Here is a 55,099-nt window from a genome sequence, read left to right as displayed (position 1 = left end):
CACGGTCGCCGCCGCGTACGAGGCCGCCCTCGCCGCGATGCCGACCCTGCCCGAGCTGGCCGCGAACCACGCGGCCCACGGCCTGCTCATGGCCACGAACTTCCTCGGCATCAACACCATTCCCATCGCCCTCAACGAGGCCGACTACGTCCGGATGTGGATCCAGGCAGCGGAGGCGATGACCACCTATCAAGCCATCGCGACCGCCGCGACGTCCGCTGTGCCCCAGCTTCCCCCTGCCCCTGGGCTCCTCGCCCCTGGGGTCGGGGAGGCAGGGCAGTCCGCCGCGATGGCCAACCAACTCGCCGCGCTGGCGCGGGCGGTCGAGGCGAGGCTTGAGCTGGACGACTCGGAGAACAATTCGGACCGCGACCTCTGGAAGAACCTCAAGGAGGACATCGAGCGGCTCATGCGCAACCCGGTCGCGCTTTTCGGGTTCGCCCTCGCGGCAGTCGGCGGCTACATCGCGGCGCAGCACCTGTTCGTCGAGTTCCCGGCGTACGGGCTGCTCACCGGCGTGAGCATCACCGGTATCGCGTTCATGGGCAGCATCGGCACATTCGCCGAGCTGCTCGGGCCGCAGGAAACCCCCGCCGAAGCCGAGCCGGAGCCAACCGCAGAGCCGAACGGCCAGCGGAACGACCTGCCGCACGTGGTCGCCCCGGTCCTCGCCTCGGGAGCCGGCTCCGCCTCGGCCCCCGCGCACGGCCTCGGCTCGTCCAGCCCGGCTTCCGGGCAGCCCGCCGGGTCACACGCGCCCGCGTCCTCCCCGTCGAACGCCTCCGCCGTCCCCGAAGGGCCCTCGTACGCCATCACCGCAGGCGGGACCGTTCAGGTTTCGTCCGCCGCGGGCCAGAGCGCGACTTCCTCCGCCAGCGACACCACCGGCGGGTACGCCGTCGCGGCGGCGCAATCGAAGGACGCGTCCTTGGCGGCGGCGCGGCGCAAGCGCCAGATGACGGGCGCGGCGCGCGGCCGCCAATACCGCTACGAGTTCATCGAAGACGGCGCGAAGGCCCCCTCCGAGGCCGCCGCCGCGCAGAGCGACGCGCCGCAAGCCTCCGCACAAGGCGCGGGAGTCATCGGCTTCGCCGGAACGGCCCCGACCCAGCGCGCGGCTTCCGCGCTCGGGATGACGCAGCTCCCCGGCCGGGGAGCGTTCCAATCCGGACCGACGAGCCCGCTGCTGCCCAGCAGCTGGAGCAACCCGGACGACGAGCCGCGCCGAGCCTTCATGGAGCCGGACGGAGAAGAAGAGGCCTCCGCCTAGCGGCCTCGCCCGCCTGGCCGCCCTGCATTCGACGGCCCTGGATTTGACATTTTCGCAGCGGGAATCTTTCTTTCCGCGCGCGGTGGCTCGTTCTGAAATAAACTGAAAGCTCTCGGACATCCAGAAACCGCGCCAATGGCACGACCAGTTGCGTAGTAGTCGTAGGGGAGCGTCATGGACAAGACGACCAAACAGGCTCTCGAAGAAGCCTGCCGATCCCTCTTCACGCTCGCCAGAGAGCGCGACACGGCCGTCACGCTCGAATCGCTCATCGCGGCGGCGCAGGACCTCCTGAGCAAACCGGTGCGGCTGCGGCGCGCGGATTTCGGGGCGACGGAGATCTTCGGGATATGGCTGGAGCTGCCGGAGTCCCACACGATCCTCTTCGACGAATCCGCCTCGCCAGCCCATCAATCCCATATCATCCAGCACGAGCTCGGCCATATCTTGCTCGGCCACCGAAGCGTCTCGGCGCTTCGATGCGACCGGCAGCCCGTCGAACAGTGCCGCCTCATGCTCCGGCACAACCCCGTGGACGAGCGGGAGGCCGAAGCCGAAGCGTTCGCGATCCAGATGACCCGGATGTTGCAAACCGAATCATGGCGCCACCCCGTTCCCGCCGAGACCGAGGTGGCCCGACGCATTTGGAACACACTCGCAGAAGAGCATCTCATTGACCGTTTCTGATCACTGGCACCTGATCGGGTATCTGAGCATGACCCTGCTCTTCCTCATCGCCTGGCTGCGGATCGCCCTCGTCGGCTCGTTCCTGCGCCGACGGCACGCCTCGTCCCAGTGGGCGAAAGCATCGCTGCTCCTCGGCTTCCTGTTCTATCTGACGATCTCCTTGTTCTACGTGGCCGAGGCCAACGGCCTGACGGCAGCCGAGCACATCGCCTCGCTAGCCGTCCACATCATGGGCGTCCTGTGGAACGTGGCGACCATCCTGATGGTGCTGCACTGGCGCGACGGAGCCTTGACCAGGCGGCAGACCGGCGTGTCCGTGGGCCTCGCTGTCTTCGGCTGCGCGATCCTCGTCGTGTGCTTCGCCCTGGTGTACCCCGATCCAGGGGACGCGGCAACGATGCTCGACCTCTCCGGATCGCAGCTCGGCAGAATCTACTCTTCGACCTACGCGCTCTCCATGCTGCTCGCCAAGGTCTTCGTCGTGTGCGTCATACTCCCCCATATCCGTCGAATGCGGTCGAGCGCGGCTCGGTTGGGGCTCACCCTCGTCGCGCTCGGCTCGTCTTTGATCGGATGTTTCGCCGCGATGAGACTCGTGTTCGGCCTGCCCCCGCTCTCCGATATGAACACGGTCTCGCTCGAGCTCCCGCCGTTCCTCGCCCACATCGCGGGCGGAGTCCTCTACGTCGCCGGAATCGCTTACATCGCCCCGATTCTGGCGATCCAAGTCCTCCTTGTCGGGGTCGGCCGTTATCGCAGGCTCGCGCCGCTGTGCGCGGCGGGCGTTCGCGTCTTCCCCGCAGTCGGCGCGCGACCGTCCTTGCGGCTGCCCGACCTCCTCTCCCGCGACCGGGTCAATTCGCAGGTCCTCGCCTCGATCGTGCTGCTGCTCGATGTCGAGGTCCTGTTGTCGCGCGCCGCGAAAACAAAACCGGCGCTGCTGCCGAGCGATCCGGTCGCCGCGCCGGCGTTGGATTTTCGAGCCGCCTACCGCGACGAGCTCGAACGCCTGCTGGCCGCGGCCCGCCGCTTCGCGGCTCTCCGCGCGGACGAACGGCTCCACACAGTCGAGCAAACCGAATCAGCGTTGCGCGCGGCGTTCGGCCAGCGATGCGGCCCCGCGCTCAACGCTGTCCACGCCAAGTAGCGGTCCTAAGAATCTTCGCCAACAGGCGGCAGCCCCTCCAGCGAGCGCACGCTGTCGATGATCTGCGCGATATGCCGGAGGGAAGCGGCGCTCAAACCCGCCGTGCGGAAACCGAGCTCCGCGGCCCCCGCGGCCTGGAGCGCCCCCGCCAGCTCGCCCCGCGCGGCGATCTCCTCGGCCTGCTGGGCCGAGGGCACGAGGAAATAGTTCGGGTCGACGCCGAAGTACTGGGCGAAAGCCCGCACGAGGTCGAGCCGTGGCTCAGGGGCCAGCCCGTTGCGCAGATCGGACAGATAGCCCTTGCTCAGCACCATGCCGGTCTGCTCTTTGAAGTCCTCGATGAATTTCGACAGCGACAATTCGACGCCCGTCTTCCCCTGCTGCGCCGCGAAGAGCCGATTCAACCGGCCCCCGAACGAATCTCCTCCGTCCACCGCTCCTCATTTCATTGGCAAGACTGGAACCACAGCCCGGCCATCCTTGGAAAACATATTTGCAATACAAGTATAACCCAACTGTTCGCATATGAAAACACATCACGGGGACGCTCGCCCTCCGTTCCGAGGGACCGCTCGCCGCCCCTTTCGCCAAGGGGCGAGGCAAACCGGGCATGCCGAGTGATGCAAAACACAGCGCGAACCCTTCTTAAAATTTAAGAAAAACCGCAGTTAGATACTAATTTTAAGACATCTTCAATCCTCACCTCCGTACCCTTGACGCACACCCTGCTTGTCAGTATCGTTTTTGTCAGAAAACGAAAACTGATGCAAGAAAACAGTGTCGCGCCAGGAAGCGCTCTGCACTTCAGCACCCCCGGCCTGCGTGCGCACCACGGCCCAGCAGATCGTTTTCAATAAAAAACGCCCAGGACGCAAGGAAAGAGGCTGATCGGATGACCGTCCACACCCCTCGCCAACGGTCCGAGGCGACCGGACGCCCCCGAACGCGGGCGCCCGCGCGCTGGACGCAGCTCCGGCTGCGCGACCGGCCCGCCGCCTTGACGGCGCCCCCGAACCGCTTCGGCAGCGCCCATATTCGCCCCCAGCGGGCCCGCAAGGCTCGCGCTCGTTACATCGCGCACGATCGCGCGTAACAGAAGGGCCGTTTCTCGACCGCCAAGTAAACGTGGTGAAAAACCCTCTGTGATCAGGGGATCGACTTGACGGATATCCCCTGGGAAAGCATCGGTCCAGCATCTTTCTTATTAGTCTTGAAAGCGTCAGGGTATCTAAGGGGAAAGAGACTTTTGACCAGACTCGAACATGGCGAGCAACCGCCGAAGAGGCGTACAGCAGCGCTGGAACGGCGCAATGATTTGGAAAGCGATCGGTGAGATGTTCCCAACCATCACCTCGTCCATTGACGACATTCTCGGGCCGAGCGAGAAAAGGTTCTTCGGCTCGGGCTACCGCCGTGTGGTCTACGGGATGCACGACGTGGGCGTCACGAGCGCCGAGGACGGGCAGGTCCACGCCGAGGCGGCCATCGGGCTCTCGTATCCGGGCAGCTGGTCGAAGAAGAAAGACGGCAAAGAGCGCCGTCCCCATTTCAGCACCCTCGACGCGCTGATCCTTGGCGCTGAGCTCGCAGAGCTCTGCCTCGCCCGATCGCACGGCTGGGGCTACGACTCCGAAGATCTCGCCCGAAGCTGGGTCAGGAAAGTGCACATCGCCGCCGGGGCCAAGCCGCAAGAGGATCTGGAGAGCCTGCAGGCGACGGCAACGCGGAAGGCGGCTCCGGAGATCGTGCTCGACGACGGCTTCCGGGTCTCTGTCTTCAGCTGCAGGATGGGCACGATGCGCGTGCGTCTGGAGGTGGCGCACCCACACGCCCCCGCCAGGTCGGGGCAATGGTCGTACCAAGACCGGTCAACAGCGTTGTGCCCGCCAGAGCACCGGTACTACGGCGACGGCTTCAAGGCGTGGCGGCACGAGATCGTGGACGTGCACGTCGACCCCGCCGCGCCGTCCGCGCGGGGGACGCTGCATATTCTGCCGGTCGATCCCGAGAGCGCGGCCGCCGCGAGCACGTTCGGGCTCGAGGCGGCGTACGGCCCGTCAGCGTCGCTGGTGGATTTGCTGGTGGCCGCGTCGCAGCTCACGCAGGCCGTGCTGTACGACTTCGACGGGATCCGCAGGGAGAACAGCGACACGCTGTGGATGCGTCGCACAACCGCGACCGCCGAGCACCCCCACCGGCCCCACACGAGCGACGGCGTTCCGGTGAACGCCACTTTGGTCAACCCGGACCGGGTGGTCTTCGGCGGCGACGTCTGGAGCACGACAGACGTGATCGGGACGGTCGGCGGCGTGACGCTGGAATCGGCCATAGCCCACAGGGTCGGGCATTCGGACATTGAGCAGGCAAAGAACGCAACCGAGCAGAAAGAGCAATGAGGATGGCAGACCGCGCAGCAGTGATCACAGGCCTTGGAGCCTTCACTCCGCCCAGAGTGGTGACGAACGACGAGTTGGCGCAAAGGATCGACAGCTCCGACGAGTGGATCCGGACCCGGACCGGGATCGAACAGCGGCACTACGTCCAGGAGGGCGTCTCGACCAGCGATCTGGCCGCGGAGTCCGGCCGCCGCGCGCTCAAGAATGCGGGCATGGACACTGTCGGGTTCGTCGTCGTCGCGACGAGCAGCCCCGACCGTATCTGCCCGGCGACGGCCCCGACGGTCGCGAGCAAGATCGGGCTCGTCGACGTTCCGGCGATGGACGTCGCCGCAGTCTGCTCGGGGTTCATGTACGCGCTGCAAACGGGCGTCGGCGTCATCATGGGCGGCGTCGCGGACTCCGTTCTGGTGATCGCCTCGGAAACCCCGAGCCTTTTCCTCGACGACGACCGCAACGCGGTCATCTTCGGCGACGGCTCCGGCGCTGTGGTCCTCCGGGCCGGCGAGCGGACCGATCCCGGCGCGGTGCTTGCTTGGGACGGCGGCAGCGACGGCAGCCTGGCGGACATGATCACGGTGCGCGGGATCGGCTCCGAGCACCGCGCCCACAAAAGAGCGCTCACCGCCGACGACCTGTCGTTCCGCATGCAGGGCAAGACCGTCTTCCCGCACGCGGTCCGTCGAATGGTCGAGTCGTCCCAGGCCGCGCTCAAGAAAACCGGCTGGTCGACGGCGGATATCGACACCTTCGTCGGGCACCAGGCGAACAAGCGGATCAACGAGGCGGTGGCGGAACTCCTCGAAATCCCCAAGGAGCGCGCCGTGATCAACATCCAGAACGTCGGGAACACATCGTCCGCCTCCATCCCGCTCGCCTTGGTGGAGAGCATGTGCGACGGCCTGCTGAACACGGGGGACCGTGTGCTGCTCACGGCCTTCGGAGGCGGAGCCACCTGGGCTTCGGCGACGCTCGTGTGGCCCGAATTGAAAATGCCGGAAATGTACGACCAACCAACTGAGGAGCATGGAAAATGAACAAAATCGCAGCATTCATCATCGACACCTTGACCACGAAATACGGCTTCGCGGACGACGAGGTTTTCCCGGACTCCGTCTTCGAAGACCTCGGCATCGACTCGTTGACCATCCTCGAGCTGCTCGTCATGCTCGAAGGGCGTTTCTGCGTCTCCATCCCCGAAGGCCTGCTCACCGAGGACATGACCATCGAGGGAGCCTCGTCAGTGGTGGCCTCCCTCGAAGAGAAAGTGGCGTGACGAGCCTTGCGAGCTGTGCTGATGCGCCATGGCGAGACGGAGAATAACCGGCTCGGCAAGTTCCAAGGGAGCCGGGTGGACATCCCGCTCAACGACACGGGAGTCCAGCAGGCCGAGGCGGCCGCCGCCACGCTGACCCCCGGCCGCTGGGCGAAGGTGTTCTCCTCGGACTTGGTCCGCGCCGCGCAGACCGCGCGCATCATCGCGACGAAACTGGGCGCGCCCGTCGAGGAAATCGCCGAATTCCGCGAGCGGGACCTCGGCGAGCTCGACGGGCGCCCCAGGGCCCAGTACGCGCAAGAGCATCCCGAGGGCGTCCAGAAGCTGTTGACGGACATGGACTACGCCCCCGAGGGCGGCGAGACGCGCAGAGCGGTGTTCGCGAGATTCCTCGCCGGGCTCGACCGCGTGTTCCGAGCGGCCGGATCGGGCGATCAGGACCGCCTCGTGCTCATCGTGGCGCATGGCGGGCTCCTCGACGTGGCCGTCCGGCAGCTCCTGCCCGCGCAGCGCCCCGGCATGCTGCTCGGCAATGGCCGAGCGTTCTCGCTCTTCGCCGAGGAAGCGGAGAGCGGAGGGATGTCGTTGGGCGTCTGCCACTTCGACGTGGCTCTGGACGAATGCGAGAGAGCATGGCCGTCGCCAAGCGGCAGAGCACTTCAGGCGCTCGTGAAATGAGAATGACAAGAGCCGTCCGGAGCATCGGATATCCGGTTATGACTGCAACATTGACGGAGGTGGGCGCTGATGCCCGATAACGGATCGCAATCGAGAGTGCTGGTCGTCGGGGCCGGGCCGAGCGGCTTGGTCTTAGGGTCCGAGCTGCTGCGGCAAGGAATCCAAGACGTCTGGGTGATCTCGAAGCTCAAGCGCGAGAGCCCGCATTCGAGGGCGGTCGTCCTCTGGCCGAGGATCCTCGAACTGCTCGACAGGATCGGCGCGGCGGAGTCGATGGTCCAGCACGGGCACTACGTCAACCAGATGAATTACTACTCGAACCGGAAACGAATCGGGATCATCAAGTTCACCGGGCTGCGGGGAGTCGCCTACCCGTTCGGGATCACGATCCCGCAATGGCGGACAGAGCAGCTCCTCGAGGAGAATTTCAACCGCCTCGGCGGCAAGGTCCACTACGACCTGGAATTCGTCTCGGGCAAGGAGACCGAGTCCGGGTTCGAGGTGGAGCTGCGCGGTTCGGAAGCCGCCTCGCTGCCCTCCACGTTCGACTGGGTCGTCGGGGCCGACGGATACGGGAGCGCCGTGCGCGAAGCCATCGGGGTGGGCTTCGAAGGGTTCGTGATGCCCAAGCAGCTCGCGATCACCGACGCGGAAGTGCTCGGCGAGACGACGACGTGCGAGGCGGCGTACTTCCTGACGAAGTCGGGGAGCATGGCCATATCGCCGCTCGGCGACGGGGTCTTCCGGGTCGCGGCGAGCGTTCCGGACTGGTTCGACGAGGAGAAAGACAGCCCCGACCGAGAATTCTTCGAGCGGCTTTTGAGCGAGCGCGTCCCAGGGCACAGGCGGCTCGGCGCAATGCGGTTCGCCGGAGTCTTCCACGCCAGCGTGCGCGGCGCCGATGTGTACCGGAAGGGCCGGGCGTTCCTGATCGGCGACGCCGCGCACGCGATGAGCCCCTCCGGGGCGCAGGCGATGAACGTCGGGATCCAAGACGCGGTGAACCTCGGCTGGAAATTGGCCGGGGTCATCCGGGGGCGTTTCTCCCCGGACATCCTGGACTCCTATGACCAAGAGCGCCGCTCCTCGGTGGAAGAGGTCACGAGGACGACCATGAAAATGGCCAAAGTGAGCTTGTACTCGAAACCGGCTGAAATCTTCGCGCGCGACACCGTCTACCGCGCGCTGACCGCGACGGGACTGCTGACCAAGCATTTCGCCCCGAAGCTCACGCAGCTGGACACGCACTACGGGCCCAAGCCCGACAAGCGCGCCTGGACCGAGGGGGAACGGCTGCCCTTGGGGTGGCGGCAGACGCAGGTCGAGCCGACGCTCTCCATCGACAAGTTCACGGTGTTGCTGTGGCCGGGCGAGGCGTACCACTTCGCGACGTGGAAGAAGCTGGTCGACGATCTCGCCCCGAGGCTGTCCGAGGCTCAGGCGCACGTTGTCGACCTTGCGGGCCGCCCGCTAGGAGAGCTCGAGTCCAAGCTCGGCAAGCAGCCGGTGGCATTGGTGGCCCGCCCGGACGGCCATGTGCACGCCGTTTTGCCTCTGCAATACGACGGCCGCCCCGGCGCAGACTCCGAGGCCGTGGCGCGCGCCCTGCCGATCCCCCAAGAACCGCTCGTGATCGCGGGCTCGCGTTGACCGAAACCTGCGCCTTAGCTGCCGTCGAGCGCGGCGACGAACCATCCGTGCCCCACCCATGTCAAGCACAGCAATCCTGAAAGGCTCCCCCACAACAATGATGAGATCCATTGCATCCGCGTTTGCCATCGGCGTTTTCTCGCTGTTCCTCGACGGAGGCTCCCCGCCGTCGCCGACCCCGGCCCGTCTCGCCCCGAAGGCCGACGCCGCCACGTGCCCCGTCGAGTTCCCGGAGGACTCCGAGCCGAATCCCGAACTCCTCACGCCCGAAATCCGCGATTTCGTGCGCGACTGGTTCCTCGCGCTGCGCAACGCCGAGCCGCTGGACGAGATGCTCACCTTCTACTCCACGGACAAGCCGGTCATCTCCTTCTTCAACCCGAACGACCCGAGCAGGCACACCGCTTGCGACCGGGCGGGCTTCCAGCGGCTGCGCGACGCGGACGTCGAGCACCACATCAACCAGAGCTACGACGTCGTCTCCCTTGAGGTCAGCGGGTCCGCCGAGCGCCCCGTCGTCCACGTGACCATCATCTGGAACGCCGACGACGCGAAGACCGGCGAGCACTACACGTATTCGGACAGCCAGATCTGGACGCTCATCCCAGGCGGGCCGCACGGCTTCCGGATCCAGTCCAACATCATGACCGAGCTGCACCCGGTGTAAACGGCTTCCGGCGCGCCGGCTCGCGCTGTCCTGCGAGGCGCCCTGCCGCTGCCAGCGGGCAAACGAAAGCGAAAGGAGTGGGACCATGTCCGTAGTCACGCCGGAACGCAGTTCCGACGAAATGAAAATCCAAACGAAGACCCGTGAGTTCCGCCTGGCCACAATCGGCCTGTTCTTCATCTCCGCAGTCCCGTTCGCCGAGCTGTACTGCACCCAAGGGGTCCTGCCGCAGATCGCGGAGGGGCTCGGGGTCAGCGCCGGGGACAGCCAGCTCACGGTCCTCGTCACGACCAGCGGCCTGGCGGTCGGGATGATCCCCGCCAGCCTGTTGTCCGAGCGCAGGGGCAGGCGGAACATGATGCTGGTCTCGGCGGTGCTCGCGGTGCTGGTCGGCGCGTTCATGCCGTTCTGCGGCACGTTCACCGAGCTTTTGGTCCTGGAAGGGTTGCAGGGCTTCCTGCTCGCGGGCATCCCCGCAGTCGCCATGGCGTACGTGAGCGAAGAGTTCGACTCCAACGCGATCATGCCTGCTACCGGCGTGTACGTGGCGGGCGGGGCGGCCAGCGGGCTGGTGGGCCGAGTGCTGCCCACGTGGGTCGCCGCGGAGACGGGCTCGTGGCGGTGGGCGCTCGGCGCGATGACGGCGCTCATGATCGTCTGCGCCGCGCTCTCCATCGCCCTGCTCCCGCACTCGCGGTCCTTCGTGCCGAGCGCGGTGTCGTACGCCAAAGAGGCCAGGATGTTCCTCTCGCACCTCGCCGACCCTCGGCTGATCGTCGTGTTCTTGCTCGTCTTCTGCCTCATGGGGGCGTACGTGTCGGTGTACAACAGCCTGCCGTTCCATATGGAGTCGCCGCCGTTCGACATGTCGCCGAAGGTGTACGCCGCCTTCTTCTTCGTGAACCTGGTCGGCGTGTTCTCGTCGCGGCTGGCCGGATCGATGGTGGCGAAAGCCGGAGTCCGGCGCACTCTCCTTGTCGCCGTCGCCGTGATGTTCGCCGGGGTCCTGCTGCTGTTCCCGCCCGCCGTGGGGGCCATCGTCCTCGGGACGATCCTCATCACAGGCGGCGGGTTCGCCGGACACACGTGCTTGACCGGTTTGATCGCGAAGCTCGTCGACAAAGGCAGGGCGCAGGCGGCCACGCTCTACATGGCTTCGTTCTACGGCGGGAGCGCGGTCACAGGTTTGATCGGCAGCAGGGTGTTCGCCTCCCACCATTGGGAAGGCCTTGTGGTGTACGTTGGCGTTCTGATGGTGCTCGGGTTCGCCTTGGTGCTCACCGTTCGCGAGAAGGCGAAGAGCGAGAGCCCGTAAGGGCCGGGGCTCACCCCCGCGGCGGCGCGTCGAGCAACGCCAACGCCTGCCCTCGGATCGCCTCGAGCCCGTCCGCGCAGCCCAGCATGCGCAACGCCGCCTCCGCGATCAGCTCCGGCGAGGCCCCCGAGCCGGGCGCGCCCGCGAACTCGGCCCTCTCGATGATCACCGACTCCACGAGCCGGAACGGAAGCCGGCGCATGCCCGTCGGGGCTCCGTGCTCGGCGGCCACCGCGCTGGCGAGCTGTTCGTAGCAGCCGCGCAGCGCGGTCCGTTTCTCCTGGAACGCGACGAACCGTTCGGCGCGGACCTCGGGCAGGAGGTAGAGCGCGCCGAGGTTCCATCTGCTGGTGATCAATTGCTCGCTGTCGCTGAGCGCCAACGCGTACAACCGGACCGCAGCCGACTCCCTGCCGTCCTTCAGCCGCTCCGCCAACGCCAGCGCGACATCGACGGTCTGGCCGAGCAAGGCCGTCAAAATATCCTCTTTCGAGCCGAAATAATGATACAGCGAAGCCTGGCGGAATCCTGCGGACTCGGCGATCTTCCGGGTCGACACGCTGGCGTAGCCCTCCGTCGTGAACAGCTCCGCCGCCGCGTCCAAGATCTCGTCGCGAGCGGTGTCGCCGTGTCGGAGCGACGCGGCCAACCTCGGCCTGCCGGTGGTGCCCATGCGCATCAGCGTAGAGCGCCTGTCGTCGCGGGCGCGGTCGGGGATCAGGCTCGCGCCTGCCCGTCCCTGGCGAACTCCCCCGCTGCCGACCACGCCTCGCGCTCCTCGGCGAACGCGGCGCGCTGTCGGAGCTGGAACGCCGCGATGGACTCCGCGTGCTCGTCCAGGAACCGCTGGTGCTCGGCGAGCGAGAAACGGCCATCGGCGATCCGCACGCCGCCGTCGCCCCGGCCCGCCGCGAGGTCCGCGCGCAGATCCGCCAGCTCCTCGGCGGAGACCGGGTACCAGCTGATCCGGTCGAAGAACCGCAACAGCCACGGAGCCTCCGGCTCGAACTGCCCGGCCGGCTCGGGATGCCGGTGGTTCCACATCTGGACGGTCCGCCCCACCAGCTGATAGCCGCCAGGCCCCTCCATGCCGTAGACGCAGAGGTACGCACCGCCGATGCCGACGGCATTCTCCGGGGTCCAGGTGCGGGCCGGGTTGTACTTGGTGGTCACCAAGCGGTGGCGCGGATCGGTCGGGGTGGCGACCGGCGCGCCCAAGTACACGTCGCCGAGCCCGAGCACCAGGTACGAGGCTTCGAACAGGGTCTCGCGCACGTCCTCGACCGACCCGAGCCCGTTGATCCGCCGGATGAACTCGATATTCCACGGCAACCACGGGGCTTCGGCGCGGACACCGTGCCGGTAGCGCTCCATCGCCTCCCGCGCGGAGGGATCGTCCCAGGACAGCGGCAGCGACACCGTCCGGCTCGGCAGCACCATGCCGCCCGAATCGGCAAGGTCGTCCTCCAGCTCGGCGAGCCGCGCCAGCAACGTCGGCACGGGAAGCTCTTCCGGGTCCACCTGGATCTGCAACGACCTGATGCCGGGAACGAGCTCGACCAGCCCGGGCGGCCCGGCCGACAGCAGCCGCTGGTGCAGGGCGTGGACCCGCGCGCGCAACGCCAAATCCAGCAGCATCGGCCCGTACTCGACCAGCACCGCGCGCTCGCCGCTGCGCCGGTAGGTGACCTCGGGGCTCCCGCCCTGCCCCGCGCGGCGGGCCAGCACCCCGTCGTCCCCGTCGCCCCGCGCGGAGAACACCGCCGACCAATTGCCTCGGCGCGTCGGGCCGAGCGAACGCGGCGAGGCGACCTGCCTGGCCCGGACCGGCACGAAGCGCACCGTGTCCCCCGCCTTGAGCTGGCCGAGCTTCCACCGGTCTGCGGCGGCGACGGTCACCGGGCAGACGAAGCCGCCAAGGCTCGGCCCGTCCGGCCCGAGCAGGATCGGCGTGTCCCCGGTGAAGTCCAGCGCGCCCACCATGTAGGGCGTGTCGTGGATGTTCGACGGGTGCAGCCCCGCCTCGCCGCCGTCCACGCGCGCCCACCTCGGCTTCGGGCCGATCAGCCGCACCCCGGTGCGGTCGGAGTTGAAATGCACCTCGTAGCGGGTCGCGAACAGCTGCTCCATGTCGGCGCGGGTGAAGAACTCCGGCGCTCCGTGCGGCCCTTCGGTCACCGCCAGATCCCAGGAGCTGGTCATCGCGGGGACCAGCCCGTCCGGCAGAACCTGCCCCTCGGCCGAGGGCGGCGGGCCGACCCGCAACTCGTCGCCCACCGCGAGGAACCGTCCGTGATGCCCGCCGAAGCGCCCGAGCGTGAACGTCGCGGCGCTGCCGAGGAACACGGGCACGTCCAGCCCGCCCGCGACGAGCAAGTAGACCCGCAGGCCCGGCCCGGTGGCGCGGCCGATGGAAAGCACCGCTCCCGCAGGCACGCGCACCGCCTCCCACTGCCGCGCCGCCCGCCCGTCCACGGTCACCTCGGCGGGCGCGCCGGTCACGCACACCACCGTCGCAGCGGAGAACACCACGCTGGGGCCCGAAGCGACCGATTCCAGGCCGGGCGCGCCTTCCGGGTTGCCGAGCACCCGGTTGCCGAGGCGGAACGAGAGGTCGTCCATTGGGCCGCTCGGCGGCACGCCGACCTGCCAATGCCCGACCCGTCCCGGCCAGTCCTGCACCGCAGTCAGCATGCCAGGCTGGCGCACAGCCATGGTGGTCGGCGCGACCGTTCGGACCGCCTGCCGGGCCTCAGTCGTGACGAGCGCGGCGGTCATCGGGTCACCACCATCCGGACCGGCGTCGGGTCGAACCCGTTGCAGGGGTTGTTGATCTGCGGGCAGTTCGAGACCAGCACTAAAACGTCCTGCTCCGCGCGCAGCGAGACCCGCTTCCCCGGCGCGGAGCGCCCGTCCACGATGCCGAGCACGCCGTCTTGGTCCACCGGGACGTTCATATAGAAGTTGATGTTCGGCACGAGATCCCGCTTGCCGAGCCCGTGCCGAGCACCCTCGCGCAGGAAGTTCTCCACGCAGGCGTGCTGATGCTTGGTGTGGTGCCCGTAGCGCAGCGTGTTGGACTCGCGGGAGCAGGCTCCGCCGATGGTGTCGTGCCCGCCGACCTCGTCGAGCACGATCGTCATCAGCGCTTGGCCGTCGTCCGCCCGCAACACACTGCCAGCGGTGAGGAAGAGGCCGCCTTGGCTGGCCACCGTGACTTGGGCGTTGTAGCGGACCGCGTGGTCGCGCGCCCCGTAGAGCAACGTGTCCACAGCCTGGTTGCCGCACAGATCCACGATGGTGAGCACGTCGCCCGCCGCGACGACGGCGCTCCACGGGGCTCGGGCCGGCACGGTCTCGTCGAGCACGACCTCGCCGCCCCCGGCGGCGGTTTGGTCGGCGACAGCCTGGCTGGAGAAAGCGGTGACAGTCATGCTCGGGTCCTCTCGGTCGGGCGCGGCTCGCGCGGATGCGCGGCGGTCCACGCGTCTTCGGTGTTCTCAACGGCGCGGAGGTACTCCGGCTCCTCGTTCCATGCCGTGTTCAGCTCCTCCCACGCGTCCCAGGCCAGCGCCCGGACCGGGCCGGGCCGATGCTCCGGCGACGGGTCGAGCGGATGGGCGGCGGTGGCCAGCAGCACGATCACCGGCAAGTGCAGGAGCAGGTCGACGCAGGCTCCCGGCCCCGCCGTGCCCGTGCTGCGCAGCGAGCCGTCCTCTTCCACGGCGACCCCGTGGAAGAACGAGACGCAAGGCGCGACATCGCGAGGCTCAAGCCCCTGCTTGGCCGCCGCGACGAGCAGCAGCTCCCGGCCCGCCGGGCTCGCCGACCAGGCTTCGCCCGCGCCGTATTTCGCCTTGTTCCCAGCCAGGGTGGAGACGCCGCAGAACGCGTCGTGCCGCCCCGACGAGTCCGCCACGACCGTGGCCAACAGCCGTCCCTGGTCGGAGAGCAACGGATGCCCCAGTCCGAGATACGCCTGCCAGGGCACTTTGAGCGTGTCCGCCGCGTTGAGCCGCTCCCACGGCGCGTCCGCCCGGTAAAGCAAGACGCTCGCGCAGCCCCTGCCGGTCAGATCGACCAGCCGCAGCCGCGTGCCCCGCGCGAGGACTTTCGCGGTGTATCCGCCGCCGGGCACGGTCTCCGCCCAGGTCATCGACCTGGGCTCGACCCCGTCCGGGGTCCACGGGCTCTCGCTCGCCGGGATCATCGGCATCGCCTCTGCGACCTGCCCGGCTTGGGCCCGCGCGTGCGACCGCGCGCTCTTCGTGGTGTCAGTGGCGCCCATCCGCCGTCTCCTTCATCTTTTGTCGTGAACCTCTGTTCTCGTGCGTTCTCTCCGCCGCGCGCCGCGACGCGCTATTCCGCCGGCGCGGCGGCCGCCGTCTGCGACGCGGGAGCCGCCGCGCCCCGCCGCCCTGTTCTCGGGTAGAGGACCGCCCCTGCCGCCAGCACCAGCCCGATCGCGGCCGGAGCGATCCAGCGCAAGAGCGGCTGCTCCCCCGTCGGGTCGAAAACCTCGGCCCTCGGCCACGCGAGGTTCACCACCATCAGCGCCCCGTAAAGGACGGCCAGCACGTTCACCGGCAGGCCCCACCGGCCGAGGGAGAACAGCGGCGCGCCGTCCCCGTCGCACAGCCCGGCGTTCGAGTCCCATCGCCTCCCCCGCCAGCCCAGCCGACCCAGCAGCAGCGGCGCGGTGACGAACAGGTACGCGAGGTAGATCAGGGCGATACAGACGCTGCAGACGCTGGTGAACAGCGCCGCGTTGCCGAAATTGACCGCCAGCACCAGCACGCAGCAGCAGCCGACCACGACCGAGGGGACGATCGGAGTCCCGGTCCGGGGGTTCACGCCGCTCAAGATCCGCGAGGCGGGGAGCTTCCCGTCCCGCGCCATGGAGAAGATCAGCCGCGACGCGGAGGTCTGGATCGCCAACGTGCAGACGAAAACCGCGATGGCGACGTCCACGAGCAAGAGCTTCCCGAACGGAGAGCCGAGCTTGCGGTCCAGCACGTACGGCAGCCCGGCCGAGGCGAGCCTGCCGTCGACAAGGCTGGGGGCGGCCATCAGCGCGGCGAGGATCATCAGCCCGCCGCCGACCGCCGAGACGACGATCGCCGAACGGATGGTGCGCGGAGCCACCCGGCGCGGATTGCGCGTCTCCTCCGCCAGCTCGCTCGCCGAGCCGAACCCCACCATGACGTACGCGGCCATCAGCCCGGAGACGATGAACGCGCCGACATACCCCGCGTGCGGGACCGTCCCGGTGCTCAGCACCACCTGCGGGCCCCGCTCGGCGCGGCTGAGCAACATGCCCACCACCGCGACGACTCCGACGATCTCGCAGCTGACCCCGATGGAGTTGATCGCGGACATCCACGAAACCCCGACCGCGTTGATCGCCGTGGTCGCCACCAGGAGCAGCGAGCCGAGCAGCACGGCGTTGGAAGCCCCGCTCACGCTGGTGAGCGAGGAGTCCGAGCCGACGATCTGGAATCCCCGCCAGATCGAGGGCAGCACCACCTGCAAGGCGATGGCGGCGGCCGAGGCGGTCACGATCTGCGCGACGATCATGAACCAGCCCGCGAACCAGCCGACCACCGCGCCGCCCAGCCTGCGCGACCAGTGGAAGACCGCCCCGGAGATCGGATAGCGGGCGGCGAGCTCGGCGAAGTTGAGCGCCACCATGTACTGGCCGAGGAACACGACGGGCCAGGCCCAGAAGAACGCGGGCCCCGCGAAGCCGAACCCGAAGCCGAACAGCTGGAAGATCGTCGTGAGGATCGAGACGAAGGAGAACCCCGCGGCGAACGAAGCGAACCTCCCGAGGCTGCGGTGCAGCTGCGGCTGGTAGCCGAGCGCCTTGAGGTCATCCGCGTCGGCGACCCGCGCCGCCGCGTCGCCCATCACAAGCGCCATCTCCGCTCCAATCTTTTTCTATCAACCGACAGAAACAGGATCCGGCGACGGGTTTGCGCTCGGATTTCCCGAATGTGCCGATCTCGTTGCGCGACGAAAAATCCCCGTGACCAATGTTTCTGTCGAATGACAGAAACATTGGTCACGCCGCCCCCGCCCCAGACGTGGTACAGTGACGTGTATCCAGACCGGGCGACTAGCAGCGGGGATCGTGCGCGAATATCTTTTCGGGCCGATGCGAGATCCACGCCGAACTCACAACGGACGGCGCCGAACGCCGACGTTCTCGATCTTCGCGCCGGAACACGTACGACTTTTTTTGAAAGCAGTTGCCGCATGTCCGATCCCACTTTCGCAAGCCTTGGCCTGCCCCAGACGCTCGTCGCCGCGCTGGCGCGAGCTGGCGTCACCACCCCCTTCCCCATCCAAGCCTCGGCGCTGCCCCCCGCCCTCGCGGGCCAGGACGTGCTCGGCCGAGGGCCGACCGGCTCCGGCAAGACGCTGACCTTCGGCCTGCCGATGCTCGCTGGCCTCGCCGGAGCCGCGAGCAAGCCCCGTCGGCCCCGAGGCCTCGTCCTCGTGCCGACCCGCGAGCTCGCCGCCCAAGTCGCCGCCGCGTTCGCCCCGCTGGCCGCCTCGGTCAATCTGCGCGTCGCCAGCGTCGTCGGCGGGCTGAGCCTCTCGCGCCAGGCCGACGAGCTCGCGCGCGGTGTCGACGTGCTCGTCGCCACCCCCGGCCGACTCGCCGACCACATCGGGCAGCGGACCGTCTTCCTCGACGAAGTGTCGATCACCGCGTTGGACGAGGCCGACCAAATGGCCGACATGGGCTTTCTGCCGCAGGTCATCAAGCTGCTCGACCAGACTCCGAAGAACGGCCAGCGCCTGCTGTTCTCCGCGACGCTCGACGGCCAGGTGGACAAGCTCGTGCGCCGCTACCTCAAGGATCCGGTCACCTGCTCCACCGCCCCCGCCGCGGCCAGCGTCTCGACAATGGAGCACCACATGCTCTTCGTCGCCCCGGACGACAAAAAGCGCGTCGTCGCCGAGATCGGGGCGCGCCACGGGCGCACCATCATGTTCGTCCGCACCAAGCACGGCGCGGACCGGCTCACCAAACAGCTCCGCTCGGTGGGCGTGAGCGCCGCTGCGATCCACGGCGGCAAGGCGCAGAACAACCGCACCCGCACCCTCGAAGCCTTCAAGACCGGAGACGTCTCGGTCTTAGTCGCCACGAACGTCGCGGCGCGCGGCGTCCACGTCGACGGGGTCGACCTGGTCGTGCACGTGGACCCGCCCGCCGACCCGAAGGACTACCTGCACCGCGCCGGACGCACCGCGCGGGCTGGGGAATCCGGCATCGTCATCACCCTGGTCGCCCCCGCCGAGCGGCGCGACGCGGAGGCCATGGCCCGCGCGGCGGGCGTCAAGGTCGTCGGCGTCGCCGTCCGTCCCGGCGACCACGAGCTTGTCCGCGTCAGCGGCGCGCGCGAGCCCTCCGGAGTCCCGCTCGTCGCAGCCGCCGTGCAGGTCCCGCCGACCCCGCCGCGCGCGCAGGGCCACCGCAACCGCCGCCGCCCTCAGGACGGCGCGGCGCATGGGGCAGACCGCTCGGCCCGAGGGCACGCCCGTCGGCAAGGCGCGCCCTCCGCGCACCGGGACGGGCAGCCAGTCGCGGCGCGGGAACGCTCTTCCGCTCCGCGCCGCCCTCGCGGCGGCCGCTGAGCCGGGGACCAGGCAGCCCGAGGCCGGCGGAGCTTCGGGCGCCATCTGCCCGAATCGGCAACCAGGCCGACTCCTCGCCGGCCGCGCCACGTCGCCGCGTCCGATATAACCTCTTCTGACGCAAGGGCGCAGTTCCGCCCAAGCCGATGAACCGGCATCGCCGCCGCCGACCGCACGGGCCGGAACTAGACGGTATTGCATATCGCGAGATCGCGAGATATGTTCCCTGTGTGACCCAGCGCAAAGACGGACCTGCGGAACCGAGGCAGCGCGGGGCCGCGACAGAGCCGGGGAGCGCGCTGGACTCGTTACGGGAAGAACTGCGCACGCTGCGGCTGCGCAAGGGCCAACCCAGTCTTCGGACCATCTCGCACACCACGGAATGGGGCCATACGACGGTGGGCAGAGCGTTGAGCTGCGAATCGATCCCGCGTTGGGACGTCGTCGAGGCCATCGTGCTTCGCCTGGACGGCGATGTGAGCCGCGCCCGGCAGCTGTGGATGCAAGCCATGGAAGCCGAGCACCAGGCGACCGCCCCCGCCAACGCCGCGTCCGAGGCAGCCGAGGAGCCCGGTCGGCCGCGCGTCCGAGACGACACATTCCCCGCACTCGGCATGGGCTTCGCGATCTGCGTGTTCGTCTCCTTCGTCGCGACGCTGAGTTTCTTCGCCCCGAGGGACCCGCGAACCGACAAGATGGCCACCGACATCGCGCTGTCCGTCTTCGGCGGCGTGGCCGCCCTCGCCTGGCTCGCCGTCTTCGCCAAACGCAGGGACCGACGTGCGCTCGCGCTCGGGCTGGGCATGGCCGGCTGGACGCTCTGGCGGGCGCAGGGACTGATCTCGGACGATATCGTGGCCATCCCCCTCTCGCCTTCGATCCGCGATTACATCTTCCTGCTTTTCCCGCTCTTCGCCCTGCACGGGCTCGGCTCGGAGCCGTCACGGCGCTTTCGCCAGAAATACGTCTCGGCATGGGCGCTGGTCGCCGCTGTGGCAGCCGCCGCGCTGGTCTCGTTCGTGGTGGAAAGCCGCACCGACCTCCCCGCGAACGGCGTGTTCGTGTACGCGCTGCTGCTGTCCACGGACATCGCCATGCTCGCGTTCGCCCTCCTTTCAGCGCGCGCGGAGCCCGGCTGGGAATTGCGCGCCGCCGCGTCCGGTTTGGGCGCGCTATTGGTCGCGGACGCCTCGTTGGGCGCGTTGTTCCTGCTGCCGCCTCCGAATCCGATCGCGTTCCTCGCGGCCCTCTGCTACCTCGCTTTCACGCTCCTCATGTCGGTGGCCGCAGGCTCCGCCGCCAGCTGAAATCCGCGCGGCCCCGCCGGAGCGGAAGGCCCTTTCCGCCCGCTCGGCGAGCGTTTCATTTTGTTGCGTTCCGTCCCTGATCTGGCCGAATAGTTCCAATGCGGTTCTTCTCCTTGGCGCACGCCCGACGGAGCCCTAGCGTGATCCTCGGGCAGGGCGCATCCCCGAAACACTCGACAAGAGCCGACGGAAGTCGGCGCTTGTCCGCCTCTGCCCGTTCGGAACAACATCGGTCGTGCGCCTTGCGCCACGAGCCGCGCGACCGCGAGCAGAAGGGCAACCACCATGACGAATTCCCTTGGGGTCCAGAGCGGAGCCCTCGAGTCGGCCGCCGCGTCGTTCGCCGAGCACGTGGCTCAATACGAGTCCGTCAAAAGCCGGCTGCAGTCGGAGGTGGAGGCGACGGAGAGCAGCTGGGAGGGCTCTGCGGGCGACGCCTTCCGCCAAGCGGCCGACCAATGGCAAGACGCCTCGGCGCAGACCGTGCAGGCGCTGACCGAGATCCAGGAGAAACTGCAGACCGCGGGCGTGAAATTCGCCCAAAAAGAGTCCGAGAACACCACCGGCCTCAAACAGGCCCAGCTCAACTGGTGACCCAGCCGGTCCGCAAACGCATCCCGCGAGCCAATTCCAAAAGGAGGAGAAAACCATGAGCGATCTCAGGTACAACTACGAGCAGAACGAACAGCATCTCGAAGCGGTCAAACAGCTCTCCCAAGAGCTTGAGGGCATCCTCGACCAGATCAGCTCCGACGTCAGCCAGCTGCAAGGAGCCTGGGAAGGCGCCGGCGCGGAGAGCTGGGCCAACACGCAGAGCAGTTGGGACACGAAGGCGCAGAACGAGAAGGCGGCCCTCGACAAACTGCAGGCCGCCGCGTCGCAGGCCAACAGCGACATGCGCGATCTCGACAACGAGATCGCGAACTCCTTCTGACCTGCTGTCTGGCGCTGGCCCCCTCGCCAAAGAAGAGGAGGGCCAGCGCCAGACAGCTCCTCGCGCAGCTCGCGCGCACCTCGTCCAGGATCGCGACCGCCATCGAGGCTGCGCCGCCCGCAGGCCAGAGCGCCGTACCCGCGAACACCGGCAGATCGATGGGGCGAGCGGGAACGCGCGGCCGAGCAAACCAAGGAGCACGGCCATCGAGCCGAGCCCACAAGCTCGGGCCTTGCAAGACACGCTTGACGAGAGGGCCGTTGGCTCGCCGCTCGTCGCCCCATATACTGAGCGCTATGGGGACCGTCCTCGGGTCGCCCGAAAGGCAAGGAGCAGGATAGTGGGATTCATTCAGGCGTTCTCCGGCGCGATCGGCGGGACCTTGGCCGACCAGTGGAAAGATTTCGTCGCCCCGCCGCAAGTCGCCCCGACTGCGGCGATCTTCCCCGGCGTTCCCATCGGCCAGAACGCCGGCCGGGGATCCAACACCCACGGGTCGTCGAACATCATCAGCAACGGCTCGAAGCTCGTCGTCCCAGAGGGCACCGGCCTGCTCACCTTCCAGGACGGCAGGATCACGGGCTTCATCGCCCAGCCTGGCGGCTACGAGTGGCGTTCTGACGACCCCAACTCCCAGTCGATTTTCGCGGGCGACGGCATCGTCAGCTCGCTCGTCAAGCAGTCGTGGGAGCGTTTCAAGTTCGGCGGGCAGCCCGGCAGCCAGCAGCTCGTGTTCTACGTCAACCTGCGCGAGCTTCCGAACAACCGCTTCGGCACGCAGTCCGAGATCTACTGGGACGACGCCTATCTCGGGGCCCAGGTCGGCGCGATCACCCGAGGCACCTACACGATGCGCATCGTCGACCCGATCCTCTTCGCCACGCAGTTCGTCCCCCTCACGTACCTGCAGCCGGGCGGCGCGGTCTTCGACTTCACGGACTTCGAGAACGACGCCGCCACGCAGCTGTTCAGCGAAGTCGTCTCGTCGCTCGCGCCGGCGTTCTCGCACTACACGAACGACCCGAGCAAGGGCAACCGGATGGCCCGCATCCAGGGCGACTCCATCGGCTTCGCCCAGTCGCTCTCGGCCGCGGTCGAGAACGCCTACCGCTGGACGAGCGGCCGGGGCATCACCATCGTCAACGTGGCCATCGCGTCGATCGAGTACGACGAGGACACCCGGCAGCTGCTCTCCGACGTCAAAAAGGCAGACGCCCTCAGCGGCACGCGGGGCAATTCCTTCCTGCAGCAGTCGGTCGCGCGCGGCTTCCAAGCGGCGGGCGAATCCGGCGGAGGCACGCCGGGCATCGCGATGATGGGCATGGGCTTGAACGCGGTCTCCGGACCGATGGGCGGCCTGCAGCAACCCGCCGGGCCCACGCCGTACCAGCAGGTGCCGCCGCAGCAGGGCTACCCGCCCCAGCAGCAGGGCTACCCGCCCCAGCAGCAGGGCTACCCCCCGCAGCCGCAGCAGCAAGCGCCTGCGAGCGAGGATCCCGTGGCCAAACTCGCGCAGTACAAGAACATGCTCGACCAGGGCCTGATCACGCAGGAAGACTACGAAGCCGCCAAGGCCAGGGCGCTCGGGCTCTAATCAGCGATGACAGGACCGCACACCTCGCCCGGCGCGAACCCTCTCCCGCCGGGCGGCTACCCCCCTCCGCAGCAGGGCTACCCGACGCAAGACGGCCCGTCCGCCGCAGGCGGCCCCCCACCGCCGCCTGGCGGAGGGGCGGGATTCATCCCGCCTGCTCAGGCCGTCCAGGAGACGCCCGCAGAGTCGTTCCAAGGAGCCACATGGGACGACGTGCGCAACACTCGCGCGGCGGAGAGCACCGCAGGGTACGCCCCCGGCGAAGCCCCGCAAGTGACCTACGAGAGCCACGACGGGCCGCAAGTCATCCAGACGGGCTCTGAGCGCGGCGACGGGCTCAACAAATGCCCGCGTTGCGGCTCCACCGACATCAGCCTCGACATTAAGAGCAGCAACCTCGTGTGCCGGTTCTGCCGTTTCTCGTGGAACGGGCAGAACGCGGTCGAAGCGTTCAAGCTCGACTCGCCCATCAGCGAGCTGCGCGGCCGCCAGGTCGGCTCGGGGGCGGGCAATGTCGTGCCCGGCGTCGACCAGGTCGTGAGCTTCAAATGCAACGGCTGCGGCGCGGAAGTGTCCATCGACACCGGCCACGCCGTGCAAGCGCGCTGCCACTGGTGCCGCAACAAGCTCTCCGTCAACCAGCAGATCCAGAACGGCGCCGTGCCCGACGTCGTGCTGCCCTTCTCGCTCCCCCGAGACGAGGCGATCCGGCGGATCTCCGAGTTCGCCGGCAGCCGGAAGTTCTTCGCGAACCGGAAGTTCATCTCCGAGTTCTCCCCCGAGAACGTCGTCGGAGTCTATCTGCCCTATCTCATCGTCGACTTCAACGCCGAACTCGAATTCTCCGGCTACGGCGAGCACACCACCCGCTCGTACTCGGTCCGCGTCGGCAACGGGGACAACGAACGGTCCGAGACGCGCTACGACTACGATGTCTTCCAGGTCTCGCGCAAATTCGACCTCTACATCGACGACCTCACCATCGAGTCCGCCGCCGACAAGCGCGACTTCCACACCGACCGCAACACCAACAACATCATCAACTCGATCATGCCGTTCGACACCAAGAACGCCGTGCGCTACGACCCGAACTACCTTTCCGGGTTCACCTCGCAGCGTCGCGATCTCGACATCGACTCCATGTTCGACCAGGCGCGCCTGCAAGCGCAGGACATCGGGCGTTTCCGCGCCGCGGAGACGCTCGGCCACTACGACCGGGGCGTGCGCTGGGACCAGCAGAACATCGACGTGCGCGGCGAGCGCTGGATCTCCGCCTATCTGCCCGTCTGGCTCTACAGCTACTACGAGCGCAAGAGCAACGGGAACGAGCTCCTGCACTACATCGCGGTCAACGGGCGCACCGGCGAGACAATGGGCTCGGTGCCGCTCAACATGTGGCGGCTGTGGGTCGTCTCCGGCGTGGTCGAAGTCTTCTCCGCCTTCGGCGCGCTCGCGTCGTACCTGATGTTCTGAGAAAAGAAGGCAAGCATGAGTTCCATGGCTCTGAGCCACCTGTCGGCTATCGCCGACATCGTCCTGGCCCAATCGGGCTCGTCCAGCTCCTCGTCCGACCACAGCAAGTGGTACGGCCTGCTGTGCCTGCTCGGCGGGCCGGGCTTCTTCATGTTCATGTACATGCGCTACCGCAACACCGACAAGCGCCACCACCACGAAACAGAGACCGCCTCCGAAGTCGCCAACCTGCAAAGCGGCGACCGTCACGTGGACCACGTGACGGGCTCCTCGAACTCGCAGATGTCCGGCAGGAACGAGCGCCAAGTGCGCGGATAACGCGCCGCGCGCCAACCCGCCTTTCAATCCACAAGACGGCCCGACCCGGCCCTACGGGACTGGATCGAAATCGCCAGGCCCGGATCACAGCATACGTGGAAAACGGGAGCGGAACGCGATCATGGGAATCATCGAACGAGCGGCCCGCCCTGAACTGGGAACGCCGAAATCATTCCCGAACTGAGCGTTGAGCGGCAAAACCTGCAACGCTGTCGCCGTGACAGCGGAAAGCACACCATGACCGCGACCGCCGCACGAAAACGAGGACTGACCGAGCAGGCCGCCGACACCATCCAAAAAGAGATACGGGGCTCAAAGCCGCCCACAACTGAAAACAGACCCCGACTCGAAGGCCCGTCCGACATCGGACGGGCCTTCGGGTTTTCAGATCGACACAGGGTTTAGGAAACCCTTGCTCCATCCACTAGAATTGGGCATCGCCCGACTGGCCGCCGATTTCGATCCACGAAACGGTCCAGTCCCCGGCCCCGGGGACTGGCCTGAAATTCCTCCGAGCCTGGTCGGGACGCACGCGAAACGTGTGACGGGAACGTGATCATGGCGTTTTGGGAACGTGTGACACGGTCCTAGCTGGGAAAACGCCGAACCTTATGCGCGACCTGCCGATCTCGCGACTCATCGCTCGCGAGAGGTCTCCCCGGCCGCTTCCACACCCCCGAAAACGAGCTTTCGCTCCGAATGTGGGAAATACGACAAAACTCGTCATCAGAGAGGCGCGGCACTGATTCGCGGAGCGCGGTCCGCCCCGTGCGGAGCTGTGAGCTTCCGTCATTCTTCGGCTGCGGAGGGGCCAACGGAGAGATTCGGCGAAGCGCGTTCTCAGATCGTCCTCGGCCGCCGTTGCGCCGGGGTCGCAGACCAGTCGGCGAGCCCCGCCCGCGTCCCGAGCCGATGCTCGTGGACCAAGGTACACACCCGGCGGAGGTTCTCCGCCCGCGAGCCGCACCTAACCTCTCGGGCCAATACGACTAGCTGAGCGCCTTGATAGTGAGCGAAGCTAGCTCGCCGGTCTTGGTGGCGTTCTTGAACAAGCTCGCTGTATATCCCCCATACCTGGCCTCACCGATTTCCTTCATGGCTTCAAGTACTGGCAGAGCCATCTCTTGGGCTTGCTGCACAACCGAGCTCCAGTCTGCGGTATCGTCATCAATCATCCCCATGTCCAACCGGTTGAAGATCACGTGGGAAATGAGGCGGTTGCCGTGTACGGCATACGCTTTAGAGCGATTGTCGAGATCGTTTCGTAAATTATCCAGCTCGTTGTCGATCGCGCGCAGTATCTGGACCAGACGCCACACACGAAGGTGACTGGTCCCAGCGTTGAAGAGAACCTTGTAGGGCGACCTTGAAGTGTCATCCCACAGTCGGCTGACTTCGCGTTTTGACTGTGTCGCTAGCGCGGCGGAATGTGCACATGCGAGTGCCACCGCCGCCTCGGTAAATTCGCACCCTGCTTCCGGAGCAGGATGCTCCTCGCCGCTGCGGATCGTGTAAATGAGGTTGTCAAAGGAGAAATCCTGACGTAGACGTGTCTGCTCGGGGTCAAGACCGACAAAATCTCGGCCACCAATCACGTTCTGGGTGTTGGTAGCCCGGGTAACACGCTCCCCGAAGTCCTCGGGGGCAGATTCCAGCGAGATGAACCGCACCATAACACGCACGGAATCCAACTCCGCTCGCTTTCCCTGCCGCAGGGCGCTGGCCAAGGTTCCGACAGTCTGGGCTCCGTTGACAATGCTGATGCCCTTGAACTCAAACGTGCCCTGTCGACGTTCGAGGCCGCCAGCAGGCGTCTTTCCTATAGATTCACAGAGCGCTGTGACCCCGTTGTTGAAATACCAAAAGCTCTCCGGACTCTCGGCGACTGTTTCTAGGACAGAGTTATTGACCTCGGATTTTCGAAGGAACACACGCACATTACGAGATAGAAGTGGATCACCATGATCGCGTAGCCACCCCGCGATCTCAGCACCGCTCACGTGCCCGTACACCGCATCGTGAGGGCCTTCTAGCCGACCCCAGTCGGAGAGCTCCACCCTGAGATCGATCTGGCTATAACCGGTCTCTTCGATCAATAATCTATAGATGTACCCCTGATTCGCGTAGGTGAACATCGCGACCTCGGTCGGGTCGTTGAGGTCGGCAAAGTAGTCGTCCATGTGCCCGCGCACTGCCTCGGCAATTTCTGGTGTGCCCATCGATGCATAGATGACTTCGACCCGCAGATCCGCCCTCGTCATCAGGAGGTCGTCTAGTTCAGACCTCCGGTCTCTTATCTTGTCGTTGAATCGTGTCCATCTCATGGAGAGCAGATCCTCCAACCCCTTCTGAAACTTGATCATGTCGTCGAGAGCTGCGCCTTTATCGCCTTTGTCAGACCATTTCGACTGCACTACGAAGAGGATCGGCGTGTCTGACTCCACGAACGCGATGGCATCGATGCCGTTGTCGCCGGGGCCGTCAGTCACAGAACGTGCCGCGTCTTCATCGCTCATACCTGCAATTTTTGTCAAAACGAACGCTGCGAGCGCACGACTGAGCCGTGCTTGCTCGACGTTTTTCTCACTGTGCGCTGCTAAGTCCGAGACATCGATGTGCGGATATGTGGTGTCTTGCAGACGCCGCTTGATCCGTGTCACGTGCAAATCACCCACGAATGACCTCGCTTTTCTACTAATATGAATTACTGATATGGAAGTTTACTGAAATTAGACTGGACTTCCCCAACTGACGATTCTCGATACGCCAGTCGAAAATCGACACTGTAGACCGTCATTTCAATCTCTCCCCGTACGGGGAGTAGGGGCTGTGGTGGCGCGCTGGCGGCTCCGGAGGCGGGGGCGGTTCGACTTGGTCCGCGAACCAGTGGTAGCAGCCGTAGAGGGCATACCCGAGCAGCGCCCAGAAGACGATCTTGAGGCCCCATTCGAGGCCGGTGCCCGAACGCGGCCAGGACTTCCACACGACCCACACGCCGAACCCCGCCAACGCGAGGCCAAGGCACCAGAGCAGGACCGACCACACTTGCGCGAACAAGTCGAAAAGCGTCACCCGGCCGACTCCTCGACCGGCCTCAGACCGATCGCCCACGCGATCCGGGCGAGCGCGCCGTCCGGCCGTGCGGGCCTGTGGAGGAGGTATTGGCCGAGGTGTGGGGCCGCGCGCTGCGTCCAGTCCATCACCGAATCGGGAGGGCGAAGGAAGTTCAGGGCGGCGGACCGGTCCCTGGACTCCTGGGCCTCCGTCGTGATCCAGTAGTCGATCTTCGGGGTGCCTGGTTCCGGCGGCGGCGTCGCTCCGAGTTCGGGAGGCGGGATCGTCTCGCGCTCGAACCTGCGCAGCTCCGCGCCAGACCGCCAGTGCTTCGAGCAGCGCAGTCCGACCCTGCCGGTCCACCGTCCCCCCTCGCGCTCCGCGTAATAGCCCCCCCGGCTCGACAGGATGGCCCTCGACGGCGTACGACTCGTCGCAGACCACGTGGCAGCGGCCGACGCGGTACCAGCCGTACGTCGGCCTCTCGGCCCGCGCCACCCAGAGTGGGGATCCGACCAGACAGACATGCCGACGGGTGTCTTTCCAGTGCCGCCGCCGGACCACGTCGAGCCCGGCGGGCTCCACGAGGGTTCTCGCGTCGTCGCAGCGGAAGACGAAGTCGTACCAGCCCTCCTCGATCGCGGGGGAGGTCCCCCACCGCTCTTCCAGCCCGAACGTCAACAGCATTCTGTGCGTCCAGTCCTCCGGGAACACCTCGTCGTCGCGGTCACCGTCCTCTACGGCGGCGCGCGCCAAGTACGTGACCATCTTGTCGGAACCGCCGTAGTCGGAGGGGTTCCACCGGATCGGCGCCCCGCCGTCCGGGAGGAGCCCCTCCGCGAGAGGAGTGACGAAGTTCTTCACGTTGCCCGCGAGGAAGAACGACGCCTCCGGAGCCTCTCCGGCCCACCAAACGACGCGCCGGTCCGCCTCGTGCTCCGGGTGGACCGCCTTCGCCGCCATCCCCCCGCACACCGCCCAAGCCCGCACTTTGACGTAGCGCCTCTCGTTCTTCCTCGCGTCGCGGACCCGGATGAGATCGCCTTTCGTCCTCGCGAGCGCGTCCGTGGCCGCCTGGACCAGGTCGAACGGTCGGTCTTTCAGCGGCGCCCCGCTGGACTGCGACTCACGACTACCACGAGCGATTTTCGCGTCGACCCCCGCGACGGTCTTCAGGGAAAGCGTGTTCTCGATGTCCACGCCGAGTTGTCCCGCGAGCACAAGAGCCTTGTTCGTGGAGGTGTACACGAGCCTGGTCGAGCCCTGGACCTGAAGGTCCACCTGGTCGGCCAAGTCCATCCATTTGGCAACCGAATCCCTGGCCACCCGAGCTTCCCGGTCCTCTCTGCGCCACTCGTCACGCTGGGGGTCCGGCCACCGCCATTTCACAGTTCGCCCTACGCCTTCCGGAGCCAGGCGCTCGCGTCGTTCCACTCGTCGTCGTCGATCTCCGGCGCGGACGGAGCGGCGCGCGGGGGCTCGGGGAGCTTGGCGCTCGGGTTCGCCTTGGAGAGCACGTCGCGGATCTCGGGGTCCTTGTACAGCTCGGCGGTGATCGCCCCGGCCTGCTTCTCCGCGTCGGCGCACGCGGCCCGGTAGGCGCGCATGACCGCCGATTGCACGTCCTCGTGGTGCAGCCCCGACACGGGCGTGTCGGTCGTCATCGAGAGCATCTTGCCCGCCGCGTCCACCGTGATCACGAGGTAGCCGTCCACTGCCGTGCCCTTGCCCCGAACCTGGGCGAGCCGGGCCTGGGCCTGCTCGGCCTGCTTCGCCCACGCCTCCAGCCTGTCCTCGAAGGCTGGCTCAGATGTTGACACCGCGCGCCCTGGCCTCGTCGCGCAGCCTCTCGGCGATGGACGCGAGGTAGCGCCCGTCCCCGGCGAGCTGGCCGTAGTACCCGGCGACCGCGTCCGGGGAGAGGTCCATGTTCTCCAACGCCTGCACCATGTCGGCGACGATCTGGCGCGCCTGGACGACGACCGGCTCGCGCTCGATGCCCGGGAGCGGGGTGTCGAGCCCGCTCGTGGACTGCGCGACGTAGTCGGCGGCCTCGACGTAGTGCGAGAGCGGGAAGCCCGCCTCCTCGTCGCCGGCCACCACGCCGAGCGTGTAGTAGACGCTGATCCCCGCGTTCTGCCAGAGCGGGGTGGTCCAGCCCCAGCCGGGGGCGTCGTCGTCGGGGATGAGCGAGTCGACCGCGTCGCGGGCCTGCGCGACCGCGGACTCGGGCTGCGCCTCGCCCTGGGCCGCGCGGCGGATCACGTCGAGCCCATGGCGGTACGCGGCGAGCCTGCGCGGGTCCTCGTCCTTGGCGACGGCGGCGACGAGGGTGTAGAGCACCTCGCACAGCCCGGCCTCGAAGAGGAGCTGCTTCTCCGAGGAGAGCGCGTCGACTTTCGCGTAGACCTGCGAACCGTAGTCCAGCAGGTCGAAGCTGCTGCTCATGGCCAGGTGGCTCCCATTCCATCGGGGTGTATGGTCCCGCCGCTCTCTTGGATGGCGGTCTGGCAATTGTCGCAGATGGGGCGGGACACCGCAATCTGCGAAGGGGTGAGTCCGGCTTCTTTCGCGCCGTTGATCGCGGTGACCTCCGCGTGCGCCCCGGGCTGCATCGCGACCACGTCGTTCGGGCCCGCCGCCGCGCGCTGGGCGGGGTTGAGGTCCCTGCCGCCGCCGGCGAGGACGTCCTTGCCCTCCTTGGTGCTCATCGCGGCGGAGGTGCGGCTGTTCTGCGCGCGGACGTCGGGCTTGCCGGTCTTCGCGTTCACCAGTCGGCTGTGCAGGTCGCGCGCCCTCGCGGCGAGCCTGGCCTGCTCGGCCTCCGCGTTCACCGCGCTCCCGCCCGCCTTGCCGCCGCGGGCGAACATCGCGGCGACCTTGGCCCCGAGCTTGCCGGGCAGCGCCCGGATCGCGGCGAGGGTGGCCCGCACGGCGTTCTTGAACATCTCGTAGAGCTCTTTGAGCCTGCGCACGAGGTTCGCCAGGCGCAGCGCGACCGCGCCGTTCGCCAGCACCTCCCCGAGCCCCGCCGTGAAGACCGAGAGGATCGCGCCGCCGACCTCCCACGCGGCCGTCTCGATGGCGAAGTCCTCGATGGCCTTGAACAGGGCGTTGTGGGCGTTCGTGATGTTGGTGGCGTGCTCGCCCGCCGAGCTCCCGAGCTCGCGCAGCCCGTCGGAGAGGTCCGAGAGGTCGGTCTCGTCCAGGCCGAGCTTGCCGAGCATGTCCGCGATCTCCGGGGCCTGCTGCGCGCCCATGAGGCCCTTCGCCGAGCCGACCCCGCCCTTGGCGGCGTCGATCGCCGAGGCGGCCTGCTGGCAGGCGGCCTGCACGGACTGGAGCTTGCCGGGGTCGCCGTTGGGCCAGACGAAGCCGACCTTGTCCTCGATCCAGGACCAGATCTTGCCGACCATGCCGCCCATCGGAGCCTTGTTCGGCCCGCCGTCCGCTGATGGCACGGACGGGGCCGTGAACTCCGTGAAGCTCGGCGCGGCAGGGAACGACTCGTCCCCGCCGCCGATCGTGGACGCGGCGTCGGCCTTCACGTGGTTCAGGCCGCTCGCGTGCAGCAGCCCGGAGTGGTTGCCCGTGGTGTTGACCGTCGCCGCGCCGCCCTCCAGCGCGGCCTTCATGGCGGGGTCGAACTGCTGGGACCACTCCCGCCCGGCCTCGTCGGTGCCCCCGGCCCCGCCGAGGGAGCCTTGCAGCGCGGACGCGAGGTTGGTCAGCGCCGAGCGCGCCCCGGAGCTGACGTCGAGCAGATGCGTGGAGGAAGTCGAGTACGCGGCGAACTCCACGTCGTTCTTCACCATGCGATCACCCTGCCCACATCGCCTTGTTCGCCGTGTTCGCGCCCGTGTAGTTCTCGTGCGCCTTGCGCATCACGGCCTTCAGCTTCTCCAGGGCCTCTTTCGCCGCCTGCGCGTCCTTCGTCCAGCGGTCATGGTCGGCCTGCTGCGCCGAGGCCGCGTCCCCGCTCCAGCTGACGTGCAGTTTCTTGACCTCCGCGTCGATCTCCTCGGTCCAGGACTGCACCTGGTTCTCGAACGCCTCCATGCGCGAGACCGTGGAGTCCATCTGGTCGAGGTCGGCGACGTACTTGCCCGGCATCAGCCCTTGCCCTTCCCCTCCAGCTGCGCGACCTCGCGCGCGGCCTGCTGGACCTTCTCGTCGCTCTTGTGGATCAGCTCCTTGTTCTCCGTCTCCCGTTGCGCGTACTCGTGGCTCGCCGACATCAACCGCTCCGAGGTGGACTGCAAGGCCTTCCCGATGTCGAGCATCGCCGCCTTCCACTCGTCGAACGGGGGCTTGAACGCGTCGGAGGCCTGGCCCTGCCAGCCCGAGCCGCAGAACTCCTCCACCTCCGAGGCGAAGCCGTTCACCCCGGACTCGATCTCCTCGGCCTTCGCCGCCGCGAACTTCCCCGTCGCGGCGATCTGCTCCGGGGACGCGGTGACCTGGCCGCCCCCGGGGCCTCCGCCCTGCTGCGCGCTCACAGCGCGAACCGCCCCGCACGCGCGACATCGACGCAACGCGCACGTGTAATCATCTCAGCCCTCCGCATGGTGATGGGGATTATGAAAGCCAGGTTGAAAGATACATAGCCCCGCAGACACTCGCAACCGCGAGGTAGCGAAACCAGCCATGCCAATTGCCATGCCTGATAGCTATAACAGGACCCCGCCCCGCCCTCGCCCCTCACAGCCCCTCCGCCGCGCCCAACGCGACCAGCGAGACGAGCGCCGCGCGCCACCAGCCCTCCAGGGCCTCCACGTCGCCCGCGGTCAAGCCGCACGCGGCGAGCTCGTCGGGACACAGGTCGGCGAGCACGCGGGCCGCCTCACACGCCTCGCGCAGCTTGCGGACCACGGCCAAGCGGCGGGAGAGCGCGGCCCCAGGCCCCGGCGCGGGGCCGCGCCGCCCGCCCTTCCCCGCGCCGGGCACGCTGCGCTGGTGCTCGTCGCACAGCACGAGCCGCCAGCCCCGGTCGTCCCGGACGCGGCCGGGGGCCCCGCACTTCTCGCAGGCCGCCCAGCAGCGCTCCTCGGCGACCTCGACGGCGAGATAGGCCAAGTGCGCGGACTCGCCGGGCGTCCCGTCGGGGCAGTGGTAATAAAGCCGCAGGCCGCCCCACTTCTCCTTCACCTGCTGGATCTGGACCCCGGGGACGAGCTCGCGCAACTGCCGTTCGGCCGCAAGCACGGCCGGGTACCAGCCGCGCCCGACGCCAGAGTGGCACGGGCCCCAGCGCTCCTTGTCCGTCCAGTCGATCGGATCGACCTCGTCCGTGTCGGCGGGTTCCGTCATCTCGTGCTCCTTCGTCTCGTCGTCGGCCATGCTCACGCCTCTTCTTTCGTCTCGTCGTGGTCGGCGCGCATGGCCTCCATCGTCGAGCGCGCGCCCCGGTAGACCGCCTCAAGGCGGTCCACGTCCGCCGGGGCCATGCCGACGAGGCCGAGCGTGTCGGGATGGCGCGCGCTCAGCCCCGCGGCGGCGGACCACGCCGGGCGCAGGTCGCGGGCGAGGCGCACGAGCAGCCGGTACGCGTCCTTGTCGGCCACGGCGTCCGGGGTCTCCGTCTCGATGACGGCGCCTGTGACGGCGGCGTGCAGGCGCCGCAGGACGACCGGGTCGCGGACCTCGACGACCGGCTGGCCGTCCACCGCGATCGTCGTCACGCGGGTCTCCCGGTCGTGCTCGACCATGGTCTCCGGACGCCCGTCCATCGCCGCCCTGCTCCTGCTCGTCCACCTCGCGGGGTCGCGCCAGGCCGCCTCGCGGCAGCGCAGCTCGTACGTGGCGCGCGACAGGAGCGCGCGCAACACGTCCACGGGCTCCTTGCCGCTGTCCTGCGCGAGCTCGCGCAGCCACGCCAGCTCGTGGTCGCTCAGCGGCACGGTCAAAAACTCGGCTCTCACCGGGGGTTCCATCTGCTGCTCCTCTCCTTCGTCTCGTCGTCGATCTCCGCGACGAGCGTTTCGATCCCGCGTAGCGCCTCCTCGGGTGTCGGGGCCAGCCACGAGAGCGACGGATAGGCGTCGGCGCACAGTCCGACGTGCTCGCCGTCCTCCTCGGACCAGGCCACTCTGCACGTATGCGAGCCGGCGCCGCTCACCGCTCCTCCGCCCCGTCGTCGGACCCGGCCGGCGCGGCGCCGAGCCAGATCGCTCGGAGCCGCTGCGCGACCTGGTCCCGGTCGGCTCTGTCCTCCGCCGCGTCGAGCACGATCCGCACGGCGGCCTCCTCGTCGAATCCCCAGCTGTGGAAGCGGAAGCCCGAGAGGTCGAGGAAGGCTGTCGCAGCGGCCCACGCGGCCCTCCGATTGGCCCGCACGAACGGCGCGCGGGTGGCGAGCCCGACCAGGAACGTCGCCGCCCGCTCGAACACGTCCAGGCCGTCGGTGACCGCGTGCTCCGCCAGGACGTCGTCTAACACGCCCTGGTCGAACACCGCGAGGGAGGCGCCGGTCGCCGCGCGAGCGGCCCATCGGACCTCGTCCTCGTCCAGAGGCGGGGCCGACGGCACCGGGGGCCATTCGGCCCTGGCCGGCCTCGCCTCCGGGGCCTCGTCTCCGCTTCGGGCGATCAGCTCCAGGACCGGGCGTGAACGGTCGCAGACGCGCTCCACGGCCTCCGCGAGGGCGAGCCTGCGGCGGGCGACGGCCACGGCCGCCTCGCGCACGAAGGCCTTCGGCTGAAGGGCCTCCGAGCAGTGCGCGGCGCGGGTGACCAGCGCGACCTCCTGGTCGGTGAAATCTATGCTCGCCTCGGTCATCTCGTCTCCTCCGCGCCATCGCCGCCCAGCCACAGCCCCCGCAGCCGCTCGGCGGCCTCCAAGGCGCCGATGCGGCGCTCCGAGGCCGCCGTGACGAGCTCGTACGCCGCGTCCTGGTCCAGCCCGGCTGGGGCGGGCCTGCGGTTCATATGTAGGAACACGCACGTGCCGACGAACGCGGCCCGCTTCGCGTCGGGCCTGTCGTACTCGGCCCGGGCGAGCGCCGCGAGCAGCGCGCCCGCCGCGTCGAACACGTCGCCGGCCATGCCGGGACGGGCCTCGACGAGGGCCGCCTCGACCGACGCGTCCTCCTCGCGCGAGGACCAGTGCCCGCCGCCGGTGTACATCAAGCCGGCCGCGACGTCGTCGCAGCTGAGCCGGCGCAGCGGGCGGGGCGTCGGCACGGCGGTCATCTAAGCCTCCGGATCAGGTCTTCGAAGTGGTCGTTCAAGCGCTGACAGATGGGCCACGGGTCCTGCACGAGCCCGTGCGCCTCGTCGAGCACGGCCATCAGCGCGAACAGCTCGGGCGTGCGGCCGCTGAGCAGGGCCGCGCATTCCACGTCATGGAACTGTTCGTCGGCGAGCTCTATTCGCAGCTCGGGCATGGCCGGTCCTCTCTTCTCGTGTCGTCGGGTCTCGGTGGTCGGCGCTGGGCCTACAGCAGCGTCAGGCCCCACCTCTGCAACCACGGCCCGATCAGCTCAAACGTGATCACGCCCCCGTCGTCGGCCGGGCTCCCGTCCAGCACCCCGACCGCCGCCACCTGGCCCCCGGCCATCTGCGCGAAGACCGGCGCGCCGGAGTCGCCGTGCCGGGAGGGCGCCCGGAACTGCCCCTTGCCGCCCACGACCCGCAGGAACGGGCCGCAGGTCAGGCCGGTCATCGCGCCCCACGCGCACAGCTCCGGGCGCTGGGCCTCAAGCGTCGCGCCGTCCGCCCAGCCGCCGACCGGGTACTTGTAACCGACCCGCGCGTCGACCGGGATCCCGGCGGACTGGTCGACCGCGAGCAACGCGACGTCCGACCCCTCGTCGTCCCGGTAGGCGCGCATGAGCGGGTGGCCGAACGGGCGCCAGGCGTCGGTGGGCGAATACGCGAGGAAAATCCAGGCCGGAGCGTCGTCGACGCAGTGCCCGGCGGTGAGCGCTCCGGCTCCCCCGTTGGACGTCCTCACGAGAAAGGCGAGCGTGCAGAACCGGCGGTTGTCGGCCGAGGTCAAGCTCGGACGGGTCGAGTCGTCCAGAGATTCCCCGATGGTCACGCCAGGCACGACGTCCTCCGCCGCGTTGGAGGCGTTGGCGACCGACGGGCGCAGCGCAGCGAGCAGCGACAGCGCGGCGAGGATCGGGACGAGGATTCTTCGCATGGGTTGGTCCTTTCGGGGCCGATGGGCGGATCAGGCTTCGTCGGGCAGGTCGATGACGAGCACGGGGGCGTCGAGGACGAGGTCGAGCTCGACAGGCGCATGTCGGTCGGCCAGCGGGTCGAAGCGGACGACGAAGCGGAGCCGGTCCGGGAGCTCGGAGCGGGCCGTCGCGTCCTGGAGGGCTGACGCGGCCGAGCGGATCACCAAGGCGAGCCGGTCCTGCTCCTCCCGTTCGGACGAGGCCTCGACCGTGGCCTCCCACGCCGAGCGCATCACCACGAGCGCTTCGTCGAACCCCTCGGCGGTGGCCTGCGGCGACACGTCCATCGCTGCGCTGGGGCTCATGACGCGCCTCCGCCCGAAGCGGCGGCGAGGATCGCTCCCACGCAACAGCCCGTGACGATCCCGACCACCGGCGCGGCGATGGCGTAGAGCTTCGCCTTCTTCGCGGCCTCCTGCGCCTGCTCCCGCTGGCCTGCGGAGAAGAGCTTCGGCGCTTGCGTCGAGTAATAGATCGAGACACCGGCCAACACCCAGCCGATGGGGTTGACCGAGCACAGCACCGCGACGAACGAGATGATCGACCACACCATCGTGGAGGGCGGCAGCTCCACGGCCTGCGGGCGCTCGGGCTGCGCCTGCTGCGGCGGGTAGCTGTAGGGCGGCGGGTACGGCTGGCCGTAGGGCGGGTAGCCGGGCGGCTGAGCCGAGGTGTGTCGCGCCCACGGGTCGGCGTAGGGGCTCGGCGCGGTCGCCTGCTGTTCCGTCGCAGGTTGGACAGGCGGGTAGCCGGGCCAGCCAGGGGGCGGCCAGCCGTACGGGTGCGGCTCGTAGGGAGGGTTTTGGGGATGCGGCGGCGACGGCTCGGCCATGGGGCGCTCCTGGTTCCGTTGGGGGATTGGAGGCGAGCCTATCAACCTATACGTAGAATTGTCTACTTATAAGTTGCTGCCCATCGGACTGAAAGCCGGTCATGCTGGACTTATGCCCGACGACCAGGAGATAGGAAAGCGCCAAGCGATTCCTGCCGCCGCCCGTGCGGGCGACGAGGTCGACATCTCGCCGCTCGCGGTCGAGCTCCAGCGGGTGCGGGTCGCCAGGAAGCTGTCCCTGGACGGGCTCGCCGAGCGAACGGGCATCCCGCGCAACACCATCTCGCGCTACGAGAACCGCAAGCTCAACCCCACGGCCAAAGCCCTCTTGCGCCTGGCCATCGGGCTTGAGACCAACATCGGCGACCTCGTCGCGCCGCTGAACCACCTGCCGAAGCGGGAGTGAGGAAGGCCGGGCAGGCCTGATGGTCCGCGAGGACGGCGGCGGAGGGGCGGCTCAGCCCGCTTGCGCGTCGGGCTGGGCCACGAGGCCGATCTGTTTCGCCGCCGCCATCCAGTACTCCTCGGGCATCGAGTTGACGACGCCGTACCTCACGTTTGGGACCGGCTCGAGCTTGATCCCGTCGGCGCGGGCGAGGCGGGCGGCGACGCTCCCCAACCTCGACAACCGGACCCCGGACGTGTCGAGGCTGTGATCCTTGGCGAAGGCGAGGGCCGTGCCCGCCCATGATCAAGTCGACCCTCGCCTCGACGAGGTCGGTCCGCTCCCCGGCGCGGACCGCGATCTCTTTTGCCTCAGCGGCCTTGCGGTCGACGGACTCCAGCTGGTCGAGCATCGCCCGCATCACCGAGTACGGGTCCGCCGACGTCGTTGGCAGGTACATCCCCGTCCTGCGGATCTGCGGCAGCACCTCTCTGGTGATCCAGCGCTGGAATTCCTTCGCCTCGGGCTTGTCCGAGCGGATCACCAGCTGGTACATGGCCGACTCGTCGATCACCGTGACCTGCCGTTTTCTGCCGAGGGAGTCGATAGTGTACGTCTGGCGTACACCATCGGGATCAAGCCGTTCAGCTGTCGCTGCCGGTTTCCGAGAAAGCCCCAACGCTTTAGAAAGATCACTGAGGACGAACCACGGCTCGCTGTGGTTCATGATCACTCGAATGAGATAGCCGTTCCAGTCGAAGCCTCTCGCCTCCTCGGCTTCCGCGACGGGCACGACTTCGCCTGGGATCGGCGTGGGCGCGGTCGGCGCGGGCTCCGGCACGTTCGACTGATGATGTGCTTTGATGTTCATACGAACTCCTGTCGTTCTGTTTTCGCCCGCGTTGCCTCGCGGACGGCCTCCGATGGCTCCGGGACTACATCCCGGGGCCATCGGTCGTTCTGGGGCTCCCCTCTGCGGCGAGCCTGGCCGCGACGTCGCCGAGTGTGGCCGGCTCGTCGGGGTCGACCGCGACCTCGGCCGAGCGGCCAAGCGGGTCGAGGACGGCGGCGGCCCGGCCGCCGTGGAAGGCGATCACGCGCGGCGCGCCTTCGGGGGCGGAGGTCAGGATGACCGTGTGGGGCTTGTCGGGCCACGCCTGTTCCCCGAGCCATTGCAAGGTGTCCTCCGGCTCGGCGACCACCACGAGCCGCTGGCCCCATTTGTGCTCGGGCAGGGCCGCCTCAAGCTGGTCGCGCCACCCCCGTTTGACCTCCGGATCGACCGGGGAGCCCCCGACGGTCGCCCCCGGGACGAACGCGACGATCAGCGCCCGCAGCGTCTTGAGCCGGGTCTCGCTCTTCGGCTGGACCTGCGCGCGCAGCACGCACAGCGTCTCGCCGTCGAGCACGACCTCCGCCTCGTAGTGGGTGCGGAAGGCCGTGTAGCCGCGCCGCCGCAGCGCTGTGGCGGCCCCGTCGAGCAGGTCCGACAAGCCGTCCGACTCGTCGAGGTCCACGCCCTGCGGGGAGTAGACCCGCCACGGGCGGGCCGACGCGGGCGCCGCGACGAGGTCGCGGGAGCCGTCCCACCGGACCACGCCGACCAGGTGCGCGGTGGTCCCCAGACGGCCCGGGGCGGCCGGGACCGGGGCCGGGCCCCCTCGCCCTCTCGGCTCGGACGGAGCCGGGGAGTCCGGGCGCGAGGCATCGGCCGCCGCCCGGACCTCGTCCACGGTGACGCCGAGGGCTTCGGCGAACGACTTCGCGACGTCCTGCGAGAGCTCGGTGCTGCCGCGCTCCAGCCGGGAGACGAGCGGCTGCGAGACGCCGACGCGCTGGGCGAGGGCGCGCTGCCCGTATCCCGCCCTGATCCGCAGAGCGGCGAGCGGCGAGCCGCCCTGGGCCGGCTTGTACAGGTCCTCGACCGACAAGCCCACCGCCTCCGCGGCGAGCTTCATCCGAGCCGGGGTCGGCACGACGCCCTGGTCCTCCCACATGGCGACGACCTCGGCGTCCGTCTTCGCGGCCCGTCCGAGCTCGGCCCGCGAGAGCCCCCTCGCCTCGCGGGCGCGGCGCAACGCCGCGCTGTCGAATGCGGCCGCCGCGTCGGGTTTCGGCACTATCGGCTCCTCTCGGTCCCGACCATCATAGCGTGACATCGGGAATCGACTATGGCGAAATGGCGGCGAGTCGTGCTACGCTCGGCCCGTTAGATTTATCGAGAATCGAGATTTAAGCGGTGACGGCGATGGGCCCCTAGAACGAGAAAGACCTCGAAGCGTTTCGCTTCGAGGTCTTATCCCGCCTCTTCTCCGACTTGGACCTCGGAGCGGAGGTCCGGGCGAGACCCGGATTTTCGATGATCAACCACCCAGAGGGGGTATTCCTATGACCTTAGCACGCCCGGAAACAGGTCCGCAAACAGAAGACCCGAGGATCCAGGCGGTGGTGCTCGCCTGCCGCAACCCCGCGCCGGCGCTGCCGCCCGAGACCCCCGCCACGCTCGCGGGCTCGGTCGACGCGGTCGTCGCCGCCTGGGCCGATCAGAAGACCCTCGACGCGCGCAGCGTCGAGAAGTACGCCTCAATCCTCGGGCGCCTCGCGCGCTTCGCCGCGGCCCGCGGCGTCACCAGGCTCCAGGATGTGGACGCGGCCCTCGTCGGGGCGTTCACAAACGCCCTCGGGCGCGACCGGCGAGGCCAGGTCTCCTCCGACGTGAGCGGGCGGACCAAGAGCAACCGGCGCTCGGCGCTGCGGGCATTCTTCGCCGCGACCTCCGCCGCCGGATGGACCTCCGAGGACCCCGCCGCGATCGTCGAGCTGTTCAACCGCAAGGGCGCCACCCGCACGCCCCGGCCCCTCTCCGACGACGAGGCGGAACGAGTCCGGTTCTTGGCGGACGACAACCCCGCCTGGGTCCGCCCCGCGGCGGTCGCGCTCATGCTCTGCGGTGCCTGGGCGAGCGAGGCCGCCTTCCTCGCCCCCGGGGACTTCGACCCCGAGACCCGCGCCGTCGCCCTGCCCGGCATGGTCGGGCGCCTCCCCCGCTCGGTCGTGCTCGACGAGCGCTCCGCCCGCGTGGTCGCCAACCGCCTCGCCTACCTGCGGCTGCAAGTCCCCGAGCCCGCCGGCCTCCTCTTCGCCGCGCCGCGCGCCTCGCACCGGCAGCACATCAAAGTCTTCAACGTCGCCCGCTCCGCGCTCACCCGCGCGGGCCTGGACCCGGACCACGAGGTCACCCCCGCCTCGCTCACCCTGTGGGCCGCCAGGCGCGTCCTCGACGAGACGGGGCGCGTCGAGGAGGCCGCGCGCCTCATTGGAGCCCAGTCCCTCGACCAGACCGCCCGCGATTTGCGCTGGGACTGGAACGCTCGGGCCGAGGAGGCTCCGAGCAGCTGATGTCCGAGAACGCCCTGGCAGAGATCGACTGGCTCGTGGAGGCCGCGAAGAGCGCGCGCCTGCACGAGCTGGCCCGGTCCGTGCCGGAGCGCCCCTCCCGCACCCCCGGGCGGCGCAAGGAGCACCCCGCCTTCGTCGGCCTGCTCTACGTCCTCCTCGCCGGCGGCGTCACCGGCAGCCACCGCTCCGCCGCGACGCTGCTCGCCTCCGAGCGCGCCTGGCGCCTCGTGCGCCTCGCCGCGAGACGGGCCGCGGGCGAGGACCTTTCCCGCAAACCCCCCAGGCGCGGGCAGCTGGAGACCTGGCGCGGCTGTCTCTCCGAGCACGTCGGGCCGCTGCGCGAGCGAGCCGCCGACCTCGCCGTCGCCCAAGCCATAGAGGCCGGGTGCTTCGACGGCACGGGCGCCCCTGCGGACCCCAAGCGCCACAACATGATCGTCGGCGACGGGAAGGTCGTCGCCTGCCCCGTCCTGTCGAAGACCGCCGACCGCTGGAGGGAGCAAGGCCGCCCGCTCGACGTCGCGCTGCACAAGCAGGCGGGCGAGGACTCCGACGCCTACGTGACCGGGTCGAAGTTCGCCCTGATCGGCGTGCGCGCCTCCGACGCCCGCAACGCGCGAATCCTGCTCGACGTCGCCCACCTCCCGTCCGCGAAAGGCTACGGCGGCGAGTCCGGAAAGGCCGTCGAGATGGTCGAGGACGCGCTGCGGCGCGTGCGCGAGCTCGACGGGGACGTCGACGGGGTCTGCTACGACGGGGCGTTCCGGGGCAAGCACATCGACCGCATGATGAAACACGGCCTCGTCGTCCTCTCCCCGGTCAATCGGATGACCGGGGCGCCGACGCCCTTCGAGATCGTCGCGGACTGCCCCTGCGGACGGCGCCACCAGCTCGCCACCCTGAACGGCGACCTCCACGAGTCCAGAGAGCTCGACACCGGCGACGTCCACTACACCAGGCTCGCCCGCAAGCGCCTCGCCAAACGCCGCAACGACAAGCCCCCGCACGCCTGCCGCTGGTACCAGGACTTCGTCCTACCGTGCGGCAAGACTCTCACCATCCGCCTCGACAACACGGACGAGGACTGTGCCGTCCGCAAGCCGCGAGCCGAACGAATCCGGCAACACGCTCCCGAGGGCGGGGTCTATCAGGACCGCTACGGATGGCGGGAGGACTCCGAGTCCTGGAACAACATCGTCGACCGCACGCTCTACGGGGAGCGGATGATCGCCCACACCTGGCGCAAACAGCTCCTCTTCATGATCGGCCACATGCTCGCCCGCAACGTCCTCGCCCAACACGCCATCGACCGCGAACGGCTCAGACCCACAGCCTGACACCAACGTCAGCCCGAGCCGCCGAAAGACCCGAGACACCGCCCCCGTGCTAGAGGCCGCCCGCGTCCGCCGCGACGGCCCCGGAACGGCTCACGACGCCCCCTCGAAGACTCCGAAACACCCCTTCCGGGCCGGAAGAAACGAATTCGCCGCCCCCGCCGCTATCCTGCTAACATGAATCGGCCAATTCGGGCCGGTCAATAAACCGATCCGCCGGCCCCGTAGCTCAGTGGATAGAGCAAGGGTTTCCTAAACCCTGTGTCGGAGGTTCGATTCCTCTCGGGGTCACACAACACCTGCTATCACCGCTCGCCCTGGTATTTTGAGCCCATGACGACATTCGCCGACCAGCGTGTGGACGACTTGGCCGATTTCTATCGCGACCTGCATCGACATCCGGAGCTGTCGTTCCAAGAGCATCGCACTGCGGGGCGGATCCTTGATGCGATCAGCGGGCTCGGCCTCGATGTTCACCCAGGAATCGGGGGCACTGGGATCGCTGCGGTGTTGCGCAACGGCGACGGCCCGGTGGTGCTGTTGCGCGCGGATATGGACGCGCTGCCGGTGCAGGAGAAGACCGGGCTCGATTACGCCAGTGTGGACGTCGGGACCGATCCGGACGGGCATACGGTCCCGGTCATGCACGCGTGCGGACATGATATGCATGTCACTTGCCTGGTCGGAGCGTTGAGGATCTTGGCGGGCGCCCGCTCGGAGTGGTCTGGCACCGTGGTCGCGGTGTTCCAGCCCGCGGAGGAACGCGGGTCCGGCGCGAAAGCCATGGTGGAGGACGGGCTCTTCGAGAAGGTACCTGTCCCTCAGGTCGTGCTCGGGCAGCATGTGGGGCCGCTTCTCGCTGGTCAGATCGCCTACCGTCCGGGTGTGGCGCTCGCGGGCGCGGATGTGGTCACGATGCGACTGTTCGGCAGGGGCGGGCACGGGTCTCGACCCGAGACTACGGTCGACCCGGTGGTTCTTGCCTCGTCGGTGGTGCTAAAACTCCAGACGATTGTCTCGCGCGAGCTTTCGGCGCTGACCCCTGCCGTGGTCACTGTCGGCTATCTGCGCGCGGGGACCAAGCACAACATCATTCCCGACGAGGCCGAGCTCGGCCTGTCGATTCGATCCTTCTCCCCGGAGGTCCGAGACCAGATCCTTGCGGCGGTCGAGCGGATCGCGCGGGGCGAGGCGCTGGCCGCGGGCTGCGGGAAAGATCCGGAGATCGTCCGCCACGAGGGTTTCGATCCGTTGCAGAACGACCCTGTGGCGACCGGGCGGGTCGCCGAGGCCTTTTTGGAGCGGTTCGGCCGCGAGCGCGTCTTCGAGCTGTCGGAGCCGATCACGGGCAGCGAGGATGTCGGGGTTTTCGGGGCCGCGGTCGGCGCTCCCACTGTGTTTTGGTTCTGGGGCGGCTTCTCGCAGGCGCGGTTCGACGCCGACCGGGGCCAGGTGCCGTCGAACCACGCCTCGGATTTCGCGCCGGAGATCGAGCCGACGCTCTCCACTGGCGTTGAGGCGCTCGTCGTCGCCGCCCGGGCCTGGCTGGGCCGTCCTGCGTCAGTCTGAGCCGACCCTGACTGCCAGCCAGTCGACCAGCGGTCGCATGGAGTCCCAGTCCGAACGGACTCGGCTCGCCGCCTCGGGCTGGTCGAGCCACTCGGGGAAGCCGTGTTCGTGCCAAGCCACGAGGCTCTTGTGGCGCAGGAGCTCCAGGCGCGGGTGATCGGCGGGGTATCCTTTCGGCTTTGTCTTTAGCTGCTCCCCTCGCACGTCGAGGCCGGCTTCGCGCAGCGCGGCGAGCAGGCCCTCCAGCTCGCGGCCCTTCGCGTCGTCGGCGACCGCCGCGCGCAGCCTCGCGAGTTGCGGCGGGCTCGGCGCGTATATGCCTGCGGCGGTCTTGAGCCCGCTCCAGTCGATCTGCACGTACCAGCCGATCCCAGGAGCCGCTGGGATCCAGGCTCCTTGCCGGTCTTTGTACGGCGATTTGTCTTTGCTGAACCGGACGTCGCGGTGGGGCCGGAACAACGCGCCCTCGCCGAAATCGGGCTCAAGAGCCTTGACTAACGCCCCGATCGGTTCGCGCACGGAGGTCGCGTAACGCGATTTGTTGGCCTCCCACCAGGCCTTCTCATTGTTCAAAACGAGCTCGCGGTAAAAGGCGACCGCGTCCTCGGGCACTCCTGTGAACTCGCTCATCGCACGCCTCCTCAGCAGGAGGATACGCTCCACGCCAGGCCGGAGAAAGACTCTGCGGAGAAGAGGAAGAAAACGGGCACGGCTCCGCAGGCGATCTGGATGGGCCAGCCCGAGCCGTGCGGCTATCCCGCCGCCGGAAAAGCACCTCGCGCTCGTCCTTCCGGAAGCACAAGCCCGTACAGGCGCGCAATGCTCCGATCGCCCAGTCGAAGGCGGAAGCATCCTCCGCGCCCTGGTCTCGCCCTACTCGGCGTGGAAACCTCATGTGGCGCTGGGCTTGGCGAAAATCGCGGGCGCGCCGCGCCTTGTGCCATCTTGCCGAGAACATCGGCCACGGGCGCAGGGCGCAGGCACACCGTCGGGTGAAACGAGCAGGCCTCCGCGTTGGCTGGCGAATGGCGCCAGGGTTGCCCGTGGTCAGGCCCGAGCGGCCCCCTCTGGGAGCGCCTGCGGCGGGATCCGAGTGCGCAGGTGCTGTTCGAGCTCCGCTAGGTCGAGCTGCAGCACATGGCTGAACGGGATGGCCGCCGCAAGCCCGAGCATCGCCCTCGGCTGGGGATCGTCCTCGAGGAACAAGCGGACCAGGCGCGAGTTCTCCGGGTCCACCGCCTCGGCTCGGACCCCGCCCTGCCATCCGACTTCGTAGAACACAGCGGACAGCGGCCGCAGGCCGTACTCCCGGCGCACCATGTCGCCGATCCGCCAGACGAAGAATTTCTCCAAATCGTAGAAGTCGCTGATCTCCGCCCACGGGCTGCGAGCGCCCCGGTCCTGCACGTCGATCCGATAACCGTTCGGGGTCTGGGCGAGGATGAAGACGATCTGCGGCGTGAAGAGGCCGAACTCGCCGGTCGGCGACATTCTGGGGCCGATCGGCATCGTGGGGGGCGGCACGGGCCTGCCGGTTTGGGCGATGGCTTCCGCGCGGGCGCGGCGAGCCTCGCCCGCGACCTGCTCCCAGTAATCCCACGACGCGACGATCCGCCGCAACGGCTCGGGAAAGAAATTAGGATTGGTCATTTCCAGCTCCCCGGCTCCAAAACCCCCATGAGCACAAGGCTCTCCACGCACGGCAGCTCTCCGGGCGGCGCGACGATCAAGTACTGGACTCCGCCTCCGGGCTGGCCGAACCACGGCACGGCCCGAGATTCCTCAAGGCCCCATCCCGGCAAGAACGGCTCGCCGGTCGCCGTGTACGTCTGATATGGCTCGACCAAGCTTTCCGGCGGCAAAGAGCGCGAGGCGAACGACACCCCTTTCGGGTACAGCCACCTCCCCGTCTCCGGGCCGAAATGGTCGAACTCCTCCCCTGCTGGGATGCTGTTCAATTGCGCCACCGGCTCTGTCATGCCGTCGCCTTCCTTTGAACGAACTTCACGGACACCCATAGAGACTTCCGGGCTCCCTGGCCCATCTCTGACGGGAAGCATAGTCCTGCGCCGTCTGCGCCTGCGTGCCGGGGACTGCCGCCTGACCGCGATCCTCCTGGGATACCCCGCGCGCTTGCCTTGCCTCTCCCGTTATTCGCGGGCAGTCGGGGGAAGCGCGCCTGCGAACCGCTTGGCCCGTCGGTTGCGACGGCGGGCGCAGCACGGCCTGAAGATCCGCCGCGAACCGGTCAGCGCCGACAAGTTCCGCGAATCGTTGGCGCACCGTCGCTGGCTCGATTCCGGCCTGCGTGGCTTGCTCCGCGCGGCGCGGATCTCGGACATCCATGCGCGGGCGCGCGAGCACGAGCGTTCCTCGCGGAAGGGCGGACAAGGTTTGAATCTCCGTGTGCAGGACGCTGCGAACCTCGCGAACCCGGCTGCGCGAAGCGCTCGCCACCCGGCCCGGCCCTGCTCCCCCGCCTGCCAGGGTCAGCTGAACAACAACGACCCGACCGCGATCCCGGTCGCCGCGATGGGGAGCCCGAGCGCGACGTTGAGCAGGAGATTGCCGAGCGCGGCTCTCGGTTTGCCTTGCTCCCAGAGCCGCGCCGTGTCGTAGCTGAATGTGCTGTACGTGGTGAGCGACCCGCAGAAACCGATCCCGAAGGTGGCTCCAACCGCCTGCGCCGTCGTCGCGCCCGCGAGCACGCCGAGCAAAAACGCGCCGCCGAGGTTGCACGCCACGATCCCCCATGGCACGCCGGTCGGCCATTTGCTCCGGCAACTGCGGTCGACAAGATAACGGACGAGCGCTCCGAGCACGCCTCCCACAAACACCTCGGCCAAGGTCATCGGGATCCTCCGCCCGCCATTCGCAAGACACGGCGCGCGATCCACACCCCCGTAGCTGTCGCCGCCAAAGCGCAGACCACTGTGGCCAAGCCATACCCGACCGCTTGCAACGCGTGTCCTGTTTGCGCGAGACGCGCTGTCTCCACAGTGTAGGTGGAGAACGTGGTGTAGCCGCCGAGGAAGCCGGTCCCGAAGAAGAGCCTCGGCCGAGCCGCTTTGGGCCAGCGCTCGAGAATCGCCGAGAGCAGCACGCCGATGCAAAAACATCCGCTCGTGTTGATCACGAACGTGGCGGCGGGGAAACCTCCTGGAACGCTCGGCCATAGCTGGCCGAGCGCGTAGCGCGCCGCTGAGCCGATTCCGCCGCCCAAGCCGACAAGGAAAAGCTCAATCATAGACTGCCTAGTTCCGGGCCAGCAGCTACTTCCCCTTCACGATGTGGCAGACGAGCCATGCCAGAAGCACGAGCAAGGTCGAGACGACGTACGCGCCGATGGAGAACCAACCCCAGAACCTCGCCTTGTTCGAGGCTTCCTGCGCCCCCTGCGCGTCGCCCTGCGCCCAGAGCGGGAAGACGTTCAGCGCGTTCGTGAACGCGACGAACGCGAACGGGAAGAAGAACACGACTGCCGCGACCGCCCAACCGACGTTGGACGGTGGCGGACCGACCTGGCGAGGCGGCGGAGGCGGACCCGGCTGGACGTACGCGATGTGCTGTTCGGTGGCTTGGGTCATCCGTGTTTCCGTTCAGGGTTCGGCGGCCCGCGCTGCGGCAGGCCGAAGTTTCGCGAATTCCGCCCATACTCTACCCGTGCGCTGGTGGCGCGGGCTTAGAGCGGCGGCATATATGCGATCTGGATCAGCTGGTTGCCGCCCGCACGGGTGATGTACGTGCCTCGGCCGGGCGGCATGGCCGACATTTTGACGCCGCCGATGACCGGGCCCTCGTCTTTGCTGCCGCTCATGAGCAACGCGTCGGTGGTCAAATCCTTGAGCCTGCCCAAAACCGGATCGTAAATGGCCCGGCCGACACCGCCGGAGCGGCGTGTGACGATGAGGTGCAGACCGACGTCCTTGCCTTGGCCGAGGTAGTCCACCAGGGGAAGCAACGGGTTCGGGTTCGTGGCCACCAAGTCGTAGTCGTCGACGATGACGTAGTACTCCGCGCCGGACCACCACGAGCGGTCTCGCAGCTGCTGCTGCGTGACGTTGACGCTCGGGAGACGCTCTTTCAGCTTGCCCGCCATCGCGCCCATGACCGCTTTGGTCTGGTCGATGCTCGAACAGTACGTGATGAGGAAGTCGTCCGGCACGGCGCCGAGCATGGTGCGCCGGTAGTCGATCAGCAGGATCTTCGATTGCTCCGGCGTGCTGTTCTCCATGATGCTGGCGACGATGTTGCGCAGCAGCGTCGTCTTCCCGCATTCGGGGTCGGAGAAGGCCATGAAGTGCTGCTGGCTGTTGAAGTCGACGAACACCGGGGCCAGCTCGCTCTCGTTGATGCCGATGAGCGCCTTCGTCGGCGTGCGGTCCTCGGCCGAAAGCAGCCCGAGGAGGCTGTTGCGGTGCATCTGCTCGGGCAGCATGCGCACCTCGGGCGCGAAGGCCCCCGGCTTGCTCACCGCTTTGATCTCTTCCACGGAAGACCGCACGGCTTCGGAGATGTTGTCGTCCGTCGTCTGCGAGTCCATCCGGGGAAGCCCGATGAGCATATGCAGTTGCTCGACGTTGATGCCTCGGCCGGGCTTGTTCTTCGGCACCACCTTCGCGACCTGCTTGCCCATCTCGGACTCCATCGGGTCGCCGAGCCGGAGCTCGACTCGGGTGCCGATGGCGTCTTTGATCGCGGACCGGATGTCCGCCCAGCGGTTGGTCGCGAGCACGAGGTGCACGCCGTAGGAAAGGCCCTGCGTCGCCAACGATTGGATCTTCGGCTGCAACGTCTCGTCCTCGTCCTTCGCCGCGGCCCAACCGTCGATGATCAGGAACACGTCGCCGAACTTGTCGTCGGCGAGCGGGTCGGGCGTGCCGGGAGGCGCGGCCAGCGCGGCGGTCTTGCGGCGGCGGAACTCGCGCATGGAGTCGATGCCGAGCGCGCGGAACCGCTCTTCCCTATTGCGGATCAACGTCAGCATTTCGGCGATGGTGCGGCGCACCCGATCCGGCTCCAGACGAGTCGCGACCGAGCCGACGTGCGGCAAGTTCGCGAGGCCGGAGAGCTTGCCGCCGCCGAAGTCGAGGCAGTAGAACTGCACCTGTTCCGGGGTGTGCAGCACCGAGGCGGCCATGATCATCGTCTGCAACGCGTTGGACTTGCCGCTCTGCGGGCCGCCGATGATCGCGACGTTCCCGGCGGCGCCCGACACGTCGATGTAGAGGTTGTCGCGGCGCTGGTCGTACGGACGGTCGACGGTCCCGATGGGGATGATCAAGTTGCCGTACCGCTTGCTGTCGTCGCGCCAGTCGAAATCCGGCGGGAGGAGCATGTCCACCGTCGGCGAGTCGGTGAGCGGCGGCAGCCACACCTCATGCGCGAGGCTGCCATGGCCTTGCAACCGGGCCACGCACATCTCCAACAGGGTGATCCGCTTGCCGTCTTTCATCAGATGGGAATCGTCGACCAATTCCTCCTCGGGCTCTTCCAGCTCGAGGATCTCCGGCTCCGGAGGCAGTTCGATAGGAACCTCCGCCGAGGTGAACATCTTCGGACGGACGTCGCCGTACACGCTCTTCGCGACCTCGGCAGTTTTCGGGCCGCCTCGTTTCGGCACGTACGGCCCGGAGACGTAGGAGGCGTTGAACCGCCTCGGCTCGTCGGAGTCGCACTTGAGGAAGCCGGAGCCTGGGATCGCGGGGAGGTGGTATGCGTCGGGCACGCCCAACACGGTCCGGGATTCCGCAGCCGAGAAGGTCTTCAGGCCGACCCGGTAGGACAAGTGGCTGTCGAGGCCTTTGAGCTTGCCTTCCTCCAGCCTCTGGCTGGCGAGGAGGAGATGCACGCGCAAGCTTCGGCCGAGACGGCCGACCATCACGAACAAATCCGCGAAGTCTGGCCGCTGGCTCAAAAGCTCGGAGAACTCGTCCACCACGATGAACAACGCGGGGAAGGGGTCGAGCGGGAGCCCGGTCTGCGCGTTCGTCGCCCCGTTCATACGGGCGGCCTCGTAGAACGCGACGTTCACGAAGTTGCCGGAGGAGCGCAACAGCTCCTGCCTCCGGTTCATCTCGCCCTTGATGGCGTCGCCCATGCGGTCCACCAAGTCGCCTTCTTCTTCAAGGTTGGTGATGACCGCCGCGACCTGCGGGGCCCCGTCGAGGCCGAGGAAGGTCGCGCCACCTTTGAAGTCCACCAGGACCAGGTTCAAAGCGTCCGCGGAGTGCGTGATGATCATGGAGAGCACGAGCGTGCGGAGGAACTCCGACTTTCCCGAACCGGTGGCCCCGATGCACAGCCCATGCGGCCCCATGCCGAACTCGGCCGCCTCCTTGATGTCGATCTCCAAGGGCGAGCCGTCCGCTGCCAAGCCGATGGGGACGCGAAGGCGCTCGCGCGAAGAACGGGGCCGCCACGTGACGTTCGGGTCGAGGCTCCCCGCGTCATGGATGCCGAGCAACGGCATCAGCCCGGGGTCCGAGACGGTGGTGGTCTCTTGCTCCAAACTCAGCATCTGGGCCGCCGTCGCGGTGCGGTAGCGCGACATGCGACGGGCGAACACCTCCGCTTCGGCGATCGACGCGTTGTCCACTTTCGCGAACTCTTCGAGCCCGTTCGCGGCCTGTGCGCCGACAGCGCCCTTCTCGACCGCGAGCTGCAGGCCCCGGCGCGAGAGGCTGTTGCTGCCAGGGCAGATGTCGACCACGGTCACAGAGTCCAACCCCGCGTCGGAGACGCATTTCTCATCGCCGGAGACGTAACCGTCGTCCAAGATCAGGAGGATCTGCTGACGGCCCGCCATCACAGGCGCGCTGCGGGCGAACCTGCCGCGCTCGCTCAGGTCCGGCATCGAGGTCTCGAAGTCGTGCAGCGAGTCGTAAATCATCCGAGCCGAGCCGAGCCCGTCCCGCGCGGTGGGGTGCTGGCAGTGCGGCAGCCATTTCGCCCACGACCACGCCTCGCCCTCCACGTCCGAAGTGATGATCGCGACCAACACATGGTCAGGACCGTGGAAGGTGCAAATCTGCATGATCAACGACCGGATCAACGACCGGACCTCGCTGCGGTCGCCGTCGAAGCCGATACACGGGAAGCCGCGCAACGACACGGCGGTCGGCATGTCGTGCACGACGGAGTGCGTGCGCACGAAACGGCGCAAAGCAACCGAAGTCACCGGTTCGAGGTCTTCCAGGGGCGCGGTCTGCGGGGCCATCAACCGAGAGGCCAGCCGCTGACTGCCGAGCCCGAGGCGCACATGGCAGAAATCGGCGTCGTTGGTCCGGCGCTCCCACATGCGTCGCGTGCCGATCAATGTGACGAGCCGCGAAGGGTCAGGCTGCGACCACGTCGTGGACTTGCGTTGCGCCATCGCGGTGTCGTGCACCTCGTCGCGGGTTTGGACGAGGTAACGCAAATAGTCTTTGCGCTCCTCGTTGAGCTCCGCCGCCTTCGAAGCCTTGCCGCCGCCGTGCGCCGTCATGCCCGCCATCGACATGAGCATCATCAGCGGGAAGATGAACATCTGCGGGGACAGCTGCCTGCGGCCCGTCGCGACCATCATGGACATCATGCCCACCATCGCGACGACCATGACCACGGGCATCAGCTTCTGCATCAACCCGCCGGGGATGCTCCGAGTGACCTCGGGCGGCGGTTGGAGGTTGATCTCTCCGCCTGGCATGCGAGGCTGCGCGATCCGCGCTTTGCGGATAAACCCCTCAGTGGTCATTCGTTACTTCCTCGCTTCTCACATTCGCCGCCTCTAAGATTTCGTGCCGCAGGACGCGCCCCGACCGCGCGCCGCTATCCGCCTTGTTTGCCGCTCTGCTGCGGCACATACAACGGCGCGGGGTTGTTGGCCGGCACAGCCGAGTCCAGCTCCACCAGCGCGTCGGCGCGGGACAATGTCGGACCCTGCGGCAGTTTCCCGAGGATGCTCCACGGCACAGGCAGCCCCACCGAGCCGTCCCCCGCGCTGGACGCGGGAAGGCCTAATGCGGACGCGTCGGAGAGGCTCTGGATGCCGAAACGCACCCCCGTGTCCGCGACGTAGAAGATGCTCCCGTGCTTCTCGTTGTTCGGCGCGATCCCGATGCCCTGGGCGAAAAAGCCAGTTCCCGGCTGGACGTACACCTTGTCGATCCCGTTGTTATGGTGCACGCCTTGCGCGTCGACCGTCTCGCCGCCGTCCGCGGAAGCCAGCTCGACCGGATCTCCGTTCGCCGGAATCGGCTCCTTGCTGCCCATGAACAGGCGCGCCTTGCTCTGCGCCTCGCCCCTCGACTTCGACCAGTTGTAGCAAATCACCGGAGAAGCCTTCGGATCGAGGATCTTCGGCGGCACCGGCGGGTACCAGTCGACGTCCAGCTCGTGCGCGATCTGGAGGCGGTTGAGCTCGCTGGGCTGCAACACCTTGATGTCCGTGCCGATCTGGTCGCTGGAGTTGCGGATGAGATCGGCCATCGCCCGCGTGATCGGCTGGTAGCCAGTGGACTCGATGACGTAGAACTGGTCCTCGTTGCTGGTCGTGCTCCGGGATTTGACCACGGTGCCCACCAGGATGTTGCTCACGCCGAGCGCCTGGGGCGGAGGGTCGCCCCGGTGCGGGATCTCGGGCGGGACGATCGGTTTGAGCTCCTCGAGCGAGTTGAACAGACCGTCGCTGATCTGCCTCGGGAAATGCTGCTGCTTGGTGATGTCCTGCTTGCGGTATTCCGTGAGCTGGTAGGCGGACATCACCGCGTTGTTCGCGGCAGCTTGCTCGCGGCTGCGCTGCTCGTCGCCAAGGTTCGGCTGCGGGTCGAGGTTGATCTCGGCTCGTTTGCCGTCCCCGTAGACCAAATAGTTCTTGCCGTTGTACGCGACAAGGAACGCGGAGTCGGGCGGCAGCACGGCCCCTCGCGCCTGGCCCTCGACGATGGAGAGTTCGATGCTCCCCTCCGGGTACTCCGGAACCTTGGTGGATCTCGGCGGGTTTTCCTGCTGCGTCCTCGATCCGATGCCGACCATCGTCGTGTCGCAGATCGACCACTCCGACTTCGTGGTCGAGGTGCCCCCCATGATCGAGTCCGGAGCCCCCACGATGCCGACCAGCGGGCCGCGCGAGTACTTGCCCAGCTCGGTCTCCTTCACCGACACCGGAGCCACTTTCTTGCCCGTGATCAGCCAGGCCGAGACCGCGTTGAGCACGGGGTGCAGCTTGCCGTTCACCATGACGTACCGGGCGCCGGAATCGCGCCCGGAAATGAACGTGTCCTGCTCTTGCTTGATCAGACGGTTCGGGCTGAAATACGCCCAAATGCCGCATCCGGCGAGGACGAGAACGCCAAGGACCATGCCGACCATCAAGGAGCGGTATTGCGAGCGCATCGGGTCGTGCAGCATTCGAATGTCCCGACGGACAATGGCGTGTTCCATACGGCTGAGCAAAAAGCGATAACCATTGACCTGGCTCCGAGTGGTGAGATTCCGAGCATAGCTGCGGATTCCGCCCGATTCCTCTTTGTCAGACAATCGTCCGGCCTTCTTTCTTCCCTGGTCCTCGCTGGTGCTCGCCCCGCAGGCCCTCTTCAACCAGGTCTATGCCCATACCGGCCGCATGACCCCACTGCCCGTCACAGCTCGCGCTGCGCGTAGGTCTATCGTACCCAATCCTCTCTGCCGGTCAAGTGGGGATCAGATGTCTTCACCAGCCTAAAAACAAGTGTGCCCCGTCCCGCAGACGCGGGACGGGGCACACTGCGTAAGTGCAGGCGATTACGGCTGGAACTTGTTGCCGATCGCGGCCTCAGCATGCTGCATGGCCTCGCCAGCCTGGCCGACCTTGGCGCTGAGGTCGTGCAGCGTGCCTTTGAGGTCGTCAGCCTCGTGGCCCCACTTCGTCTGAAGCGTGTGCCAAGTCGCCTGGGCCTCGCCTTCCCAGCCGGAGGCCAGCTTCTGAACCTCGGTGTCGATCTCGCCGAGCAGGCCCTCGATCTGGCTCGAAACGGTCTGGATCTGCTGAGCAAGCTCCTGGATATGACCGAAGTCGTATGCGATGTCTCCCATAGTATTACTTTCCCAATCTACTTAAGGTTGCGTTGATGAATGTCTTGAAAGTTGAAAAGCGACCGCGAAGATCCGAGATCACCAGTGCAGGTCGAGAGCAGCGGCCTGCTCTTCCTCAACGCGCTCGTAGTCGACGCCGGAGCTCTGCAGGTTCTCCTGGATGTCGTTCAGGATCTGGGCAATCGCCGCGCTGGCCTCGTGCCACTTGTTCGCGGAGGTCGCGAACGAACCCGCAGCCGCGCCGCGCCACTGCCCCTGCGCGTCGTCCACGAGGCCCTGAAGCTGAGCGTTCAGCGCGTTGTACTGCTGGTGGTGCTCCTCGAACGACGAGGCGGCCTGGCTCAGGATTGTCGCGTCCTGCAGATTAACTGCTGCCATTTCTGTTTCCTCCAATAATTCGGAAATAAGGTCGGGATGCCCTAGCCGGGTTTAGCTTCGAGCCTGACCGTCTGTGTTGTTTTTCTTGCGTGCTGTCGTTATGAACATTCCCGTCCACTGGTACCCCCGACGCAAGATCGGGACACATTCACGTACCGTTTTATTTACCCTTTCGTGCCGATCTTATTCGGCACATCCGTTCAAGAAATTCTAGCAAACCGCCTTCCTTTCGTCAACGGAAATCTTTCATTAGAAATCGCTCCGATTAGGCCCTTGCCCGCTCGGAGGCGCCGATCACCGGAGGGGTGACGACACGTCCATCCGCGAATTGCTCAGGAATTTGATATTGACGATTCTGCTCTTCTTCTTGTTCTTCCTGAGTTTGCTTTTTCTGCGCGGCTTGAGCGATGCCTTGCACGCCGCTTCCCATGCCAGAACCACCGCCGCTGAGACTGCTGCCCGCTGCCGCTTGGGCGGCAGTTGCTGCTCCGCGCATCGCCCCGGCGTCCAGCTTCATACCGGTCATGCCGGGCACGCCGAGCCCGAGCGAAGGAGCGGAACCGCCCCAGCCCGAAGGCACCCTAATGCCGCCCGCGCCCGATCCGGCGCCCATCGGCGAGGTCATCGCTCCGCCGAAACCGGCGGAGTAACCGCTGGCGTACTGGCCGGTGAGCGCCGGGTTGGCAAAGGACGACTGCGCGCCGTGCTGACCCATTTGGCCCGCCATCTGCATGATCTGCTGCCCGATCTGCTGGCCTTGTTGCACACCCTGCTGGATGGCCTGCTGGCCCTGCTGCATGACCTGCTGGCCCGTCTGCTGCCCCATGTTGAGCATCTGGCTGACGCCCTGCATGATTTGGGAGCCGATTTGCTGGCCCTGCTGCATGACCTGCTGGCCCATTTGGGAAACGTCTTGGCTTTTTGTCTCGCCTTTTTTCTCTTGCTCGCGCGCCTCCATCTCGTGGATTTGCGCGTTCAAGCCCATATGCTCGTTGCCCTGCGCGATGTTGAACATGCCCATGGCGTCGGCCATGTACGGCGTGATCATCCGCTCCGGGGCGAGCGCGAGATTCTTCGCGACCTGGGCGGTCGCCTCCGCGAGGATCATGTCCACCTCCGCAGCCGAGGCGACGCCCGCGGCGGCGCGGGCCATCGTCTCGGCCATGGAGGCCGCGAACATCGTCTCGCTCTGGAACCCGACCGAAGTGATCAACGGAGACGGAGTGAACTCGAACTCCTGCGAGGTGCCCTGCGTCGCGGCGTCGTACGCCGAAAAACCGGATATCGTCTGGAACGTGCACCGCTCCATCTCTTCCTCGCACGCTGCGACGTAACCGGAGAGCATGCCCCAAGCCGCCGCGTTCGCGGCGTACGAGGAAAGGAGCGTCTGCCGCGTGGTGATGATTTCCTCGAGCTGAGGGATATCGCCGTCGCCGGTCTCGTAATTCATGCCCTGCGCGGCGCACATCGTGCTGTTTCCGACGCACTCCATGCCCGCCGTCGCCATCCACAGCGCGTACGGCATGGACTTCGTGACAGCAGCCATCGAGG

General features: G+C 67.6%; 56 protein-coding genes, 1 tRNA gene and 1 pseudogene (2 of these 58 running past the window's edge). 22 read left to right on the top strand and 36 right to left on the bottom strand.

All coding sequences use genetic code 11. The features are described 5' to 3' along the window. From HMPREF9336_RS10480 to HMPREF9336_RS10470, 3 genes are all read left to right on the top strand, one after another. Positions 1-1,270, top strand: the 3' portion of a protein-coding gene (locus tag HMPREF9336_RS10480; RefSeq protein WP_021030494.1) for a PPE family protein. It extends 281 nt beyond the left edge of the window; 1,270 of the gene's 1,551 nt are visible here — the last part of the coding sequence; the start codon falls outside the window, past its left edge; its stop codon occupies positions 1,268-1,270. Positions 1,271-1,444: 174 nt separating this feature from the next. After that, positions 1,445-1,957 (top strand): ImmA/IrrE family metallo-endopeptidase, encoded by a 513-nt coding sequence (locus HMPREF9336_RS10475; protein ID WP_007466793.1) that lies wholly within the window; start codon positions 1,445-1,447, stop codon positions 1,955-1,957. Further along, on the top strand, positions 1,944-3,104 hold the full coding sequence (locus tag HMPREF9336_RS10470; RefSeq protein ID WP_007466792.1) for a hypothetical protein: 1,161 nt from the start codon (positions 1,944-1,946) through the stop codon (positions 3,102-3,104). The genes HMPREF9336_RS10475 and HMPREF9336_RS10470 overlap by 14 nt, the downstream gene beginning before the upstream one ends. Before the next feature lie 5 nt (positions 3,105-3,109). Here HMPREF9336_RS10470 and HMPREF9336_RS10465 read toward each other — a convergent pair whose 3' ends face one another. Further along, positions 3,110-3,538 carry a transcriptional regulator gene (locus HMPREF9336_RS10465; protein WP_007466791.1) on the bottom strand — a complete coding sequence of 143 codons (429 nt, stop codon included), beginning with the start codon at positions 3,536-3,538 and terminating at the stop codon, positions 3,110-3,112. A gap of 900 nt (positions 3,539-4,438) precedes the next feature. Between HMPREF9336_RS10465 and HMPREF9336_RS10460 the strand changes: the two genes are divergently transcribed. The 7 genes from HMPREF9336_RS10460 to HMPREF9336_RS10430 all read left to right on the top strand — a co-directional run bounded on the left by HMPREF9336_RS10460 (position 4,439) and on the right by HMPREF9336_RS10430 (position 11,086). After that, positions 4,439-5,500, top strand: a complete 1,062-nt coding sequence (locus tag HMPREF9336_RS10460; protein ID WP_169727317.1) for an AvrD family protein — start codon at positions 4,439-4,441, stop codon at positions 5,498-5,500. Positions 5,501-5,502: 2 nt separating this feature from the next. Further along, positions 5,503-6,537, top strand: a complete 1,035-nt coding sequence (locus HMPREF9336_RS10455) for a beta-ketoacyl-ACP synthase III (protein WP_007466787.1) — start codon at positions 5,503-5,505, stop codon at positions 6,535-6,537. Further along, complete coding sequence (locus HMPREF9336_RS10450; protein ID WP_007466785.1) at positions 6,534-6,776, top strand: acyl carrier protein; 243 nt, start codon at positions 6,534-6,536, stop codon at positions 6,774-6,776. Before HMPREF9336_RS10455 ends, HMPREF9336_RS10450 begins: the two co-directional genes overlap by 4 nt. Before the next feature lie 21 nt (positions 6,777-6,797). Further along, entirely contained in the window at positions 6,798-7,454 is a 657-nt protein-coding gene (locus HMPREF9336_RS10445; RefSeq protein WP_021030491.1) for a histidine phosphatase family protein, read from the top strand. A 69-nt stretch (positions 7,455-7,523) separates the two neighbouring features. Then, a complete protein-coding gene (locus HMPREF9336_RS10440) occupies positions 7,524-9,104 on the top strand; it encodes an FAD-dependent monooxygenase (protein WP_021030490.1) in 1,581 nt (526 codons plus the stop codon). A 100-nt stretch (positions 9,105-9,204) separates the two neighbouring features. Beyond that, entirely contained in the window at positions 9,205-9,771 is a 567-nt protein-coding gene (locus HMPREF9336_RS10435) for a hypothetical protein (protein ID WP_169727316.1), read from the top strand. Between the two features lie 85 nt (positions 9,772-9,856). After that, entirely contained in the window at positions 9,857-11,086 is a 1,230-nt protein-coding gene (locus HMPREF9336_RS10430) for an MFS transporter (protein ID WP_007466778.1), read from the top strand. A 10-nt stretch (positions 11,087-11,096) separates the two neighbouring features. Here HMPREF9336_RS10430 and HMPREF9336_RS10425 read toward each other — a convergent pair whose 3' ends face one another. The 5 genes from HMPREF9336_RS10425 to HMPREF9336_RS10405 all read right to left on the bottom strand — a co-directional run bounded on the left by HMPREF9336_RS10425 (position 11,097) and on the right by HMPREF9336_RS10405 (position 17,008). Next, positions 11,097-11,759: a TetR/AcrR family transcriptional regulator gene (locus tag HMPREF9336_RS10425; protein ID WP_040585771.1), complete on the bottom strand. Its 663-nt coding sequence runs from the start codon at positions 11,757-11,759 to the stop codon at positions 11,097-11,099. 44 nt (positions 11,760-11,803) lie between these two features. Continuing rightward, positions 11,804-13,801 carry a 5-oxoprolinase/urea amidolyase family protein gene (locus HMPREF9336_RS10420; RefSeq protein WP_040585769.1) on the bottom strand — a complete coding sequence of 666 codons (1,998 nt, stop codon included), beginning with the start codon at positions 13,799-13,801 and terminating at the stop codon, positions 11,804-11,806. A 59-nt stretch (positions 13,802-13,860) separates the two neighbouring features. Next, complete coding sequence (locus HMPREF9336_RS10415) at positions 13,861-14,520, bottom strand: urea amidolyase associated protein UAAP2 (RefSeq protein ID WP_007466772.1); 660 nt, start codon at positions 14,518-14,520, stop codon at positions 13,861-13,863. Continuing rightward, positions 14,517-15,374, bottom strand: coding sequence for an urea amidolyase associated protein UAAP1 (locus HMPREF9336_RS10410; protein ID WP_007466770.1), 858 nt, complete (start codon positions 15,372-15,374; stop codon positions 14,517-14,519). The genes HMPREF9336_RS10415 and HMPREF9336_RS10410 overlap by 4 nt, the downstream gene beginning before the upstream one ends. Positions 15,375-15,445: 71 nt before the next feature. After that, positions 15,446-17,008, bottom strand: a complete 1,563-nt coding sequence (locus HMPREF9336_RS10405; RefSeq protein WP_021030488.1) for an amino acid permease — start codon at positions 17,006-17,008, stop codon at positions 15,446-15,448. Between the two features lie 336 nt (positions 17,009-17,344). Between HMPREF9336_RS10405 and HMPREF9336_RS10400 the strand changes: the two genes are divergently transcribed. The 7 genes from HMPREF9336_RS10400 to HMPREF9336_RS10370 all read left to right on the top strand — a co-directional run bounded on the left by HMPREF9336_RS10400 (position 17,345) and on the right by HMPREF9336_RS10370 (position 24,359). After that, the gene (locus HMPREF9336_RS10400; protein WP_021030487.1) at positions 17,345-18,733 is read left to right on the top strand and encodes a DEAD/DEAH box helicase; all 1,389 of its coding nucleotides are present in this window, start codon (positions 17,345-17,347) and stop codon (positions 18,731-18,733) included. 230 nt (positions 18,734-18,963) lie between these two features. Beyond that, positions 18,964-20,040 (top strand): hypothetical protein, encoded by a 1,077-nt coding sequence (locus tag HMPREF9336_RS10395; RefSeq protein WP_021030486.1) that lies wholly within the window; start codon positions 18,964-18,966, stop codon positions 20,038-20,040. Between the two features lie 285 nt (positions 20,041-20,325). Beyond that, entirely contained in the window at positions 20,326-20,634 is a 309-nt protein-coding gene (locus tag HMPREF9336_RS10390; RefSeq protein ID WP_007466763.1) for a WXG100 family type VII secretion target, read from the top strand. 55 nt (positions 20,635-20,689) lie between these two features. Then, positions 20,690-20,974: a WXG100 family type VII secretion target gene (locus tag HMPREF9336_RS10385; protein ID WP_007466761.1), complete on the top strand. Its 285-nt coding sequence runs from the start codon at positions 20,690-20,692 to the stop codon at positions 20,972-20,974. A gap of 340 nt (positions 20,975-21,314) precedes the next feature. Further along, on the top strand, positions 21,315-22,568 hold the full coding sequence (locus HMPREF9336_RS10380; RefSeq protein ID WP_007466760.1) for an SHOCT domain-containing protein: 1,254 nt from the start codon (positions 21,315-21,317) through the stop codon (positions 22,566-22,568). A 6-nt stretch (positions 22,569-22,574) separates the two neighbouring features. Further along, positions 22,575-24,041: a TFIIB-type zinc ribbon-containing protein gene (locus tag HMPREF9336_RS10375; RefSeq protein WP_021030485.1), complete on the top strand. Its 1,467-nt coding sequence runs from the start codon at positions 22,575-22,577 to the stop codon at positions 24,039-24,041. 15 nt (positions 24,042-24,056) lie between these two features. Beyond that, a complete protein-coding gene (locus HMPREF9336_RS10370; RefSeq protein WP_007466756.1) occupies positions 24,057-24,359 on the top strand; it encodes a hypothetical protein in 303 nt (100 codons plus the stop codon). A gap of 989 nt (positions 24,360-25,348) precedes the next feature. On the opposite strand, the gene HMPREF9336_RS10365 is transcribed toward HMPREF9336_RS10370, so the two are convergent. The 16 genes from HMPREF9336_RS10365 to HMPREF9336_RS10285 form a co-directional block, all read right to left on the bottom strand. Further along, the gene (locus HMPREF9336_RS10365; RefSeq protein WP_007466753.1) at positions 25,349-27,034 is read right to left on the bottom strand and encodes an AIPR family protein; all 1,686 of its coding nucleotides are present in this window, start codon (positions 27,032-27,034) and stop codon (positions 25,349-25,351) included. Between the two features lie 118 nt (positions 27,035-27,152). Beyond that, on the bottom strand, positions 27,153-28,802 hold the full coding sequence (locus tag HMPREF9336_RS10360) for a hypothetical protein (protein ID WP_021030484.1): 1,650 nt from the start codon (positions 28,800-28,802) through the stop codon (positions 27,153-27,155). An 8-nt stretch (positions 28,803-28,810) separates the two neighbouring features. Continuing rightward, on the bottom strand, positions 28,811-29,233 hold the full coding sequence (locus HMPREF9336_RS10355) for a YbaB/EbfC family nucleoid-associated protein (protein WP_021030483.1): 423 nt from the start codon (positions 29,231-29,233) through the stop codon (positions 28,811-28,813). Further along, positions 29,220-29,861 carry a hypothetical protein gene (locus tag HMPREF9336_RS10350; RefSeq protein ID WP_007466749.1) on the bottom strand — a complete coding sequence of 214 codons (642 nt, stop codon included), beginning with the start codon at positions 29,859-29,861 and terminating at the stop codon, positions 29,220-29,222. The genes HMPREF9336_RS10355 and HMPREF9336_RS10350 overlap by 14 nt, the downstream gene beginning before the upstream one ends. Further along, positions 29,858-31,228, bottom strand: a complete 1,371-nt coding sequence (locus HMPREF9336_RS10345; RefSeq protein WP_007466747.1) for a WXG100-like domain-containing protein — start codon at positions 31,226-31,228, stop codon at positions 29,858-29,860. Before HMPREF9336_RS10345 ends, HMPREF9336_RS10350 begins: the two co-directional genes overlap by 4 nt. Positions 31,229-31,232: 4 nt before the next feature. After that, positions 31,233-31,526: a WXG100 family type VII secretion target gene (locus HMPREF9336_RS10340; RefSeq protein ID WP_007466745.1), complete on the bottom strand. Its 294-nt coding sequence runs from the start codon at positions 31,524-31,526 to the stop codon at positions 31,233-31,235. After that, on the bottom strand, positions 31,526-31,912 hold the full coding sequence (locus HMPREF9336_RS10335; RefSeq protein WP_007466744.1) for a WXG100 family type VII secretion target: 387 nt from the start codon (positions 31,910-31,912) through the stop codon (positions 31,526-31,528). The genes HMPREF9336_RS10340 and HMPREF9336_RS10335 overlap by 1 nt, the downstream gene beginning before the upstream one ends. Positions 31,913-32,114: 202 nt before the next feature. Beyond that, the gene (locus HMPREF9336_RS17550) at positions 32,115-32,759 is read right to left on the bottom strand and encodes a hypothetical protein (RefSeq protein WP_156920391.1); all 645 of its coding nucleotides are present in this window, start codon (positions 32,757-32,759) and stop codon (positions 32,115-32,117) included. Then, positions 32,756-33,346 carry a hypothetical protein gene (locus HMPREF9336_RS10325; protein WP_007466741.1) on the bottom strand — a complete coding sequence of 197 codons (591 nt, stop codon included), beginning with the start codon at positions 33,344-33,346 and terminating at the stop codon, positions 32,756-32,758. Before HMPREF9336_RS10325 ends, HMPREF9336_RS17550 begins: the two co-directional genes overlap by 4 nt. After that, entirely contained in the window at positions 33,331-33,501 is a 171-nt protein-coding gene (locus HMPREF9336_RS10320) for an antitoxin HicB (protein ID WP_211235464.1), read from the bottom strand. The genes HMPREF9336_RS10325 and HMPREF9336_RS10320 overlap by 16 nt, the downstream gene beginning before the upstream one ends. A 26-nt stretch (positions 33,502-33,527) precedes the next feature. Then, positions 33,528-34,190 carry a hypothetical protein gene (locus HMPREF9336_RS17545; RefSeq protein WP_021030481.1) on the bottom strand — a complete coding sequence of 221 codons (663 nt, stop codon included), beginning with the start codon at positions 34,188-34,190 and terminating at the stop codon, positions 33,528-33,530. Continuing rightward, positions 34,187-34,603, bottom strand: a complete 417-nt coding sequence (locus HMPREF9336_RS10305) for a hypothetical protein (protein ID WP_021030480.1) — start codon at positions 34,601-34,603, stop codon at positions 34,187-34,189. The genes HMPREF9336_RS17545 and HMPREF9336_RS10305 overlap by 4 nt, the downstream gene beginning before the upstream one ends. Continuing rightward, on the bottom strand, positions 34,600-34,797 hold the full coding sequence (locus tag HMPREF9336_RS10300) for a hypothetical protein (protein ID WP_007466736.1): 198 nt from the start codon (positions 34,795-34,797) through the stop codon (positions 34,600-34,602). The genes HMPREF9336_RS10305 and HMPREF9336_RS10300 overlap by 4 nt, the downstream gene beginning before the upstream one ends. A gap of 50 nt (positions 34,798-34,847) precedes the next feature. Beyond that, positions 34,848-35,558 (bottom strand): chymotrypsin family serine protease, encoded by a 711-nt coding sequence (locus HMPREF9336_RS10295; RefSeq protein ID WP_007466734.1) that lies wholly within the window; start codon positions 35,556-35,558, stop codon positions 34,848-34,850. Positions 35,559-35,588: 30 nt separating this feature from the next. Beyond that, positions 35,589-35,903 carry a hypothetical protein gene (locus HMPREF9336_RS10290; protein WP_007466732.1) on the bottom strand — a complete coding sequence of 105 codons (315 nt, stop codon included), beginning with the start codon at positions 35,901-35,903 and terminating at the stop codon, positions 35,589-35,591. After that, positions 35,900-36,430, bottom strand: a complete 531-nt coding sequence (locus HMPREF9336_RS10285; protein ID WP_007466730.1) for a CD225/dispanin family protein — start codon at positions 36,428-36,430, stop codon at positions 35,900-35,902. The genes HMPREF9336_RS10290 and HMPREF9336_RS10285 overlap by 4 nt, the downstream gene beginning before the upstream one ends. Before the next feature lie 112 nt (positions 36,431-36,542). On the opposite strand from HMPREF9336_RS10285, the gene HMPREF9336_RS10280 reads away from it, so the two are divergent. Next, complete coding sequence (locus tag HMPREF9336_RS10280) at positions 36,543-36,836, top strand: helix-turn-helix domain-containing protein (RefSeq protein WP_021030479.1); 294 nt, start codon at positions 36,543-36,545, stop codon at positions 36,834-36,836. A 51-nt stretch (positions 36,837-36,887) separates the two neighbouring features. On the opposite strand, the gene HMPREF9336_RS19015 is transcribed toward HMPREF9336_RS10280, so the two are convergent. The 3 genes and pseudogenes from HMPREF9336_RS19015 to HMPREF9336_RS10270 all read right to left on the bottom strand — a co-directional run bounded on the left by HMPREF9336_RS19015 (position 36,888) and on the right by HMPREF9336_RS10270 (position 38,935). Further along, complete coding sequence (locus HMPREF9336_RS19015; protein ID WP_244431656.1) at positions 36,888-37,049, bottom strand: hypothetical protein; 162 nt, start codon at positions 37,047-37,049, stop codon at positions 36,888-36,890. Between the two features lie 304 nt (positions 37,050-37,353). After that, positions 37,354-37,542: pseudogene (locus tag HMPREF9336_RS19335) on the bottom strand (BRO family protein); the annotation flags it as partial. Between the two features lie 208 nt (positions 37,543-37,750). Continuing rightward, positions 37,751-38,935 (bottom strand): helix-turn-helix domain-containing protein, encoded by a 1,185-nt coding sequence (locus HMPREF9336_RS10270; RefSeq protein ID WP_021030476.1) that lies wholly within the window; start codon positions 38,933-38,935, stop codon positions 37,751-37,753. Positions 38,936-39,203: 268 nt separating this feature from the next. Between HMPREF9336_RS10270 and HMPREF9336_RS10265 the strand changes: the two genes are divergently transcribed. From HMPREF9336_RS10265 to HMPREF9336_RS10250, 4 genes are all read left to right on the top strand, one after another. Next, the gene (locus HMPREF9336_RS10265; protein WP_007466721.1) at positions 39,204-40,214 is read left to right on the top strand and encodes a tyrosine-type recombinase/integrase; all 1,011 of its coding nucleotides are present in this window, start codon (positions 39,204-39,206) and stop codon (positions 40,212-40,214) included. Next, positions 40,214-41,551: a hypothetical protein gene (locus HMPREF9336_RS17535; RefSeq protein WP_021030475.1), complete on the top strand. Its 1,338-nt coding sequence runs from the start codon at positions 40,214-40,216 to the stop codon at positions 41,549-41,551. The genes HMPREF9336_RS10265 and HMPREF9336_RS17535 overlap by 1 nt, the downstream gene beginning before the upstream one ends. 215 nt (positions 41,552-41,766) lie before the next feature. After that, a tRNA-Arg gene (locus HMPREF9336_RS10255) sits at positions 41,767-41,839 on the top strand. Positions 41,840-41,881: 42 nt separating this feature from the next. Continuing rightward, on the top strand, positions 41,882-43,117 hold the full coding sequence (locus HMPREF9336_RS10250; protein ID WP_007466717.1) for an amidohydrolase: 1,236 nt from the start codon (positions 41,882-41,884) through the stop codon (positions 43,115-43,117). On the opposite strand, the gene HMPREF9336_RS10245 is transcribed toward HMPREF9336_RS10250, so the two are convergent. The 11 genes from HMPREF9336_RS10245 to HMPREF9336_RS10195 all read right to left on the bottom strand — a co-directional run. Beyond that, complete coding sequence (locus tag HMPREF9336_RS10245; protein ID WP_007466715.1) at positions 43,109-43,747, bottom strand: DUF2461 domain-containing protein; 639 nt, start codon at positions 43,745-43,747, stop codon at positions 43,109-43,111. The two genes, HMPREF9336_RS10250 and HMPREF9336_RS10245, sit on opposite strands and share 9 nt — an antisense overlap. A 417-nt stretch (positions 43,748-44,164) precedes the next feature. Next, positions 44,165-44,767: a hypothetical protein gene (locus tag HMPREF9336_RS10240; protein ID WP_007466713.1), complete on the bottom strand. Its 603-nt coding sequence runs from the start codon at positions 44,765-44,767 to the stop codon at positions 44,165-44,167. Further along, positions 44,764-45,096, bottom strand: coding sequence for a TNT domain-containing protein (locus tag HMPREF9336_RS10235; RefSeq protein WP_021030474.1), 333 nt, complete (start codon positions 45,094-45,096; stop codon positions 44,764-44,766). The genes HMPREF9336_RS10240 and HMPREF9336_RS10235 overlap by 4 nt, the downstream gene beginning before the upstream one ends. A 510-nt stretch (positions 45,097-45,606) precedes the next feature. Beyond that, positions 45,607-45,969: a fluoride efflux transporter FluC gene (locus tag HMPREF9336_RS10230; RefSeq protein WP_007466708.1), complete on the bottom strand. Its 363-nt coding sequence runs from the start codon at positions 45,967-45,969 to the stop codon at positions 45,607-45,609. Continuing rightward, a complete protein-coding gene (gene crcB, locus HMPREF9336_RS10225; RefSeq protein WP_007466706.1) occupies positions 45,966-46,364 on the bottom strand; it encodes a fluoride efflux transporter CrcB in 399 nt (132 codons plus the stop codon). Before crcB ends, HMPREF9336_RS10230 begins: the two co-directional genes overlap by 4 nt. Positions 46,365-46,389: 25 nt before the next feature. Next, a complete protein-coding gene (locus HMPREF9336_RS10220) occupies positions 46,390-46,704 on the bottom strand; it encodes a CD225/dispanin family protein (RefSeq protein ID WP_007466701.1) in 315 nt (104 codons plus the stop codon). Between the two features lie 95 nt (positions 46,705-46,799). Further along, positions 46,800-50,852, bottom strand: a complete 4,053-nt coding sequence (locus HMPREF9336_RS10215) for a type VII secretion protein EccC (protein ID WP_007466695.1) — start codon at positions 50,850-50,852, stop codon at positions 46,800-46,802. A 74-nt stretch (positions 50,853-50,926) separates the two neighbouring features. After that, on the bottom strand, positions 50,927-52,636 hold the full coding sequence (gene eccB, locus HMPREF9336_RS10210; RefSeq protein ID WP_021030473.1) for a type VII secretion protein EccB: 1,710 nt from the start codon (positions 52,634-52,636) through the stop codon (positions 50,927-50,929). Positions 52,637-52,879: 243 nt separating this feature from the next. Then, entirely contained in the window at positions 52,880-53,170 is a 291-nt protein-coding gene (locus HMPREF9336_RS10205) for a WXG100 family type VII secretion target (protein ID WP_007466691.1), read from the bottom strand. Positions 53,171-53,248: 78 nt separating this feature from the next. After that, positions 53,249-53,548, bottom strand: a complete 300-nt coding sequence (locus tag HMPREF9336_RS10200) for a WXG100 family type VII secretion target (RefSeq protein ID WP_007466677.1) — start codon at positions 53,546-53,548, stop codon at positions 53,249-53,251. Between the two features lie 265 nt (positions 53,549-53,813). Further along, positions 53,814-55,099: the 3' portion of a PPE domain-containing protein gene (locus tag HMPREF9336_RS10195; RefSeq protein ID WP_007466675.1), read on the bottom strand. Its footprint extends 187 nt past the window's final position; only the last 1,286 of its 1,473 coding nucleotides appear in the window; the start codon falls outside the window, past its right edge; it ends in the stop codon at positions 53,814-53,816.

Source organism: Segniliparus rugosus ATCC BAA-974, assembly GCF_000185725.2.
Classification (GTDB): Bacteria; Actinomycetota; Actinomycetes; order Mycobacteriales; family Mycobacteriaceae; genus Segniliparus; species Segniliparus rugosus.
The sequence above is the reverse complement of the archived record's forward strand: the minus strand, read 5'-3'. Positions and strand labels throughout refer to the sequence as shown.

What these genes read in the sequence shown, in the direction of transcription:
- HMPREF9336_RS10425 (WP_040585771.1), bottom strand. Translation starts at nt 11,759, where the DNA reads ATGGGCACCACCGGCAGGCCGAGGTTGGCCGCGTCGCTCCGACACGGC.
- HMPREF9336_RS10445 (WP_021030491.1), top strand. Translation starts at nt 6,798, where the DNA reads ATGCGCCATGGCGAGACGGAGAATAACCGGCTCGGCAAGTTCCAAGGG.
- HMPREF9336_RS10200 (WP_007466677.1), bottom strand. Translation starts at nt 53,548, where the DNA reads ATGGCAGCAGTTAATCTGCAGGACGCGACAATCCTGAGCCAGGCCGCC.
- HMPREF9336_RS10205 (WP_007466691.1), bottom strand. Translation starts at nt 53,170, where the DNA reads ATGGGAGACATCGCATACGACTTCGGTCATATCCAGGAGCTTGCTCAG.
- HMPREF9336_RS10265 (WP_007466721.1), top strand. Translation starts at nt 39,204, where the DNA reads ATGACCTTAGCACGCCCGGAAACAGGTCCGCAAACAGAAGACCCGAGG.
- HMPREF9336_RS10215 (WP_007466695.1), bottom strand. Translation starts at nt 50,852, where the DNA reads ATGACCACTGAGGGGTTTATCCGCAAAGCGCGGATCGCGCAGCCTCGC.
- HMPREF9336_RS17535 (WP_021030475.1), top strand. Translation starts at nt 40,214, where the DNA reads ATGTCCGAGAACGCCCTGGCAGAGATCGACTGGCTCGTGGAGGCCGCG.
- HMPREF9336_RS10350 (WP_007466749.1), bottom strand. Translation starts at nt 29,861, where the DNA reads ATGAGCAGCAGCTTCGACCTGCTGGACTACGGTTCGCAGGTCTACGCG.
- HMPREF9336_RS10450 (WP_007466785.1), top strand. Translation starts at nt 6,534, where the DNA reads ATGAACAAAATCGCAGCATTCATCATCGACACCTTGACCACGAAATAC.
- HMPREF9336_RS10475 (WP_007466793.1), top strand. Translation starts at nt 1,445, where the DNA reads ATGGACAAGACGACCAAACAGGCTCTCGAAGAAGCCTGCCGATCCCTC.
- HMPREF9336_RS10400 (WP_021030487.1), top strand. Translation starts at nt 17,345, where the DNA reads ATGTCCGATCCCACTTTCGCAAGCCTTGGCCTGCCCCAGACGCTCGTC.
- HMPREF9336_RS10250 (WP_007466717.1), top strand. Translation starts at nt 41,882, where the DNA reads ATGACGACATTCGCCGACCAGCGTGTGGACGACTTGGCCGATTTCTAT.
- HMPREF9336_RS10290 (WP_007466732.1), bottom strand. Translation starts at nt 35,903, where the DNA reads ATGAGCCCCAGCGCAGCGATGGACGTGTCGCCGCAGGCCACCGCCGAG.
- HMPREF9336_RS10325 (WP_007466741.1), bottom strand. Translation starts at nt 33,346, where the DNA reads ATGGAACCCCCGGTGAGAGCCGAGTTTTTGACCGTGCCGCTGAGCGAC.
- HMPREF9336_RS10405 (WP_021030488.1), bottom strand. Translation starts at nt 17,008, where the DNA reads ATGGCGCTTGTGATGGGCGACGCGGCGGCGCGGGTCGCCGACGCGGAT.
- HMPREF9336_RS10245 (WP_007466715.1), bottom strand. Translation starts at nt 43,747, where the DNA reads ATGAGCGAGTTCACAGGAGTGCCCGAGGACGCGGTCGCCTTTTACCGC.
- HMPREF9336_RS10280 (WP_021030479.1), top strand. Translation starts at nt 36,543, where the DNA reads ATGCCCGACGACCAGGAGATAGGAAAGCGCCAAGCGATTCCTGCCGCC.
- HMPREF9336_RS10430 (WP_007466778.1), top strand. Translation starts at nt 9,857, where the DNA reads ATGTCCGTAGTCACGCCGGAACGCAGTTCCGACGAAATGAAAATCCAA.
- HMPREF9336_RS10345 (WP_007466747.1), bottom strand. Translation starts at nt 31,228, where the DNA reads ATGGTGAAGAACGACGTGGAGTTCGCCGCGTACTCGACTTCCTCCACG.
- HMPREF9336_RS10235 (WP_021030474.1), bottom strand. Translation starts at nt 45,096, where the DNA reads ATGACAGAGCCGGTGGCGCAATTGAACAGCATCCCAGCAGGGGAGGAG.
- crcB (WP_007466706.1), bottom strand. Translation starts at nt 46,364, where the DNA reads ATGATTGAGCTTTTCCTTGTCGGCTTGGGCGGCGGAATCGGCTCAGCG.
- HMPREF9336_RS10385 (WP_007466761.1), top strand. Translation starts at nt 20,690, where the DNA reads ATGAGCGATCTCAGGTACAACTACGAGCAGAACGAACAGCATCTCGAA.
- HMPREF9336_RS10460 (WP_169727317.1), top strand. Translation starts at nt 4,439, where the DNA reads ATGTTCCCAACCATCACCTCGTCCATTGACGACATTCTCGGGCCGAGC.
- HMPREF9336_RS10230 (WP_007466708.1), bottom strand. Translation starts at nt 45,969, where the DNA reads ATGACCTTGGCCGAGGTGTTTGTGGGAGGCGTGCTCGGAGCGCTCGTC.
- HMPREF9336_RS10415 (WP_007466772.1), bottom strand. Translation starts at nt 14,520, where the DNA reads ATGACTGTCACCGCTTTCTCCAGCCAGGCTGTCGCCGACCAAACCGCC.
- HMPREF9336_RS10305 (WP_021030480.1), bottom strand. Translation starts at nt 34,603, where the DNA reads ATGACCGCCGTGCCGACGCCCCGCCCGCTGCGCCGGCTCAGCTGCGAC.
- HMPREF9336_RS10370 (WP_007466756.1), top strand. Translation starts at nt 24,057, where the DNA reads ATGAGTTCCATGGCTCTGAGCCACCTGTCGGCTATCGCCGACATCGTC.
- HMPREF9336_RS10340 (WP_007466745.1), bottom strand. Translation starts at nt 31,526, where the DNA reads ATGCCGGGCAAGTACGTCGCCGACCTCGACCAGATGGACTCCACGGTC.
- HMPREF9336_RS10295 (WP_007466734.1), bottom strand. Translation starts at nt 35,558, where the DNA reads ATGCGAAGAATCCTCGTCCCGATCCTCGCCGCGCTGTCGCTGCTCGCT.
- HMPREF9336_RS10410 (WP_007466770.1), bottom strand. Translation starts at nt 15,374, where the DNA reads ATGGGCGCCACTGACACCACGAAGAGCGCGCGGTCGCACGCGCGGGCC.
- HMPREF9336_RS10435 (WP_169727316.1), top strand. Translation starts at nt 9,205, where the DNA reads ATGAGATCCATTGCATCCGCGTTTGCCATCGGCGTTTTCTCGCTGTTC.
- HMPREF9336_RS10375 (WP_021030485.1), top strand. Translation starts at nt 22,575, where the DNA reads ATGACAGGACCGCACACCTCGCCCGGCGCGAACCCTCTCCCGCCGGGC.
- HMPREF9336_RS10240 (WP_007466713.1), bottom strand. Translation starts at nt 44,767, where the DNA reads ATGACCAATCCTAATTTCTTTCCCGAGCCGTTGCGGCGGATCGTCGCG.
- HMPREF9336_RS10390 (WP_007466763.1), top strand. Translation starts at nt 20,326, where the DNA reads ATGACGAATTCCCTTGGGGTCCAGAGCGGAGCCCTCGAGTCGGCCGCC.
- HMPREF9336_RS10300 (WP_007466736.1), bottom strand. Translation starts at nt 34,797, where the DNA reads ATGCCCGAGCTGCGAATAGAGCTCGCCGACGAACAGTTCCATGACGTG.
- HMPREF9336_RS17545 (WP_021030481.1), bottom strand. Translation starts at nt 34,190, where the DNA reads ATGACCGAGGCGAGCATAGATTTCACCGACCAGGAGGTCGCGCTGGTC.
- HMPREF9336_RS10455 (WP_007466787.1), top strand. Translation starts at nt 5,503, where the DNA reads ATGGCAGACCGCGCAGCAGTGATCACAGGCCTTGGAGCCTTCACTCCG.
- HMPREF9336_RS10440 (WP_021030490.1), top strand. Translation starts at nt 7,524, where the DNA reads ATGCCCGATAACGGATCGCAATCGAGAGTGCTGGTCGTCGGGGCCGGG.
- HMPREF9336_RS10420 (WP_040585769.1), bottom strand. Translation starts at nt 13,801, where the DNA reads ATGGCTGTGCGCCAGCCTGGCATGCTGACTGCGGTGCAGGACTGGCCG.
- HMPREF9336_RS10220 (WP_007466701.1), bottom strand. Translation starts at nt 46,704, where the DNA reads ATGACCCAAGCCACCGAACAGCACATCGCGTACGTCCAGCCGGGTCCG.
- HMPREF9336_RS10285 (WP_007466730.1), bottom strand. Translation starts at nt 36,430, where the DNA reads ATGGCCGAGCCGTCGCCGCCGCATCCCCAAAACCCTCCCTACGAGCCG.